This is a genomic window from Saccharopolyspora endophytica (genome assembly GCF_018070075.1).
GTDB classification, from domain to species: domain Bacteria; phylum Actinomycetota; class Actinomycetes; order Mycobacteriales; family Pseudonocardiaceae; genus Saccharopolyspora; species Saccharopolyspora endophytica.
Genome location: NZ_JAGPXE010000003.1, coordinates 285,620 through 341,625, shown reverse-complemented (window position 1 = coordinate 341,625; position 56,006 = coordinate 285,620). Strand labels below are relative to the sequence as shown.

Sequence of the window (56,006 nt, the reverse complement as noted above, 5' to 3'; positions counted from 1 at the left end):
AGGCCGCTGAGCGGTTGCAGACCGAGCGGGGCACGCACGCGCAGCGGCTGGAAGCGCTGCAGGACGCGCGGGACCAGGCGCGGGCGCGGGCCGAACGCGCCGAAACCCAGCTCGACACCGCCACCGAGGAACTCCGCGCGCTGCGCACCGAACCCCAACGGGGCGAGCGCGGCTGAGGCGCTTATCCGCCCGGGCGGGTCAGCCGCCAGACGACTTCGACGCCGGATTTCGCGGGTGCGTGGGCGAAACGGGCCGGGTGGTGGGGGTCGACGCAGGTGAAGCCGAGGCGTTCGGGGACACCGCGGCTGGCGGTGTTGGCCGCGTCGTGCCAGATCTCCACGCGGTCGATCCCCGGGAGCGCGAAGGCCTGCTCGGTCAACGCGCGCGCGGCGGTGGTGACCAGTCCGCGGCCGGTGTGGGCGGGGTGCAGCCAGTAGCCGATCTCCAGGCCGCCCTCACCGATGCGGCGCTCCAGCGAGATCGTGCCCGCGACCGTGTCGCCGGTGGTGATCAGGTAGGTGTAGCCGCGTCCGGTGTGCCAGCGGGTGGTGGCCTCGTCGATGAACGCCTCGGCCGCGGCGGCGGGGTAGTCGCCGGCGGCCCAGGGCATCCACGGGCGCAGGTGCTCCAGGGATTCGGTGACCGCCAGGTGCAGGGCGCCGGCATCGGCGGCGGTCGGTCGGCGCAGCCGCGCACCGGGCAGGTCGAGGACTTCGGCGGGGCGGGGCATGCCCGCTGATCCTGCTGGTTGCTCACCGCGGTGGGCAACCGGATTTCCCGGGCGGAAACGACGCTGGGGGCGTGGTCCCGGCGAACGGGATCACGCCCCCAGCTGCTACCGCTGTGCGGTTCGGGCTCAGATGAGGCCGAGCTTGCTCACGGTGTCGCGCTCCTCGGTGAGCTCGGCGACCGAGGCGTCGATGCGCTCGCGGGAGAACTCGTCGATCTCCAGGCCCTGGACGATCTCGAACTTGCCGTCGCGGGCGGTGACCGGGAACGACGAGATCAGGCCCTCCGGGACGCCGTAGGAGCCGTCGGAGACGACACCGGCGGAGGTCCAGTCACCCGCGGGGGTGCCGTTGACCCAGGTGTGGACGTGGTCGATGGCGGCGTTGGCGGCCGAGGCGGCCGAGGAGGCGCCGCGGGCGTCGATGATGGCCGCACCGCGCTTGGCCACGGTCGGGATGAACTCGTCGGCCAGCCAGGACTGCTCGACCTGCTCGGCGGCGATCTTGCCGCCGACCTCGGCGTGGAAGAGGTCGGGGTACTGGGTGGCGGAGTGGTTGCCCCAGATCGTCAGCTTGCGGATGTCGGTGACCGACACGCCCAGCTTCTGCGCGAGCTGGGTCTGGGCGCGGTTGTGGTCCAGGCGGGTCATGGCGGTGAAGCGCTCGGCCGGCACGTCCGGGGCGTGGGCCTGGGCGATCAGCGCGTTGGTGTTGGCCGGGTTGCCGACCACCAGCACGCGCACGTCGTCGGCGGCGCCGGCGTTGATGGCCTCGCCCTGGGGCTTGAAGATGCCGCCGTTGGCCTCGAGCAGGTCACCGCGCTCCATGCCCTTGGCGCGGGGGCGGGCACCGACCAGCAGCGCGACGTTGGTGCCGTCGAAGGCGGTGCGCGCGTCGTCGGTGATGTCGATGCTCTCCAGCAGCGGGAAGGCGCAGTCGTCGAGCTCCATCGCGGTGCCCTCGGCAGCCTTGACCGCCTGCGGGATCTCCAGCAGCCGAAGCTTGATCGGGGTCTCGGCGTCGATGAGCTGGCCGGAGGCGATCCGGAACAGCAACGCGTAGCCGATCTGACCGGCCGCACCGGTGACGGTCACGGTGACGGGAGCTTTGGTCATGAGGTCTCGTTCTCCTGCTCGACGGGTGGTGTTTGCTCTGCCGGGGATGCTATCCCCAGCGCGGCGGGGCTGTGGGAGACCGGTCAGGGATCACAGCGCGGGCGTTGCGGGACCGATTCAGCACGCGAGATCCGCACCACACGTGGGGTGGCCGCGGCCGTGGGATGGGCCGTTTTCCACCCGCGCCGTGGTGCCCGGCGGCGCCGGAACGTGCGGTGACGCGGGGTGCAGATCGTGGTGTCGGTCAACGCGGTGATCGTGCTCGGCGCTGGCGGGGCTATCGCTGCGGGTGTTGGGGGAGCGTTCCCGCGCACCCCTCTAGGTCATGCGTTTGCCGCCGCCGGCGTAGAGGGTTTGCCCGGTCAGCCAGCGGGCTTGGTGGGAGGCCAGGAACACCGCGATGTCGGCGATGTCGTCGGGGTGCCCGACCCGGCCCAGCGGGCTGAACTCGGCGAAGCGGGTGCTCATGTCGCGGCTGATCCAGCCGGTCTGCACCGGGCCGGGGGCGATGATGTTGACGGTGATGCCGGCGGGCCCGAATTCCGCTGCGGCCGAGCGCGACAGCGATTCGAGGGCGTTCTTGGTGGCCCAGTAGGAGATCTCGCCGGGTGCGCCGTCGGCGGCGTCGGTGGAGAGGGTGATGATGCGCCCCCAGTCGGCGCGTCGCTGCTGGTGGCGGCGGTGGTGTTCGGCCATGAGCAGGGCGGGGGCGCGGGTGTTGACGGCGTGGTGGGCGTCGAGGCTCGCGGCGGTGACGGTGCTCGCGCCGCGGGCGCGGGTGAAGGTGTCGGGGTCGTTGTGGGCGGCGTTGTTGACCAGGATCTCCACCGGGCCCAGCTGGGTTTCGGCCTGGTCGTAGATGAGGGCCGGTGCGGCGGGGTCGGCCAGGTCGGCGGTGATGGCGTGGGCGGTGTGGCCGTCGGCGCGCAGCGCGGGGGTGAGGTGGTCGCTGCTGCCCGGCGGGTTGACCAGCAGCAGCCGGACCTGCTGGCGGGCCAGCGCTCGGGCGATGGCCGCACCGATGCCCAGGGCGTTGTCGGTGCCGGTGATGACGGCGACGCGGTCGCGCAGTCGCGGGTCGATCATGAGCTGATCATGGCCTGCCCCGCCACACCCACCGGCGTCGGGGTGGTTCTAGGCTGTGTCGGCATGGCGGACGGTGAGGACGGGGTCGATCGGATCCAGGCGGCCTGGCAGCGGGAACGGCCCGGCATGCCGGTGGCCTCGATCGGGGTGATCACGCGCATCTGGCGCATCGCCAAGCTCCTCGACGACGAGCGCCGCCGCACCGATGCGCGCGCCGGGATGGACGCGGCCACCCGCGATCTGCTGTCCACGCTGCGCCGCGCGGGCCCGCCCTACCGGCTGGCGGCCGGTGAGATCGCCCGCCAGTCGCTGGTCAGCGCGGGGGCGATCTCGCAGCGTGTGGCGCGGGCCGAGCAGCGCGGTCTGGTGCGCCGCGGCCGGGGTGGTGATGACGGGCGCAGCGTGCTGGTGGAGCTGACCGACACCGGTCACCGGCTCATCGAGGACCACGTCGACGATCTGCTGCACCACGAGGAGACGTTGCTGGATTCGCTGGATGCCGCCCAGCGCGAGCAGCTGACCGAGCTGTTGCGGGTGTTGCTGGGTGATCTCACCGAGCGCTTCGGGGCCGAGGACCGTCCTTAGTGGCCTTTGTGGGCGCCTCCGTTGACGTGCAGGGTTTGGCCGGTGAGGTGTCCGGCGCCGGGTGAGGCGAGGAAGGCGGCCAGGGCGGCGATGTCGTCGGGGCGGCCGGCGCGGCCGGTGTCGGTGTGGTCGATGAGGGTGCGGCGGCGGGTGCCGGTGAGGTGTCCGCGGAAGAACTCGGTGTCGTCGACCAGCGCGGGGGCGATGACGTTGGCGGTGATGCCGCGCGGGCCGAGTTCGGTGGCCAGCGCGCGGGTGTGGGCTTCGAGGGCGGCTTTGGCGGCGCCGTAGGAGCCCGCGCCTTGGGCGGCGGCGATCGAGCCGAGGGTGATCACGCGTGCGCCGTCGGCCAGCCGGGGCGTCAGGGCGGTGGTGACGAGCACGGCGGTGAGCACGTTGGCGCGCAGGTTGGCCTGCCAGGATTCGGCGACCGCGGTGAGTCCGCCGTCGGTGGCGGGGCGGTCGAAGTCGGTGTTGCCGCCGGCGTTGTTGACCAGCACGTCGATCGAGCCCGGTAGATGGGCGGTGGCGGCGGTGACCTGGTCGGGGTCGGCGGCGTCGAAGGGCAGTGCTGTGGCGCCGAGGCGGTGGGCGGCCTCGGTCAGCGGGCCGGGGCGGCGGCCGGTGATGGTCACCGAGTCTCCGGCGCGGGTGAAGCTCTCGGCGATGGCGTAGCCGATTCCGGTGGCGCCTCCGGTGATGACGATGTTCCGCACCACGACAACTCCTTAAGCGCTAAAGTAGTTGGTTCACGGTAGCGCCACCCCAACACCACCGGCAACGGGTTTTCACCCGCATGCCGCCGAAAAACCGCTTGCCCGGCGCGAATACGGCGTGTAGAGGTCAGTGAATGCTGCACGAGAGCGGTACCGGCGAGGTCGTGGAGCTGACCTGCCAGACCACGACGTTGCGCTACGCACCGCTGGCCGGGGCCCCGCGCATGGCCCGGCTCATCGCTGCCGAAGGCCCGGACGTGCTGGAACTGCTGCACCAGCGGCTGCCCGGCTGGAACGTGGTCACCGACCTCACCCACGGGCACCGGCTGCTGCGCGCGGGAGCCCGGCTGCGCCGCCACGCCCACACCATGCACCGCGACCTGCGCTGCGACCCGCCCCCGCAGGACTGGGCCGGTCTCCGGCCACCACCCCCGCTGCGGGTCACCGCCTGCGAACGCCCCGCCGAGGCGCTGCTGCCGGCCTGGCGGGAGGCCTACCCGCCGGGCCATCCCGATCACGTCACCGCCGACGACCGCACGTTGCGCACCGAGCTGCTCCAGCCGCTGCTGTCGGGCCGGGTGCTGGGCCCGCTGCTGGAGGCCAGCGCCCTGGTCGCCGACGGCGCGGGCACCGTCGTGGCCGGCCTGATCGCCAACGACCGCGCCGGAACCGCCTGGATCAGCGACGTCTTCCGCCGCCGCGCACCGGCCTACACCGGGCTGGGCGGGCTGCTTTTGCGCCGCGCGCTGTCGGGGGTGGCGGGCGAGTTCGCGCGGGTGGGGCTGGCGGTGACGGTCGGCAACCCGGCGCAGCGGCTCTACCGGAAGCTGGGCTTCGAGATCACCGAGACCACCATGACCTTCGCCGTGCCGTGAGGGTGACCGGCTATAGTGGTGGTGTGACCGGCAGTGCTCATCTCGTCTGGTGGCGCTCCAGCTAGGAGCGGCCACCCACTGCGGTACACCCAGATCACCCGAGGGCCGTTCGACCGACGGCCCTTTTTTCGTGCGCGTGTGGCGCTCGTGCGGGTTTCGGCGGACGACGGCGCCGGGCCGACACGAGAGGACCACCCTGATGACCACGACCGTCGAGATCTCCCCCGCGGCGCGGCGCAGCGCCGAGCTCGAAGCCGAGATCACCGCCGATGCCTCCCGTTTCCGGATCCTCACCGGTGACCGGCCGACCGGGCCGCTGCACCTGGGCCACTACTTCGGCACCTTGCACAACCGGGTGCGGTTGCAGCGGCGGGGTGTGCGGCTGGGGCTGGTGATCGCCGACTACCAGGTGCTCACCGATCGCGACGTCGCCGACGATCTCGACGCGCAGGTGCTGGGGCTGATCGCCGACTACCTCGCGGCCGGCATCGACCCGGACGAGGCGATGATCTTCACCCACAGCTCGGTGGCCGCGCTCAACCAGCTGCTGCTGCCGTTCCTGAGCCTGGTGACGGTGCCGGAGCTGCAGCGCAACCCGACGGTCAAGGACGAGATCGCCCACTCGCGGCAGGCGGGCGTGTCCGGGCTGATGTTCACCTACCCGGCGCACCAGGCGGCCGACATCCTGTTCGGCAAGGCCAACCTGGTTCCGGTGGGCTCCGATCAGCTGCCGCACCTGGAGCTCACGCGCACCATCGCCCGCCGGTTCAACGACCGCTACGGGCGGGTGTTCCCGGAGCCGGAGGCGTTGCTGAGCTCGGCGCCGCTGCTGCTGGGCACCGACGGGGTGAAGATGAGCAAGAGCCGCGGCAACGCGATCATGCTGGGTGCTACGGCTTCGGAGACCGCGCGGTTGATCCGGGGCGCCAAGACCGATGCGCAGCGCCACATCACCTACGAGCCGCAGGCACGTCCGGAGGTGGCGAGCCTGGTGCTGCTGGGGGCGTTGTGCAGCGGGCAGGATCCCGTCGCGCTGGCCGAGGGCGTGGGTTCGGGTGGTGCGGCGGCGTTGAAGTCGGTGGTGACCGAGGCGGTGAACTCCCACTTCGCGCCGTTGCGGGCCGCCCGCGCCGAGCTGGCCGCCGATCCGGGGTACCTGCGCGGGGTGCTGGCGCGGGGCAACGCCCGCGCCCAGGAGCGCGCGGAGGCGACGCTGGCCGAGGTGCGGGCGGCGATGGGCACGGTCTACGGGGTGTCCAGGTAGGACAGTGCGAGCTCGGACAGGTGCAGTCCCGCGCCGGTGGTGTCGATGAGGCCGAGTTCGCGCAGTCGCCAGATGTCGGTCTTGGTGCGCGAGACGGGGCGTTGTTGTTCGGCGGCGAGGTCGGCGGGGGCCAGTCCGGGGCGTCGGCGCAGGGTGTCGAGGACGTGGCGGGTCCAGGGTCCGCGGGGTGTGGCCAGGTCGAGGCGGGCGAGCTGGGCTTGCAGGTCGCGCCGGCGGTGTTCGTCGAGCCCGCCGGGCTGCGGACGAGCCGGGGTGGTGGGGCCGAGGTGGGTCAGCTGCAGCCGGTAGGTGCTGCCCCGGTGCCGGGACAGGGAGGCGCGCAGGCCCGCGGCGGTGGTGAAGCCGGCGCGGGCGGCGTCGGCGTCGGTGAGCGCCTCGGGGTCGACCTGGGTGAGGGCGGTGATCTCGATGAGGCCGCTGCGGGTGGGGACGCGGGCGCCGGGGCGGGCCTGCGGGCTGGGCCAGCGGAAGTAGGTCTCGGTGATCTGCCCGGCGGCCACGCCGCGCGCGATCCGGTCGCTCAACACCCTTCCCACGCTAATCCCCGCCGGGGCCGGCCCCGGCGGGGACGCGTGTTGATCACGAAACGAGTTCATCAACTACCGCAGGTGCGCCGGGTGGGGCGACAATCGGTGCATGCTGCAGGTTTGCCTGAACGGCGCCCGGTCCCCGCGTGAGCACTTCCACCTACCGGTGCGGCCGGAGGAGCTGGCCAAGGCCGCCGCCGATGCCGTGGCCGCCGGTGCCACCGACGTGCACCTGCACCCCAAGTCCGCCGATGGCACCGACAGCCTCGATCCGCACGCGGTGGCCGCGGCGTTGCGCGCGGTGCGGGCCGCGGCGCCGGGGGTGCCGGTGGGTGTGACGACGGGGGCGTGGACGGCGCCGGACACCGCGTCGCGGGTGCGGGCGATCAAGGCGTGGACGTTGCTGCCCGATCACGCCTCGGTCAACTGGCACGAGCCCGGCGCCGACGAGGTGGCCGGTGCGCTGCTGGAACGTGGGGTGGGGGTGGAGGCCGGGATCTTCTCGGGCACCGATGCCGATCACCACTTCCGGTTCTCGCCGCACCGCGGCCGGGTGCTGCGGGTGCTGGCCGAGGTCACCGACCGCAGCGCCGGGGGCGCGGCGACCACCGCGGAGGCGTTGCTGGCGCGGCTGCACCCGGCGTCGGCGCCGATCCTGCTGCACGGTGAGGCGGCCGGGGCGTGGCCGGTGCTGCGGCTGGCGGCGCGCCGTGGTTTCGCCGCGCGCATCGGCCTGGAGGACACGCTGGTGCTGCCGGATGGGCAGATCGCCACCGACAACGCCGAGCTGGTGGCCGCCGCACGGGCGGTCGTCGAGGCCGAGTCGCGCTGACCTCGACAGCATATTCCCGCCGGGCTATATTCGCGGTGTGGTCACTGCGTTCGAGGTGCTGGCCGAGCCGCGCCGCCGCGACATCCTCGACCTGCTGCGCGACGGGGAACGCGCGGTCGGCGAGCTGGTGGAGCAGCTGCCGCTGAGCCAGCCCACGGTGTCCAAGCACCTCAAGGTGCTGCGCGAGGCCGGGCTGGTGGAGGTCCGCCAGGACGCCCAGCGCCGCTGGTACCGGCTGCGCCCGGAGCCGCTGGCCGAGATCGACTCCTGGCTGCGTCCGTACCGGCGGATGTGGTCCCAGCGCCTCGACGCCCTGCAACGGCACCTCGAGACCATGGATGAGGACCCGGCATGAGACCCGAGCTGACGACGATCAACGGCCATCCGGTGCTGCGGCTGCAGCGCGTCCTGGACCACCTGCCGGCCAGGGTGTGGAAGCCGGTGACCGACCCGGGCGAGCTCTCGGCGTGGTTCCCGGCGCGCGTGGAGTTCACCGGCACCACCCCGGGCACGCCGATGCGCTTCGCCTTCGACGGCGCCGAGGCGCCCGAGACCGGCGAGGTCCTGGAGGCCGACGAGCCGAAGGTGTTCGCCTTCCGCTGGAACAACGACGTCATCCGCTGCGAACTGCTGCCGCACGAGCGGGGCTGCCTGCTGGTGTTCACCCACACCCTGGCCGGACCCGACGGCGACCGCCCTTCGGCGGCCCGCCACGGCGCCGGCTGGCTGATCTGCCTGGACGCCCTGCAGGCCGGACTCGACGGCACCACCAGCGACTTCGACATGCAGGTCTGGTTCGCCCGCGCCGAGGAGCTCATCGAGCTGTTCGGCCTCGCCGAAGGGCAGGCACTGACCACCGAGGCGGGCTGGACGATCCGCTTCGAACGCGACCTGGTGCAGTCCCCGCAGCAGGTGTGGGACCTGCTCACCGGCGGCGAGCCGCCCGAACCCGGCGGTGAGCCGCCGCTGCCGGCCACCCACGGCTACGGGCGGGCCACCACCGTCACCGAAGCCGAGGCGCCGAGAGCGCTGGCCTACGGGTGGGCCGCCGGTGGCGAGGTGCGCTTCGACCTGCGCGAGCAGTACCCGATCGGCACGCGCCTGGTGCTCACCCACACCCTCACCACACCTGAGGACCGCGCGATCCTGCTGGCCGCGTGGCAAACCCACCTGGAGCTGGTGTTCGCCGCCCTGCACGGTGACGTCCGGTGCCCGTGGCCCGCCGAGCGCACCGAGGCGCTGCGCGCCCACTACGCCTCCACTCTCGCCTGAACGGGTCGGCCCGTCCGTGCCCCGGTGATCGGCCACATAGGATGGTCGTCGTCCGACATCGCGCCGCAGCGCCATCAGGGGAGCGAAGCATGATCTTCATTACCGCCAAGTTCCGGGTCAAGCCGGAGCACGCCGACCAGTGGCCGCAGATCTCCGCGGGGTTCACCAACGCCACCCGCAACGAGCCGGGCTGCCTGTGGTTCGACTGGTCGCGCAGCCTCGAAGACCCCAACGAGTACGTGCTCGTGGAGGCCTTCCGCGACGGTGAAGCCGGCGCCGCGCACGTGCAGAGCGAGCACTTCAAGCACGCCCAGCAGACGCTGCCGCAGCACCTGGCCGAGACCCCACGGGTCATCAACACCTCCCTGGACCAGGACGACTGGTCCCTGCTCGGGGAGATGGCCGTGGACTGATCCGGCCACGAACCAGGCCCCGGGAAGCCCCGGGGCCTGCTCTTCGACTTGAAATGCAACCAAACGGCTGCCTATATTGGGTGGTGCCGCACCACCAACAGGGGAGAGGGATGGACGAAGTCTTCCGCGCCCTGGCCGACCCGAGCCGACGCCAACTGCTCGACAGCCTCCAACGCACCAACGGCCAAACGCTGCGCGAACTCTGCGGCGAACTCGACATGACCCGCCAATCGGTCAGCAAGCACCTCACGATCCTCGAAGACGCCGCACTGATCACCACCAGCCGCCGCGGCCGGGAAAAGCTCCACCACCTCAACACCGCACCCATCGCCGCGATCACCGACCGCTGGATCAGCCGCTACCACCAACACCACACCCACGCCCTGCACGCGCTCAAGCACACCCTGGAGAACCCCGTGCCCGACACCGACTTCGTCTACCAAACCCACATCGCCACCACCCCCGAGAAGCTCTGGCACGCGCTCACCAGCCCCGAATTCACCCGCCAGTACTGGGGAGTGAGCCTGCGCAGCGACTGGAAACCCGGATCGCAGATCACCTGGGAGGACAACGCCGCCACCATCAGCGACCCCGACCAGGTCGTCCTGGAAGCCGACCCGCCCCGCCGCCTGGCCTACACCTGGCACACCTTCACCCCCGACTGGGCCACCGGCGCCGGCATCGACGAAGACCTGCGCGCCCGCCTGGCCGCCGAACCCCGCAGCAGGGTCGTCTTCGACATCGAACCCGCCACCGCCGGCACCGTGCAGCTCACCGTCACCCACACCGGCTTCACCACCGACTCCACCCTGCGCACGATGATCAGCCAAGGCTGGCCCGCACTGCTGTCCAGCCTCAAAACCCTCCTGGAAACCGGCCACCCCCTCCCGCAGAGCTGACCGCTCACACCACCGCGCTCAACCACAACGACCCGCAAGCCAACCCGAGGAACACCACCGCGGGCCCGATCGTGCTCACCGTCCCGGCCCGCACGTGCACCACCACAGCCCCCACGAAGAACCCCACCAGCCCACCCGCCGCCAGCACCCCGACGACCGGAACACCCAGCAACCCCGCCACCAGGCCCACCGCCCCCGCGGCCTTGAGCACCCCGAGCACCGGCAGCCACCCCACCGGCACCCCGTTGGCCTCGGCATTGCCCACCACGTACCGGTGCCCGGAGAAATCCACCACCGCGCTCAACGCGGCGGCCAAGGCGGTCACCACCACCACGACCACGTACGCCACACCCATCAGCCCGCTCCTTCCCACGTTTCGCCTCCCTCCCATGACGCGCGGGAGAACACGAACGTGACCGCACCGACCGGAGCAACGCCCACCACAACCGAACCGCGACCCGCCGACCTCAACCCCCTGAACGACCGGTGAACCCCGCGCGAACCACCGTCAATCAGCCGATCAGACTATTGCCCTGCTTCCAGCGGCCGGACCAAGGTGATCACCGCACATCGCCGACCAGCTCAATGGGGGAGACCACCATGCCGCTGAACTCCTACGGCGTGCTCACCGCACGCGTCATCGACGTCCGCCGCGAAACCGGCGACACCCCGCACTACCAAATCCACCTCGTCGACAACGAAGACCGCCACTACCGCGCCGCGGTCAACGTCGAATCCAGCCAGCAGCCCTCAGACCTGCTCTACTTCGCCGCCGACAACTTCCAGCACCCGCTCACCGCCGCACTCCCACCCGCAGGCTCGGGCTGGAACAAGCTCGCCTCCCAACCCGGCGGCGCCGCACTCGACTACCTACGCGCCAACGTCGTCACCCGCGAGCAGATGCGACCCGTCCCACCCGACGCCGAAGGCCCCAACAACGACCTCGCCGATTTCCTCGACCACTACATCCGCCGCGCCCAGCAAGACCCCACCGCCACCGCCTACCTCTACGGCGAACCCTGGGGACCCGAAGACACCCCCGACAAGATCTTCGGCTTCCAACCCGGCAACGGCGTCCACAACATCCACATGAACCAGGGCAACAGCGAGCAGTTCCAAGAGGACGACGGCGTCTGGCAGGACGGCGGACTCCTCCTGCACTTCGCAGGCGAGAACCGCTGGGTCGCGGTCTTCCTCGCCTTCCAGACCCAGGCCTGGCACACCGACGACGAAACCGGCCACGCCCTGCCCGCCCCCGAAGACACCGAAGCCGCCTCGATCCGCGTCGTGGCCGCCATGGTCAACCCCGTCGGAGGCGGCAGGGAGAACGAAACCATCACCCTGCTCAACACCGCCGACCACACCATCTCCCTGGCCGGCTGGACCCTCGCCGACGCCCAGAAGAACACCATGCCGCTGCCGGTGTCCGACATCGCCGCAGGCCAAACCCTGCAGATCCCGGCCACCGACGGCTTCCAGCTCGGCAACGACGGCGGCCAGATCACCGTCCTGGACCCCCACGGCCTCAAGGTCCACGGCGTCACCTACACCGCCGAACACGCCTCCACCGAAGGCCGCACCGTCCAGTTCTGAGCACCAGCAGGTGGCCGGTCACGCACCCACCCGACCGGCCACCTGCAACGCCCGCGACAAATCCGCCACCTGCTCATCGGCCAGCACCACGGTCACCTTCCGGCCACTGACCAACGTGAACGTCAACGCACCCGCATCGACCTCCACGCACCCGGCCACCCGCTCCCGCACCAACGAATCCGCCGAACTCTCCACAGCCCCCTCGAACAACGGCAGGTTCGCGGCCATCTCCACCACGCACCACGCCGCCGACCACAACGCCTCGCGATCCCGGAAATCCGCCCGGCTGCAGGTCAACTCCCGACCCAACCCGGCCGAACCCACCCGCGCCTTCACCCGACCCACACCCGCAACGGTCTCCCAGATCACCAACACCGTCACGTTGTTGGCCAACCGCTTGCGATAGGTCTCCCGCCCCTGCGAACGGGCCAACTCCCAACCATCCACCATCTCGGGCCACGCGTCGTCCACCACGCCCACTCCTCCCACGAACCGGTGCACTCACCGATCCGACGCACCACACCCCAACCCCGTTCCACTCACCTCGAACGACAACCCGCACCCCAGTAGAACGGCCACACCGTCTCAGCCACCCGCACCGACCACCCCAACCCCGCCAACTCCCGCTCCAACACCTCCGGCCAATGAGCCACCTTCACCAACCGATGCCCACCACCGCCATCCACCCGGCGAATCGTCGACGACCCCGCGCCCTCCACCAACTCCTCCGGAGCGCGCAACGCATCATCGACGAACAACACCCGCCCACCCGGCGCCACACACCCGGCCACCATCGCCCAGAACTCCGCGAACCGCTCCCGCGGCACGTGCGACAACCAGAACCCGAAGAACACCACGTCGAAAACCCCATCCGGACGCCACCCGAACACGTCAGCCCGCACCCACCGCACCCGCTCACCCACCCGCGCAGCGGCCCTGGCCAGCATCTCCGGAGACGCATCCACCGCCGTCACCTCATCGGCATGCCGCGCCAACAGCGGAGTCCACACACCCGGCCCGCACGCCAGCTCCAACACCCGCCCGGCCGGCGCGAACTCCTCGACGACCTCACCGAGCGCCGACACACCCGGCATCGCCCCGTAATCCCCGTACTCACCGGCCACCGCCCGGTAATAGGCGACCTGCTCGGCCAACAACGCATCCAACCCGTCGTCTCCCACCACACCAGGAGACTAGAACCGACACCGGCACGGCGAGCTCAACTCGACCCGATCGCCTCCACGACATAGGCCGGACGCCACCAGTAGTCGGCCACACGCCGCACCCGGATGCCACCGAAGCCCGCCTCACCCAGCAACTCCCGCCACCGCACGATCGACACCTCGTGATTGGCCGGTGGGGAAGTGGCGGAGAACTTGCCCAGCACCACCGGAAGCACGAAACCCACACCCACCAGATCCCGATCCGCCCCGTACTCCCGCAACCCCCGCTCCACCCGAGCCACGCAATCGAAGAACCACACCGGATCCCACACGTCGACGACCTCCGGCACGTCGAACTCCACCAACACCAACCGCGACGCATGCCCGCACATCCAGCTCAACACCTCGCGCTTGTCGGCCTCGCACAGCGACTGCAACGCGAAACTCGACTGCACCACATCCCACCGGCCTGCATGCGCGGCGACGAAATCCTGAGCCGTGACCTGCCACGACTCGTGAACCACCCCCAGCCGCTCCAGGCCCGCGACCGTCTCCGCCAACAACGCCGCACTCGGCTCCACCACACCCACCCGACACCGCTGCGCACCCAGCGCGGGCAGCAACGTCAACCCATCACCCGCACCCACGTCCAGCACCGATCCCGGACGCTCCCGCCGGTAGACCTCCCGCAACGCACCCGAGACCGCCTCGTACAACCCCACGTTCCCGCCACCCCGGATGAACGCCCGAAACGCAGCAGGCGACTCGTACACACCCCCACCCGCATCCCCGGAGGTGAACTCCACCAACAACCGCGCCAACTCACCACCCCGCTCACCCCGCCGAGCCCGCACCGCAGCCCGATGAGCGGTCACCACATCACCCACGCTCCACGCCCACACCGCCAAGTACAGCGCCGACTCCACATCCGCGGCCACCACCTCAGCCGGAGCAGCACCCGACACCCGCGCCCCGATCACCCGCTCAACAGACACAGCCAACCCCCTCGCAGCCGACCATCACCGCACAGGCATCGTCCCACCGCCGGACGCAATCAGGAGTTTTCAGCGCCGCCAGTCGAAAGATGCGGGATGCGACCGGGGTTCACCCCGAGGTAGCCGCGATCACCGCGCACGACACTCGCGGTATGCGACGAACACTGCTCACCACAGCCGCCCTCAGCATGGGTCTGGCGATGCTCACCTCCACCGCGACCGCGACCGCCGCACCACCCCAACTCGCGCTCCCCGAACCCAGCGGGCCGCTGCCGATCGCCCACACCCGCCTGCACCTGGTCGACCACGACCGCGCCGACCCGTGGGTCCCGCAGCAACGACGCGAACTCATGGCCACCCTCTGGTACCCCACAGCGCACCCGTCCGGTCAGGCCGCCCAGTACCTCACCCCGGCCGAATCCCGCGAGATCCTCCACCACTTCGAAGACGTCCCCGACGTACCCGACGACACCCTCAGCACGACCCGCACCCACGCCCGCACCGGCCCACCGACGTCGACCACACTGCCGCTCGTCGTGCTCTCACCCGGCTTCTCCCACCCCCGCGCCGCACTGACCGGCCTGGCCGAAGACCTCGCCAGCCGCGGCTACGCCGTCGCGGCCATCGGCCACAACCACGAATCCCGCGCCACCGAATTCCCCGACGGCCGCCTCACGACCTGCATCGCCTGCGAAGCCAACGACCCCGAGAAGGTGGTGCGCACCCGAGCCGACGACGTCGGGTTCTTCCTCGACGAACTCCCGCGCACAACACCGCTGCGCCCGAACCGGATCGCCATGGTCGGCCACTCCATCGGCGGAGCCAGCGCCGCGCAAGTCCTGCACACCGACCCGCGCGTGAGCGCCGGGATCAACCTCGACGGCACCTTCTTCCCGGCACTCGACCAGGATCTCGACCGACCCTTCATGATCGTCGGAACACCGAAGCACCGGCCCCACGGCACCGACGAATCCTGGGACACCAGCTGGCCGCACCTCACCGACTGGCGGCGCTGGCTCACCGTCTCCGGCACGAGCCACTCCTCGTTCACCGACTTCTCGATCCTCTCCGAGCAGTTCGGCATCGGACTTCCCGAGGAACCGCTCGACGGCCACCGAACAGCCGAGATCACCCGCGACTACGTCGCGGCCTTCCTCGACCAGCACCTGCGCGCCACACCGCAACCCCTCCTGGAAGGCCCCACCAACACCTACCCAGAAGTGACCTTCCACCACCACTGACCCCCGCACAAGAACGGATCGGATTTCAGTGGAAGTCGCGCACCCGGATTTCAGCGGAAATCACGGACCGGACGTCCACTGAAATCCGATCCACCCGACCGCACCACAACTCGTGCACTCGGCTGGAACCATCGGTCATGACCAGACCCAGCCGACGACCGGGATGAGATGAGCGCAGCGCAGCCAGCACACGGCCACCACTCACAACCCGAACCCATACCTACCGCCGACCGCATCCACACCGCCAAGGGCATCGCCGGCACCGCGCTGCTGCCGTGGCGCGCGGCCCGGTTCCTGCTCAAACCCCGGGTCGGGCCCTTCCGCCAAGACCGGACCCTGGATCAGCTCGCGTTCTGGCGCTCGGCGATCGGCCTGGCCGTCATCATCCTCGCCGCTCACCCCTGGCGAACAGCCGGAGCCGTGCTCGAAAGCACCACCGAGAAGACGCTGGTCACCGCCGGGTACGCGATGCTCGCCGTGCCGCTGCCCTTCCTCGCGCTGCTCATCGCCACCCGCCACGGACACCGCACGGAACTGCTCCGCGGTGTGCCCCGCCTCCTGGGACGCGCGGCGCTGGCACTCATCGGCCCCCTCGGTTTCTTCGGCATGCTCTTCGCCTTCGACGGCTACGACGGACGCACCCCGACAGGCCCGGACTTCCTGTCCATCGCCGGCATCGTGCTGACCATGACCTGGCTCATCATCCTGTCCGCATGCGCCGTCTACTGGGCCGCACGCACCGGATTCTGGCTCAGCGAAGTCCACCCGCTGCTCGCGCCGATCGGCACCACGCTCGTCATGCTCGTGGTCACGAGCAAAGAGCTGGTCGAGTTCAACACCGAAGGCACACCCGTGGCGGTCTGGCTCACCCTCAACCTCGGCGGAGCCGCCACCGCACTGGCCCTCTCCACCTACGAATACCGCCATCTCCGCTCGATCGGTCACCGCTTCCGGACCGGACCACAACCGGTGGCCACACCAGATGGACCCACCATCCCGGTGAGCAAGCGATCAGCCGCCCGCACCGGCCACCACGGCAGCTGAACTACCGGCCCACACGTCGCAACCGGGAACCCACCGCTGAGGCCACGGCACCCCAACAGGCGTTGACCAACAAGACCATCACCACACCGATCCCGCCGGGCGTGACCAGCGGACCCCTGAGCTCACCGTGCAGGATCGGCGAGAGCACCGCGCTCAACACCACCGCCAGCACCCCGTACACCAGTCCCGCGCAGGTCAACGTCACCACCGGCCGCTCGCTGCGCCACCACACGACCACCACGAGCCACACGACCGAGAGCACCCCGGTCACCACCACCGGACCCACCGGCCTGCCGAGCACGTCCATGCCACCGGTGATGTTCAGGACCGGCCGCACCAAGGCGAACACCCCGAGCAGCACGATCAGCGGCCACGACAGACCAGCGCTCCGAGCCCTCATACCGCCACGCTAGAAACCCGGCGACCACCGCGACTCCGGGAAACACCCGAACCCGCCCCTGACAATCCACGACAACCCACCCCGAACCCTCTGCACGACTCACACACCAGCCCCCTCCCACCCAGGAGAAGCCGATGCCCGCACCGTCCCCCGACGTCTTCGTCCCGCACGACTTCCCCGAAACCCGCATCGACCTGGGCGAGATCCAGCTCAACTACGCCCAAGCCGGAACACCCGACAAACCCGCCCTGCTGCTGATCCCCGAACAGACCGGCTCCTGGTGGACCTACGAGCCCGCCATGCACCTGCTCGCCGAGCACTTCCACGTCCACGCCGTCGACCTGCGCGGCCAAGGACGCAGCACCTGGACCCCGAAGCGCTACAGCCTCGACACCTTCGGCAACGACCTCGTCCGCTTCATCGCCCTGGCCATCCAGCGACCCGTCATCGTCGCCGGATGCTCCTCCGGAGGCGTGCTCGCCGCCTGGCTGGCCGCCTACGCCATGCCCGGGCAGATCCGCGCAGCGCTCTGCGAGGACGCGCCCCTGTTCTCCTCCGAACTCGCACCCGCCCACGGCCACGGAATCCGCCAAGGCGCAGGCCCCGTCTTCGAGCTCTACCGCGACCACCTCGGCGACCAGTGGCGCGTGGGGGACTGGACCGGACTCACCGCCGCCGCCCGCACCTCACCGCACCAGATCCTGCGCATGTTCGACATGCCCGACCAGCCGCCGCAGAACATCAAGGAATACGACCCGGAGTGGAGCCGCGCCTTCGCCGAAGGAACCGTCGGCTTGAACTGCCCGCACGACATCATGCTCGCCCAGGTCAAAGCACCCGTACTGCTCACCCACCACGCGCACACCACCGACCCCGACACAGGGGAGGAGATCGGTGCGCTCTCAGACCGGCAAGCCCGGCAGGCGATGGCGATCATGCGTGAGGCCGGCGTCGACGTGCAGTACCAGTCGTTCCCCGACGCCGCCCACGCCATGCACCACACCGAGCCCGCCCGCTACGCCGCAGTCCTGACCAGCTGGGCAGCCGCGCTCCCACCCACCACCTGAACCCTCGCCACAGAAACTGAAACATGTTCTACTGAGGTGCATGGCGATCAAGCATGACCCGAACGACGAATGCGACGTGCTCGTCATCGGATCCGGCGGCGGCGCCCTCACCGGCGCCTACACCGCCGCCCGAGAAGGCCTCTCGGTCATCGTGGCCGAAGCATCCACCCACTTCGGAGGCACCACCGCCTACTCCGGCGGCGGCATGTGGTTCCCCTGCAACGCTGCACTCCAACGCGCAGGCCACCACGACACCCTCGACGACGCCCGCACCTACTTCCACGCCGTCGTCGGCGACCGCACACCCACCGAACTCCAAGACGCCTTCATCAACACCGGCGCACCGCTCATCGACTACCTCGAAGCCGACCCCGACTTCAAGTTCATGCCCTTCCCGTGGCCCGACTACTTCGGCTCCGCACCCCACGCCAGCGCCACCGGCCGCCACATCATGGCCAAACCCGTCAAAGCCGACAAGCTCGGAGCCCTCCGCGACACCCTCCGCCCACCACTGGGCACCGAACGCGCCGACGAACCCTTACCCGACGGCCTCTTCGGCGGACAAGCACTACTGGGACGCCTGCTCATCGCCCTGTCCAAACAGCCCCACGCCGACCTGCGCCGCAACGCCGTCTGCGACGAACTCGTCCGCACCGACCGCACCGTCACCGGGGCAGTGGTCACCCAGGACGGCCAACGCCGCCACATCCACGCCCGCCACGGCGTCCTCATCGCCGCAGGCGGATTCGAGCACAACGAGCAGATGCGCCACACCCACGGCGTTCCCGGCAACACGCGCGACGCCATGGGACCACCCAGCAACCAAGGCCTGGCCACGCTCGCCGGCATCGCCGCCGGAGCCGACACCGACCTCATGTCCGAAGCCTGGTGGTCACCCGGCATCACCCACCCCGACGGCAGCTCCACCTTCTCCCTCTGGTTCACCGCGGGCATCTTCGTCGACGACCACGGCGAACGCTTCGTCAACGAATCCGCCGCCTACGACCGCATCGGCCGACGCATCCTCACCCGCCTCGCCGACGAGGCCATGACCCTGCCGTACTGGATGATCTACGACGACAGGGCAGGGGAGAGGCCGCCAGTCCAGTCCACCAGCGTCCCGCTCGGCGACACCCAGGACTACGTCGACGCCGGCCTGTGGCACACCGCCAACACCCTCGACGAACTCGCCACCAAGATCGGCGTCCCCGCCGAGAACCTCCACCGCACCGTTGAACGGTTCAACACCTTCGCCGAAACCGGAACCGACGAGGACTTCGCACGCGGCGACGAACCCTTCGACCGCGCCTTCACCGGCGGAGCCTCACCACTGGTCCCCATCACCAAGGGCCCGTTCCACGCCGCCGCCTTCGGAATCTCCGACCTCGGCACCAAGGGCGGTCTGCGCACCGACGCACGAGCCCGCGTCCTCGACACCGAAGGCCGCATCATCCCGGGCCTGTACGCAGCGGGGAACTCGATGGCCGCAGTATCCGGAACCACTTACCCCGGTGGCGGAAACCCCATCGGAGCCTGCATGGTCTTCAGCCACCTCGCAGCCCTCGACATGGCCCAACGCAGGGGAGAGGAGTGAGACTTCTGGCCACGGAAGGTATTCGGTCGCGCGTCCTAGCCGTATACCGTTCACCGTTTTGCGGCGTCCGTACATCGAATGCTTCTTACCTCGACCCTGTTGATCACCGGCGGTAGCTAGATTGTCGATCGCGTCATCCTTTGAGATCGCTCCGCGGCGCTCGGCGCGCGGACAGAAGGGACCGATCGATGCCGGAGATCATCACCGACGAGCACACCCATAAGGCCAGGGTCAGCTGGTGGGACAGTCGCGCGGAGACCTTGTGCGGCAAGACCTTCAAGCTGGGCCACTACAAGACGCCGTGGTTCTACGGCGGCACAGACTGCGGTGACTGCAAGAAGGCGAAGGCCGCAGGCAAGAAGCTCTGACCGTCATCACTTCGGTTGGTGCGCCGATCAACCCCCGGCCGGCGCACCAACCACCCGGGGAAGCGGCCCTCTCGGGCTCCCGAACAATTCACTTAACATAATGTGCATTATCGGCTTTGCGGGATGATGCAGGGTCAAGGCGAGAGGGGCTGCTTGACGCTGCTTTTCGGGCTGCGTCGAGCGCTGCGTGCGGTTCATCGTGGTGCTACAGGCGCACGCGGTGGCGAGGCGCAGCGGCGGCGGTCGGTGTGGGCCGGCCCGGGCGGTTCGGTGGATGTTGCGCGCAGAGTTGCCGAGGGCTCGTATCGGCGCGTAAGCGGATTGCACCTCGGGCCGGCTGGGCGCTTGGTGGTTGCCGCTCGGACGGCCTGGAGGGCTCGATGGCAAGTCCCCTTGTTCGCCTGGCGGACCCTTGCCGACCATTATTTACGTCACTGTGACGTAAGGGGGTTGGTCTGGATGGACCCTGAAACGATGGGCTGTGCAGTGCATTTGATCGTTGTCGATTACCAGGGACGAGCTGCCGAGTCAGAGTCGCCGGCGAGGCTTCGAGCTGGTTCGACTCAGCCGGCGCAGCGGCAGGCCGCCTCGAAGTCCCGTGGTGTGCGACTGGCGGCTCGAAGGATGGCCATCCTTGGGGTCACGATCCCCCGAGGATGGCCCCGCCGTACTTTGCGGCCATCACTCCGATTGATGGATAACGTAGATTATCCACGAAATATCATGATCAACTGATGAATGTTGTTGCGGTTAAACAGCTTACATCTGGCGCGTGGCGAATCGCCCTGGTCCGCAGAGTCTCCTGGTGTTGACCAGCTGCTCCGAACCCGCTCTCCCTGCGCCCAGGTCCCGCTCCCCTCACCGCCATCTCTCCGTCCGCCCCTACCCCGGCCTCGAACGGCCACGTCGAACACGCGCTCGACTTCGCTTGGGGTGTTCAGGGTCGCCATCGTGGCGCGTAGCCGGGGCGGTCCGCGTAGGGCAGGCCCAGCAGGGCCCGCGTGAGGCATCCGCGTTCGTCCTCCGGCGGGTAGCTCGTGCCGAGGGTGTCGCAGGGGCCTCCTCCGGTCCCGCAGCGGTCGTGCTGGGCGAGCAGGCGGGATTTGAGCTCGCACTCGCGGAAGCCGCGCAGCGGGCCGATGAGGCAGCGGTGGGTGGCGTTGCCGGCCTCTTCATCGCTTCGAGCCTGGCTGTGCAGTTCGAGGTCGATGTCGATCTGGCGGCGCAGGAATCGGACGAAGCGGTCCATCGTGTGAGCTCTCCCCTGGTGCCCCGGGCCGGGTCGGGCCTGGTGGTGATCTCGGTCCATAGCGGGGACGCGCGGGAAGCCGGGTGATGACGTGTTGCGGCGCGATTGTCGGTTGGTGACTTCTTTGCCAACTCGTGGCGGCTTGTCGCCAGGAATTCCCGTGAATGTGATCGGCTGCGTAGCGTGCCAACCCCGAGGGCACGCGCCCTGTTTCGTGATCGCTGACCGGATTTCGGGAGTGAAGAGAGATGGCACTACGACAGGTACGAGTGGCTCGACGTGCGGTGCTGGCCGGCGGGCTCGCGGTGTCCGCAGTGGGTTTCGCGGGACTGCCCGCGGGCGCGGCGGTGCGGAACTCGGCGGCTCCGTCGATCTCCTCGACGTCGGACTGGAACGCGCGGGACGCCTCCGGCTCGATCGAGGTGCTGGACTCCAAGCCGACCAAGATCATCGTGCACCACACGGCGACGCCCAACAGCGACGACACGTCGCAGTCGCACGCCTTCGAGTTATCGAGGCAGATCCAGGACTTCCACATGGACAGCAACGGCTGGTCCGACACCGGCCAGAACTTCACCAACTCGCGCGGCGGGCACCTGATGGAGGGCCGGCACAAGAGCCTCGCCGCGCTGGAGGGCGGCACCCAGCACGTCAAGGGCGCCCACGCCGGTGAGCAGAACTCGGTGGCGCTGGGCATCGAGAACGAGGGCACCTACACCGAGGCGTCGGTGCCGGGCTCGCTGTGGGACTCGCTGGTGTCGTTGTGCTCGTACATGGTGTCGCAGTACGGGATCGAGCCGGGCGCGATCTACGGGCACCGGGACTACATGGCCACGGCGTGCCCGGGTGATGTGCTCTACGCGCGGCTGCCGGAGCTGCGGGAGTCGGTCGGTGCGGCGCTGGGCCTGGCGGTGGTGCAGCCGGTGAGCTGGCCGTTGCTGCGTCCGGGCGCGCAGGGTCCGAACGTCACCGCGTTGCAGATGCTGCTGGGTGCCCGGGGCGTGTCGGTGCCGGTGGACGGTGTGTTCGGTGAGGCGACGCAGCAGGCGGCGTCGCGGGTGGCGGTGGAGCGCGGTGCGAGCGGTCCGTCGTGCTTCGCGTCGCGGGTGGCCGAGCCGGGGTTGTTCGGTGGCCTGGCGTGGGAGGGCGTGACGCCGGTGCTGGGTGCGGGTGCCGGTGGTGAGGCGGTGCGCGCGGCGCAGGTGTTGTTGACCTCGCGGGGGCATTACGTGCCCGTTGATGGTGTGTTCGGTGAGCGGATGGTCTCGGCGGTGCGTGATTTCCAGGTGGCCGGTGGTCTGGCGGCGTCGGGTGTGGTGGATCTGGTGAGCTGGCAGCGGTTGGTGGCGTGAGGTCTTCTCCCCCGGGGCCCGGGGTGGATCACGTGTGTGGTCCACCCCGGGCTCGTTTCATGCGCGGGTGATGCGGAGGGTGCGGATTTCGAAGGGGCGGAGTTTGAGGGGTGTGTCGGGTGGTTGGGGTGCGTGGGTGGGGCGTTCGAGCAGGTCGGTTCGGGTGATGGTGGTTGCGGGGAAGCTGGTGGTGAGGTGGGTGCGGGCTTGGGCGCCGCGGGCTTCGTAGAGGCGGACGATGACGTCGCCGCTGCGGTCGTCGGCGAGTTTGAGGGCTTCGACGATGACGCCTGGGTTGTCGAGGGTGATCAGGGGTGTGACGGGGTGGGTGCCGAGGTGGGTTCGGGTGGGGAGGTTGATGCGGTAGCCCTGGCGTGCGGATTCGGTGATGTCGGTGCCGATGCAGAGGGCGTATTTGAGGGTGTGGTGGCCGTGGTCGGTGTCGGGGTCGGGGAATCGGGGTGCGCGCAGGAGGGAGAGGCGGACGGTTGTGGTGGTGGCGCCGTCGTCTCGGGTGTGTCGGGTGACGTCGTGTCCGTAGGTGGAGTCGTTGACGAGGGTGTGTCCGTAGCCGGGTTCGGCGACGTGGATGTAGCGGTGGGCGCAGATTTCGAAGCGGGCGGCGTCCCAGGAGGTGTTGGTGTGGGTGGGGCGCATGACGTGGCCGAATTGGGTTTCGGATGCTGAGCGGTCGGCGTGGACGTCGAGGGGGAAGGTGACTTTGAGGAGTTTTTCGGATTCGTGCCAGTCGACGTCGGTGGTGATGTCGATGCGCTTCTCCCCTGCCGGGATGGCGAGGGTTTGGGTGATGGTGGAGTTTGCGTGGGTGCGGTGGATGACGACGGTGTTGTCGTGGATGTCGAGGGTGTCGAGTTGGGTGAGGTCGTGGGTGTTGTGGCGGTAGAAGCCGTCGATGTCCCAGGCGTCCCAGTGGTTGGGGTGGTCGGGGTGGATTTGGAGGAGGTTGGCGGGGGCGGCTAGGGCTTCGCGGTCGGCGGTGTGGTCGTGGACGGTGGTGATGAGGCCGTGGTGGTCGATGGTGGCGCGGATGAGGCCGTTGTCGAGGGTGATGGTGCCGTCGGGTTGGCGTTGTGGGGTGGCGGGTGTGGGGGTGGGTGCGTTGGTGGCGCCGAGGGCGGGGATGTCGTCGTGGGTGTGGGGTGCGGCGTTGAAGGTGATGGGGGTGTCGCCGGGGCCGGTGAGGGTGTGTTGGGCGTGGTTGATGAGGGTGTTGAGTTGGTCGGCGATGTCGTTGTAGGTGTTCTCGGCTTCGCGGTGGACCCAGGCGATGGAGGATCCGGGGAGGATGTCGTGGAATTGGTTGAGGAGGACTTGTTTCCAGAGGGTGTCGAGTTGGTCGTAGGGGTAGTCGGTGCCGGTGTTGAGGGTGGCGGTGGTGCACCAGAGTTCGGCTTCGCGCAGGAGGTGTTCGCTGCGTCGGTTGCCTTGTTTGGTGCGGGCTTGGGAGGTGTAGGTGCCGCGGTGGAGTTCGAGGTAGAGCTCGCCGGAGTAGACGGCGGGTTGGGTGTGGTCTGCTTCGGCGGTGGTGAAGAACTGGGTGGGTGTGTGCAGGTGGACTTGGGGTGAGCCTTCGAGGTTGTGGGTGCGGTGGGCGCGTTCGAGCATGTCGCGGGTGGGTCCTCCCCCGCCGTCGCCGTGGCCGAAGGGCAGGAGTGAGTGGTTGGCGTAGCCGTGTTCGGAGAAGTTGTTCTGGGCGCGGGCGAGTTCGGCGCCGGTGATTTCGGCGTTGTAGGTGTCGGCGGGTGGGAAGTGGGTGAAGATGCGGGTTCCGTCGATGCCTTCCCAGTGGAAGGTGTGGTGGGGGAAGCGGTTGGTCTGGTTCCAGGAGAGTTTTTGGGTGAGGAACCAGGTGTTGCCTGCTTGGTGGATGAGTTGTGGGAGTGCGGCGCTGTAGCCGAAGGAGTCGGGTAGCCAGACTTCGCGGGTTTCGATGCCGAATTCGTCGAGGAAGAAGCGTTTGCCGTGGATGAGTTGGCGGGCGAGGGCTTCGCCGCCGGGCATGTTGGTGTCGGATTCGACCCACATGCCGCCGACGGGGACGAATCCGCCTTGGTGGATGTGGTGGCGGACGCGGTCGTAGAGCTTGGGGTGGTGGGTTTTGATCCAGGCGAGTTGTTGGGCCTGGGACATGGCGAAGTGGAAGTCGTGGTGGTCGAGCAGTGTGGTGACGTTGGCGATGGTGCGGGCGACTTTGCGGATGGTTTCGCGGATGGGCCACAGCCAGGCGGAGTCGATGTGGGCGTGGCCGACGGCGGAGATCTGGTGGGCGCTGTGGTGTGCGGGTGCGGTGAGGGCGTCGGTGAGTTGGTTGCGGGCGGCGGTGGCGGTGCCGGGGATGTCGTGGAGGTCGAGGGTGTCGAGCATGCGTTCGAGGGCGCGGAGGATGTGGTGGCGGCGGGGTGAGTTCTCGGGTAGCTGGCGCATGAGCTGGTCGAGGACTTCGGCGTCGTGGTAGAGGGCGGCTGTTTCGGTGTGGCGGAGGGCGATGTCGGCTTGGTGGAGTTGGTAGAGGGGTGGGCCGTCGGCGGTGGGTTTGTCGCCGAGGTGGGTGGGTTGGAAGCCGCGGGGGCCGAGGATGTCGGGGTTGGCGGCGGCTTCGACGTAGATGGTGTGGGTGCCGGGGGTGGATGGGAGTGGGAGGTAGGTGTTGAGGGGGTTGATGGCTTTGAGGGGTGTGCCGTCGGGGGTGTAGCAGAGGCCTTCGCATTGGAAGCCGGGGCGTTCGTCGGTGGAGCCGAGGTTGATGAGTGCTTCGACGGTGTGGCCGGCCCAGGTTTCGGGGATGGTGGCGGTGAGGCGGAACCAGGCGGTGCCCCAGGCGGGTCCCCAGGGTTGGCCGATGTGGGTGGGTTGGTAGGTGGCGGTGAGGGCTTGGTCGACGGGGACGGGTTCGCCGGGGGTGTGCCAGACGGCGATGTCCATGGGTTGGGTGTGGGTGTGTTGGGCGGGTTTGATGCGTTGGTGCAGGACGCGGTCGAGGCGTTGTTCGACGATGTGGCGGTCGTCGTGCATGGGGCGGCTCCCTGGCTCGGCGCGTGGGTGTGGTGGTGATCATGCTGGCACAGGGTGGCGTGGGGTCAGAGGTGAATTTTCTTCGGTGTTGGTGCGGTTGCCGGTGTTGGGGGGAGGCCGCATGCTCGCGATGTTGGCTTGTCATCGCGTTGTGGAGGGCGGTCTCATGGGGACCTGCGAGGTGTGCGGGAACGAGTACTGGATGAGTTTCGAGGTGCGCACCGTGGGCGGTGGGGTGCACACGTTCGATTCTTTCGAGTGCGCGGCGCAGCGTTTGGCGCCGCAGTGCGAGCACTGCGGGTGCCGGATTCTGGGTCATGGTGTGGAGGCCAGTGGGCGGTTCTTCTGCTGTGCGCATTGTGCGCGGCAGTCGGATGTGGAGGTGGCCGCTGAGTTGCGGGATGCGGTGGGTGCCCACCCGGGCTGATCGCTACGGGGCGTGTGGTGTGGGGTCGCCCGTTCGGGTGTGACTGGCCGCTCCTTGTTGTGACCATTCTGTTATGTCACGGTTGAAACACGCGGACGACCTGCGACGACATTCCGGTTGACGGGGGACGAACTCGGCCGGATCAGTGGGTGCCCGCGCATCCGGGTGTTGACAACGAGCGGGAACACCGTCAACTCCACACACAAACCCTTCGCTGAATATGGAGGACGCCCTATGGCAAGTATGGTTCGCTGGCTGGGCGGGTTTTCGCGGGAGCTCGAACGCGCCCGCGCGACGATGCGCCACCCCCGCTCGCAGGCCTACGTGCGGTTTCCGCGCGGATGAGGACCTGGTAGCGCACAACCGAAAATGACTTCACGGCTGCCGTGTTCCCGGTTTCCCGGGGGCGCGGCAGCCGTCGTTTCGGGGTGCGGGTGCGAGGATGGGCGCGATGGGGTCAGGGGGCGTGGGTGTGTCGCGGGATGAGGTGAGCGGTCGCCTGCGGGCGGCGGGCTGCGTGTTCGCCGAGGACGAGGCGGAGCTGCTGCTGGGCGAGGCCGGTGGTGACCCGGTGCGGCTGGAGCGGATGCTCGCCGCTCGGGTGTCGGGGTTGCCGTTGGAGCAGGTGCTGGGGTGGGCGTGGTTCCGGGGTGTGCGGATCGCTGTGGCGCCAGGGGTGTTCGTGCCGCGGCGTCGCACCGAACATCTCGTCGAGCTCGCCGTGGACGGACTCGGTTCTGGTGCTGTGGTGGTGGATGTGTGCTGCGGTTCGGGTGCGGTGGCCGCCGCGGTGCGCGCCGAGCGCCCGGACGCGGTGGTGTGGGCGTGCGACGTCGACGAGCGCGCGACGGCTTGCGCGCAGCTGAACCTGCCTGGCGGGCACGTGGTCACGGGGGATCTGTTCGCCCCTCTCCCCCGCGAGTTGGCGGGGCGGGTGCGGGTGATCACCGCCAATGCCCCTTACGTTCCCAGCGACGCGGTGGCGCTGATGCCTCCGGAGGCCCGCGACCACGAACCTCGCACCGCCCTGGACGGTGGGGCCGATGGCCTGTTGGTGCAGGCGCGGGTGATCGCCCAGGCGCCGGGCTGGTTGGGCCCGGGCGGTGTGCTGCTGGTGGAGACCTCCCGGGAGCAGGCCGATCGCACCGCGGGTTTGATGAGCGCTGCCGGTTTGGAGGCGAGGGTGTCGCGCTGCGACGAGCTCGACGCCACGGTGGTCTCCGGTCGCCGGGGTTAGCGGTATGTGGTCTCCCGGCTCCCCCGTTCGTGGCGGATGGGCTGCTCCCCCAGCGGTCCTGCCGCGTTGAGGCGAGCCATCGGGTGGCCTTCTGCGCGCAGGGCCGCTGGGGTGTTGCTCAGCTCAGGGCGTTGCGGTGTTTTGCTGCGAGGTTGAGGTATTGCTCGACGGAGAGCTTGAGGGCGGCTTGTTCGTCGTCGGTGAGTTCGCGGCGGACCTTGCCGGGGGTGCCGGCGACCAGGGAGCCGGGTGGGATGTCGGTGCCTTCGAGGACGACGGCTCCGGCGGCGACCAGGGAGCCTGCGCCGATGCGGGCGCCGTTGAGCACGACCGCGCCCATGCCGATGAGGCTGCCGGTTTCCACGGTGCAGCCGTGCAGGACGGCGCGGTGGCCGACGGTGACCTCGGGGTGGATGTCGGCGGGGAATCCGGGGTCGGCGTGGATGACGCTGCCGTCCTGGATGTTGGTGGCCTCGCCGATGGTGATGGTCTCCTGGTCGCCGCGCAGCACCGAGCCGTACCAGATGCTGGCGCGGGGGCCGATGGTGACGCGGCCGATGAGGCTGGTGCCGGGGGCGATGAAGGCGGCGGGGTCGATCTCGGGGGTGATGTCGTCGACGGTCACGGTCAGGGGGTCGTTCAACGGGTTTCCTTTCGGCCGGTGCGCTGCTGGGCCAGCCAGGCCAGCGCGACGTCGGTGTGTCCGTCCACTGTGTCCTCGATGCCGTCGAGGAAGCTGCGGTCGCCGTGGGTGGCCAGTTCGTCGAGGACGGCCTGGGGGTCTCCGGTGTCGATGATCTCCAGCAGGTGGGTGTGGCGGGCGACGTCGCCGTCGAGGGTTTCGTGCTCCTCGCGGGCGCGGCGGTTGAGCGCCATGGACAGCATCAGCTGGAGTTGCAGGGAGCGGTAGGCCTCTTCGAGTCGGGCGTGCCCGGACAGGCCGACCACCGAGACGTGGAACTCGAAGGAGCGCTCGAGGTAGGCGGGGCGGTCTCCGGTGCGGGCGGCGTCGGTCATGGCCTGCAGGGCCTGCTGGCAGCGGGCGCGGCGGGCGGGGTCGGTGACCGGGACGCCCAGGCGGATGGCCAGGCGTTCGAATTCGGCGCGCAGGGTGCAGATCTCGTAGATGTCGTGCAGCGTCAGCGGGGTGACGATCACGCCCTTGCGGGGCACCTGGCGGACGAGGCCTTCGCGTTCCAGGACGCGCAGGGCTTCGCGCAGGGGTGGGCGGGAGATGCCGAGCTGACCGGTGAGCCGGTTCTCCACGATGCGCTGCCCGCACAGCAGGTCGCCTCCGACGATCATGCGGCGCAGGGTGGCGGCGGCGAGTTCGACGAGGCTGGGCGGCCCGACGATGTGCGGGGCGCTGGTGGTGTTGTCCGCGGATCCGGTCACGAGTCTCCTTCGGTGCTCGGCGTGATCCTATTGCCTCGGGTGGAGCAACCTGGTCCGCCGAGCTTGTCAGCCACGATCTGCCTGCTGTAGACAAAAGTCAGGTGATGCCGATCACGGTAGCCGCCGTGTCGCCCGGCGTGGTGGGAGGCGTGGAGTGAGTACCCGATCAGAGTCAGCTCCGCTGGCTGGTGTGCGCGTGGTGGAGATCGGTGCGTTCATGGCAGCGCCCTACGCGGCGATGCAGCTGGCCGATCTCGGTGCCGACGTGGTGAAGGTGGAGAACCCGGCGGGCGGTGACCCGGTGCGCCAGACCGGGCCGTTCCTGCAGGAGCACTCCTCCCCTTTCGTCCGGCTCAACCGCAACAAGCGTTCGCTGGCGGTGGATTTGAAGACCGACCAGGGCAAGAGCGTGCTCGACAGGCTCCTGGCCACCGCCGATGTGCTCATCGAGAACCTGCGTCCCGGCGCGCTGGAGGCGCTGGGGTTCGGGCCCGAGGTGGTGCGGCAACGCTTCCCGCGGCTGGTCTACGTCGCGGTGTCCGGGTGGGGCCAGGACGGGCCGTTGGCCCCACAGCCCGGTCTGGACATCATGGCCCAGGCTCGCGCCGGGCTGATGAGCATCACCGGCGAGGAAGGTGGTGCCCCGGTGAAGGTCGGGGTGCCGGTGTGCGACCTGGTGTGCGGGCTGTACGCGGCGATGAGCGCGATGGCCGGTTTGCGGGCCCGCGAGCGCACCGGACGCGGCCAGGTCGCCGACGTGTCGTTGTTCGAAGCCGGTGCGTCGCTGGCGGTGTGGGAGGCCGGGACGTTCTTCGCCACCGGTGACAGCGGGCGCAAGCACGGTTCGGCGCATCAGAACAGCGCCCCCTACCAGGCGGTGCGCAGCAAGGACGGGTGGGTGACGGTCGGGGCCACGACGCCGAAGACCTGGCCTGCGTTCTGCCGCGCGCTGGGGCTGGCCGAGCTGCTCGACGACGAGCGCTACGGCTCCTCCTACGACCGCTACCACCACCGCGACGAGCTGATCGCCGCGATCGAGCGGGAAACGACCCGGTGGAGCACCGACGCGATCGTGGAGGCGCTGGTGGACGCCGGGGTTCCGTGCGCCCCGATCGCCGAGACCGCGCAGGTGTTCACCGACGAGCACCTGCGCGGGCGCGGGTTCTTCTGGGACGCGCCGCATCCGCAGCTGGGTGCGGTGCGCCAGATCGGCTCGCCCATGCGGCTGTCCGACACCCCACCGCAGCGCCGCTCGGCGGGGCCGGTTCTGGGTGAGCACACCGGTGAGGTCCTCGCCGAGCTGGGCGTGGGCGCCGACGAGATCGCCGGCTTGGTGCGGGCGGGAGTCATCTCCGAGCCCTGACCCCTTGTCGCGACGCGAGCTCGAGGAGGAGCGATGCGTGCGTTAGCCCTGATCATGGCGGTGGCCGCAGCGGCGTGCGCCGGGTGCGGTGGCGCGTCCGGCTCGGACGACGCGGCGGGCGCGGATCGACCGGTGGGCCCGGTGACGATGGTGGTGCCCTTCGCCGCCGGAGGCGGCAGCGACATCGCCGGGCGGGCCGTGGCCGACGGGCTGGTATCGGTCACCCCGGGTGTGAGCATCAGCGTGGACAACCGCGAGGGCGGCCAAGGCGCGGTCGGCTACTCCTACCTGCTGGGCAAAACGGGGTCCCCGCAGTACCTGCTGGCCACCGAGACCTCGCTGCTGTCGCTGCCGGCGTCGGTGGAAGTGGCGTTCTCGCACCGCTCGTTCACCCCGATCTTCAAGGTCGGTGAGGACTTCACGCTGCTGGTGGCCCGCCCCGACTCCCCCATCACCAGTTGCGCCGATGCCGTCGAGCAGGCCCGCCACCGCAGGGTGCTGGCGGCGATCTCCGGCGCGATGGGACCGGATGCGGTGGTGTTCTCCCAGATCCGCGCCACCACCGGTGCCGATCTCGACACGGTGCCGTATGAGGGCGGTGGGGAGTCGATGGCGGCGGTGCTGGGCGGTCAGGTGGAGCTGGCCTCGCTCAACCCCAGCGAGGTGATCGGGCAGCTGCGCGCCGGGGAGCTCAAGGCGCTGTGCGTGTTCGCCGACCAGCGCTACACCTATCCCGAACTCGCCGGCATCCCCACGTCGGTGGAGCAGGGAGTCGACGTGGTGTTCGCGCAGTTCCGCGGGGTGATCGCCCCGGGGGGGCTCAACCCGCGGGCGCGGGAGTTCTGGGTGCAGGCCGCGCGGCGCTTCGCCGACTCCCCCGCCTACCACGAGTACGTGGCCTCGGAGTTCCTGCAAGCCCGGCCCGCCTTCGGTGAGGAGTTCGGGGCGTACCTGGCCGCAGCGCAGGGCCCGGTGGAGCAGGTGGTGAGCCGATGAGCGGTGATCGCGCGCAGGTGTGGATGCTGATCGGCCTGGTGGTGCTGGGCGCGGGTTTCGCGTTCTCGGCCCCGGTCTACGGGGTCGTGGGCGAGCAGGCCCGGATCGGGCCGGGTTTCGTGCCGATGGTCGCCGGCGGACTGCTGGCGGTGCTGGCCGCGGTGCTGCTGCGCCGCCAGTTGTCCCAGCCGGTGCCGGCGGGTGAGACCGGTTCGGGCACCGATGATTTCGGGCGCACGGCCGGGCAGCGGGCGTGGATCCTGCGGCGGGTGTTCGTGCTGCTGCCGGTGACGGTGCTGGCGGTGCCGGTGGTGGGCATGGTGTGCGCGTTCGGCGGCCTGGTGCTGGTGATCTCCACCTGGCTGGAAGGCCGTCGTGTCCTTCCGGCGGCGGCGTTCTCGGTGGCGGTGGCCGGTGGGGTGTGGGTGGTCTTCGCGGTGGGGCTGGCCGTGCCGCTGCCGACCGGGATCTTCGGGTTCTAGAAGGGGGTGGGCCGGGGTGTGGGAGAACCTGCTGCTGGGTGTCTCGACGGCGTTGACGCCGACGAACCTGCTGTGGTGCTTCGCCGGGGTCGTGCTGGGCACCGTGATCGGGCTGCTGCCCGGCATGGGCTCGGCCACCGGGGTGGCGATCCTGATTCCGCTGACGCTGACCGTGGAGCCGGTCACCGCCCTGATCCTGCTGGCCGGGATCTACTACGGCGCCCAGTACGGCGGCACGATCACCTCGGTGCTGCTGTCGACACCGGGCGAGGCCGCCAGCGTGGTGACCACGTTGGACGGTTATCAGATGGCGCGGCAGGGCCGGGCCGGTGCGGCGCTGGCGATCGCGGCCATCGGCTCGTTCGCCGCGGCGATCCTCTCGCTGATCCTGCTGGCCGCGCTGGCGCCGCCGATCGCGCAGGTCGCGCTGCGGTTCGGGCCGCCGGAGAACCTCGCGGTGATGGTGCTGGCGCTGGTGACCATGGTGGTGCTGTCCACCGGTTCGACGCTGCGCGCCGCGGCCATGGCCTGCGTGGGAGTGCTCATCGCGTGCGTGGGCATCGACGCCGGCACCGGTCAGGCGCGCTACACCTTCGGCAGCATCAACCTCCTGTCCGGCATCCCCTACGTGGAGGTCGTCATCGGGTTGTTCGCCGTCGGTGAGGTGCTGCACCAGATCCGGGTCGGAGGGGCGCGTCCGATCAGGGCGGGTTTCCGGGATCTGGTGATCCGCCGGTCCGACATCCGCGATTCGGCCGGGGCCATCGGGCGCGGCAGCCTCATCGGGTTCGCCCTGGGCACCCTGCCCGGTGCCGGGTCGACCCTGGCGTCGTTTCTGGCCTACGGGCTGGAGAAGCGGGTCTCGCGCAACCGGGAGAACTTCGGCCGCGGCGCCATCCAGGGCGTCGCGGCGCCGGAGAGCGCCAACAACGCCGCCGCCAACGCCAACTTCATCCCCACCCTGACCCTCGGCATCCCCGGTGGCGCCACCACGGCGGTGCTGCTGGGTGCGCTGACCGTCTACGGCATCCAGCCCGGGCCGCTGCTGTTCACCGAGCAGCCCGAGCTCGTGTGGGGCCTGCTGGTGTCGTTCTTCATCGGCAACGTCATCCTGCTGGTGCTCAACCTGCCCCTGGCACCGGTGTTCGCCCAGCTGCTGCGGGTGCCCTACGGGTTGCTCTACCCGCTGATCCTGGTGACCAGCTTCGTCGGCGCGTTCGCCATCGACAACAACTTCTTCTCCGTCGTGCTCGTGCTGATCTTCGGGTTCGTCGGCTACGGCATGAAACGCCTCGACCTGCCGATGGCTCCGCTGGTGGTGGGCGTGGTCATCGGTGGCCTGCTGGAGAAGGCGCTGGTGCAGTCCTCGGCGATCTTCGACGGCAACATGTGGCTGCTGGCCACCCAGCCCATCGCCGTGGTGATCCTGCTGATCGCCGCCGCCATGCTCACCGCACCGCTGCTGGCCCGCCACCGGGCGGGAAGGAAGGAACACGCCGATGTCCGATGAACTGCTGGTGACCGCCGACGGACCCGTGCTGCGGGTGACGTTCAACCGGCCCGCCCAGCGCAACGCCATGAGCTGGACCATGTACGACGGGCTGGTGGCCGCCATCGAACGCGCCGAAACCGACCCCGACATCCGGGTGATGGTGCTGCGCGGCGCCGGTGGGGAGGCGTTCGTGGCCGGCACCGACATCGCCCAGTTCGCCGAGTTCACCAGCGGCGAGGACGGGGTGGCCTACGAGCAGCGCATGGAGGAGGTCTTCGGGCGCCTGGAGGCCGCCACCGTGCCCACGGTGGCGGCGATCTCCGGCTACTGCGTCGGCGCGGGCATCGCCCTGGCCGCCGCCTGCGACCTGCGGATCTCGACCACCACCGGCCGCTTCGGGGTGCCGGTGGCACGCACCCTGGGCAACTGCCTGGCCATGAACACCTACTCCATGCTCGTGTTCCACCTCGGCCCCTCCCGCGCCAAGGACATGCTGCTGCGCGCCCGCATGTTCACCGCCGAAGAAGCCCACGACGCCGGGTTCGTCACCGAGCTGTGCGCTCTCGGCGAGCTCGACGAGGTCGTGAACACGATGACCTCCCGGCTGGTGCAGCACGCGCCGCTGACCATGTGGGCCTCCAAGGAGGCGGTGCGCCGGTTGCGGCTGGCGACCATGCCCGACGGCGACGACCTGGTGCGCACCGTGTTCGGCAGCCAGGACTTCCGCAACGGTGTGCGGGCGTTTCTGGACAAGACCCCGCACACCTGGAGCGGCCACTAGAGATCGGCGGCCTCGGCCGCGGTGATCTCGGTGAGGGTCTCGCCCAGCAGCAACCAGCAGGTCGGGTGGATCTCGCGCAGGAACGCCATGTCGTGACCGGCCACGATCAGCGCGCCCTGGAAGGCGCGCAGCGCGGCGGCCAGCTGCGCGCTGCTGTCGAGGTCGAGGTTGTTGGTGGGTTCGTCGAGCATGAGCAGCTGCGGCGCGGGTTCGGCCAGCAGCACCACCGCCAGGCTCGCCCGCAGCGCTTCCCCACCGGAGAGGGTGCCCGCCGGTTGGTCGGCGCGGGCCCCGGTGAACAGCAGCCGCGCCAGTTGCGCGCGCACCTGGTTGTCGGTCAGCGCCGGAGCGGCCTGGGCGAGGTTGGCGGCCACGCTCAACTCCGGGTCCAGGACGTCGAGGCGTTGCGGCACGAGCCGGGCGGTCACCGGAACCCGCACCTCACCGGCCTGCGGCTCGGCGGTCGCGGCCAGCAGCCGCAGCAGGGTGGTCTTGCCGGTGCCGTTGCCGCCCAGCAGCGCGATGCGCTGCGGCCCGTGCACGTCGAGATCCAGCAGCGCCCCGGTGTGCGGCAGCGCCACCTCCCGCAGCCGCGCCACATTCCGGCCGGCGGGCACGCGGGTGGCGGGCAGCTCCAGGCGGATCTGATCGTCGCTGCGCAGCGCCTCTTCGGCGTGGCGGCGTTTCTCGCGGGCGGCTTGCAGGCGTTCCTGCTGGATCCCGGTGAGCTTGCCCGCCGATTCCTGCGCGGCGCGTTGCCGGGCACCGGCGAGGATCTTGGGCATGTTCTCCCCCGATTTGGCGCCGTGCCGCTTGCGGCGGGCCACCTTGACCTGGGTCTCGGCCAGTTCCCGCTGCTGGCGGCGCTCGTCGGCCTCGGCGGCGCGCAGGTCGCGTTCGGCGGCGGCCTGCGCGGTGGCCACGGCCTGCTCGTAGGCCGAGTACCCGCCGCCGTGGAAGGTGATCTCGCCTGAGCGCAGTTCGGCGATGCGGTCGACGTCCTCGAGCAGTTCGCGGTCGTGGGAGACCACGATGAGCACCCCGTGGCGCCAGCCGCGCACCGCCTCCCGCAGGCGGTGGCGGGCCGCTCGGTCGAGGTTGTTGGTGGGTTCGTCCAGCAGCAGCACCTCGGGGCGGGCCAGCAGCAGCGCGGCCAGGTGCAGCAGCACGGTCTGGCCGCCGGAGAGCTCGGCGACGCGCCGGTCCAGGGCCAGCCCGTCGAGCCCGAGGGTGGCCAGCAGGGCGTGGGCGCGTTGTTCGACGTCCCAGTCCTGTCCGATGGTGTCCAGGTGCTGCTGGGTGACCTCACCGGATTCGACCGCGGCCAGCGCCCGCAGCGTGCCGTCGATGCCCAAGGCCTCGTCCACGCGCACGTCGAGGTGGCTGGTGATGGTCTGCGGCAGGTACGCGGGCGTGCCCGGCACGCTGAGGGCACCGGAGGTGGGGGTCAACCGGCCGGTCAGCAGGCGCAGCAGCGTGGACTTGCCGCTGCCGTTGCCGCCGATGAGCCCGGTGACGCCGGTGGGGAAACCGGCGGTGACACCGGAGAACACCTGCGTCCCGTCGGGCCAGGTGAACGACATCTCGGTGCAGGTCACCGAGGTGGGGGTGGGTGTTGACATGGAGGATCTCGCCTTCGCCGGGCAACGGGTGGGAGGCATGTGCGGCGAGCACCACGCGGCGATGATCCGTCACAGCAGCAGACACCAGCGGGGTGTCCCGGTCATCGAGGTCGCTTCCACGCCCACCGGCAACGACAACCCCTTCTCAAGGGGTGGGTGCGGGTGTTCTCGCGTGGTGATCGCGGACCTCAGATGAGCAACAGGCACCTCTCTCGCCGGCGGCAGGACGACGACGATGCTACCGGCACCCCGGGGTGCGGCGCGCGTGAATTTCTCAGCACATCTGCGCCAGGGCGCGGACCGTCTTCCAGTTCCGGCACGTCACCGGGGTGCCCAGGTGGCGTTGCAGGTGCGCGGTGGTCAGCTTCGAGCGGCCCACGCCGTCGGGGTAGTGCAAGAACACCTCCCCGTCGGCGGCGCGCGCGGTTTCGCCACCGGGAACGGGCATGCCCGCCACCCGCTGGGCGTCGACCGGGTGCAGCGGGAAGGCGACCTGCAGCTTCGGGTGTTCCACTCCCGGCGCGGCGAAGGGATGACCCGCGGCGGCCAGCGCTCGCAGGTGGTCGCCGGTGCGGATCATCACCTCGGTGTCCAGGCCGTCGGCGGCCAGCTTCTCCCGCAACGCCACCGCCACCTCGCCGGCCGCCAGGGGTGCGGTGAACACCGCGTTGCCGCTCTGCAGATAGGTGCGGGGCTGCTGCCAGCCCAGCTCGCCGAGCATCTCCCGCAGCCGGGCCATCGGCAGCCGGGCGTGCGAACCGAGGTTGACCGCGCGCAGCAGCGCCACGAAGGTGCTCACGCCAACGATCCTGCCACCGCGGCCCGACAACGCTTACTGGCGCGCTCGGGCCAAGGCGTCGTCGACGGACGTGGCCTGCTCGAACAACGCCGACAGGCCGGTCAGCTCCAGCAACCTGCTCACCCGCCCGCAACCGGGCACCACCAGCAGCCGCGCTTCGCGGCGGCCGGCGGCGTTGTAGGCCAGCATCAGCAGCTCCAGCACGGCGCTGGAGGCGAACCCGACCTGGTGGAGGTCCACGATCGCGGTGTGCAGGTGGGCGGCGGTCAGGCGCTGGCGCACGACCTCGGTGATGCGCGGCAGGCTGGCCATGTCGATCTCGCCGCCGACGCTGACCACCACCACGCCCAGTTCGGGCCACTGCACGCGCACTCGTAACGCCGAACGCGACGCGCCTCCGCCGGGATCGGCGTCGCTGGCGGAGCGGGGCGCGATGATGCCGCCCGAGCCGTGGGATGCCTGTGCGGGCAAGGATCTGGAGACGATCACGCTACCCCCTTCGTGCTGGACGGGCCGGTGGTGCGAACTCGCGCGCTCCGCGTCGAACCGCCTGTGCGCTGGGACGATCACCGACCAGCTGGCGCGGCGACGACCGGGCGAAACCGCACCATCCACCGTAGGAGCCGTTACCACCCCGCAACAAGCACTGCCACTTTCGTGTGAACTTCGGGGTGTGTCAGCGCAGGGCGGCGTCGAGGAAATCAGCGATGAGCGCCCACGTCGCCGGAGCCTGACCGGTCACCGAGCCCCCGGCGGCGTGCCGCACCTGCCGCGGCGTGAAATCACGCGCCTCGTCGAGGTAGTCGTGCTCGTGCACCCGCCCGCTCATCTCGTACAGCGTCGACGGCACCCCGGCGCGCTCCAACGCCGACAGCAGCAGCTCGCTCTGGTGGAAGGGCACCAGCGGATCGGCCGTGCCGTGCAGGATCAACCACGGCGGGCCGCCCCGGCGCACCCACCGCGACGGATCGGCCTCGGCGACCCGGCCCGGCACGGTCTGGATCTCCGCGCCGATCAACCGCGACTCCGGCGAGACGGCATCGTCATGGCCGCGACTGCCCCCGGTGATCTGGTTGAACCGCTCCACCGCGCCCTCGGGCATGTGCCCGTCCATCAGCAGGAAATCCGTCGGCCCGTACAGGTCCACCACCGCCTGCACCTCGCTGGACACCGACGTCGGCCCCAGATCGCCCTCCAACGCCACCACACCCGCGGTGGCGCCCAGCATGCCGGCCAGCCAGCCGCCCGAGGAATTGCCCATCACCGCGATGCGCTCGGCGTCCAGGCCGTAGCGGGCGGCGTGGGCGCGCACCCAGCGCACCGCCGCCTTGCCGTCGTGCACCTGCGCAGGGAACCGGGCCTGCCCGCTGGAGCGCACCGCCACCGCCGCCACCGCGAAACCCCGCCCGCACAACGCCCGCGCGACCCGCTCACCACCGGTGTTGCCGTTGTCGGCCAACCACGCCGAACCCGCCGACCACACCACCACCGGGCACGGGCCGGTGGCCTCCGGCGGCAGGTACAGGTCCATGCGGTGAGCGTTGCCGACCCGGGGCGCGTAGCTCAGATCCCGCATCACCACGTACGGCTGCCCGCTGACCCGCACCCGCCACCACCTCCACGCCGGAAACGATCAAGAGCCCACCCTGTCAAGATCGAACCCGTCTGGGAAGACGATCACCCGAACGCACCCGACCTCTGGGCGGGAAGTGGCGAGTTCTCGCCGGGCGCGGCATGCCTTCCCCCGGCCACCGGCCGCCACACCTGGCCCACCGACAACCGCAACTCGCCGTCGACGGCGTCCACGGTGATCTCATCACCGGCACCGGCCTCACCGCCCAGCACCATCCGCGCCAACCGGTTGTCCAGCTCCCGGGAGATCACCCGCCGCAACGGGCGGGCACCGAACTCCGGCTGATGTCCGCGCTCGACCAACCAGTCCAACCCCGCATCGGTGACCGACAACCGCATCCCCTTGTCGGCCAGCTGCGCCCGGGTGCGCTCCAGCAGCAGACCCCCGATGCGGCGCAGCTGCTCGAGGCCCAGCGGCCGGAACACCACGACGTCGTCGATGCGGTTGATGAACTCCGGGCGGAAGAACCCCCGCAGCTCCTCCAGCACCACCACCGCCGACGCCGCCGCGTCACCACCCGAATCCAGGATCCGATCGGCCCCCAGGTTGGAGGTCATGATGACCACGACGTTGCGGAAATCCACCAACCGGCCCTGCGAATCGGTCAACCGCCCCGCGTCCAGCACCTGCAGCAACGTGTTGAACACATCCGGATGCGCCTTCTCGACCTCGTCGAGCAGCACCACCGAGTACGGCTGGCGCCGCACCCGGTCGGTCAACTGCCCCGACTCCCCGTAGCCCACGTACCCGGGCGGGGCACCGATCAGCCGCGACACCGAGTGCTTCTCCTGGAACTCCCCCATGTCCAGCCGCAACAACCGGCCGGCATCCCCGAACAGCGCCTGCGCCAACGCCCGAGCCAGCTCGGTCTTGCCCACACCCGTGGGCCCGAGGAACAAGAAGTTGCCGATCGGTCGTTCCGGGTCGGCCAACCCCACCCGGGCCCGCCGCACCGCCTCGGCCACCGCCGCCACCGCCGCGTCCTGCCCCACGACCTTGGCCTGCAGCTGCTCCTCCAGCCCCAGCAGCCGCGCGACGTCCTCGGCGCTGACATCGGCCACCGGGATCCCGGTGCGCGAGGCCACCACATCGGCGACGTCGTCGGCCACCACCGTCGGCTCGAACACCGCCGCCGAACGCACCTGCCCGCCCCGCCGCAACCGCACCCGGCTGCACGCCTGATCCAGCAGATCCACCGCCTTGTCCGGCAGGAACCGGTCGGCGATGTAGCGCTGGGACAGCTCCGCAGCGGCTTTCAGCGCAGCCTCGTCGATGCGCACCCGGTGATGGCGCTGGTAGCGCTCCCGCAAACCCCGCAGCACCACCACGGTCTCCTCCACGCTGGGCTCGTCGACCATGATCGGCGCGAAACGCCGCTCCAGCGCCGGATCCTTCTCGACGTGCTTGCGGTACTCCTCGACCGTGGTGGCGCCCAGCAACCGCACCTCGCCTCGGGCCAGCGCGGGCTTGAGCATCGTGCCCGCGTCCATCGACCCCTCACCGGCGCCGGCACCCACGATGCTGTGCAGCTCGTCGATGAACACCAGCACCGACTCGCGGTTGGCGCGGATCTCGGTGAGCACGTCGCGGAACCGCGACTCGAACTCGCCCCGGTACTTCGCCCCGGCCACCATGCCCGCCAGATCCAGCGACACCACCCGCAGATCCGCCAGCGACCACGGCACCTCACCGGCCACGATCCGCCGCGCCAAGCCCTCCACGATCGCGGTCTTGCCCACGCCCGGATCACCCACGAACACCGGGTTGTTCTTCGAACGCCTGCCCAGCACCTCGATGGCCTGCTCGATCACCGCGTCCCGGCCCACCACCGGATCCAGCTTGCCCGCCCGCGCCAGCTCCGTGAGATCCATCCCGAACTCGTCCAACCGCGGCGTCAAGCTCAGCACGCTGCGACCGCCACCGCCCTCACCGAGCTCGATGGCCCGCGCCAGAGCACGCCCGGCCACCGAATCGGCGTCCGCGGCCAGCCCCAGCACCACGTGCCGCGCACCCACCACATCAGCGCCCTCGGCCAACGCCTGCCGGTAGGCGCCCAGCAGCGCCCGCCGAGCCGCCGAGGACAGCACCGGCGAGCCCTGCAACAGCGGTTCCTGCACCGCGATCACCGCCGAGCGCACCGCCTCGGCGAGCTCACCCACCCGCACACCCGAGGAACCCAGCAGCTCGGCCGTGGCCGGGACCTGCGTGACCGCCCACAGAAGGTGCGAGCTGTCCAACTCGGGAGAACCCCAGTCCACGGTGGCCCGCACCGCCTTGGACACCACCTCGTGCGCCTGCTCGTCGAGCAGCGCGCTCAGCGCCGCCGACTGCGCGGCCGCCTCACCCGAACCGGCGAGCACGTCGCGGAACAGCGAATCGAAGGCAGCAGAGGAGTCTCCGGCACTGCCGCGATCCAACCGTGCCACCTCCACACACGACGAACATCGCCCGCCGACCCGAAAACCCGGATGCGGCAGGCGACGTCGAACCTCAGCGGACGGGCACCAACCCCCGCGATACCGGCGGCTCGACCGGTGAACACCTCACCGGGATGCCGCCGCCACCATCGGTGCCGCCCGCAAAACCCCTGCGCACGGACCCCTTCTCGCGCTCGGAAAACCCGGCGCCACCGCGCATGATCATTGTGGCACGAGGAATCCGGCAACCCGGGCCCGGGTGCGCGGCGGCTCAGCTGGCGCGCTGTTGTGCCTGCTCTATGGCATCGGCCAACCGCGACAGCTCCTTGCCGATGTGCGACAGGCGCTCGGACATCACGCTGGCGTGCCCCGACAGCGGCCCCACGTGACCGGCCGCGCGCAGCCACTCGGTGACCCCCGACAGGCCACCCGACATGCCCTCCACGGTCAGCGAGAACCCCCGCATGACCTTCTCGATCTCCTCGACGCTGTGCGCCACACCCGGATCGCGCAGCCGCTCGCCCAGCGCCACGGTCGCCTCGCCGACCTGACGAGCGACCTCCGAGGAATAACCCGACTCGGCGGCTCCCGCCTCCTCACCGCGTCTGCCCGAGCGACGCGACGGCGGGCCGTGCTTACCCGCCTGAGACGACGAGTGGTCGGAATGTCCAGCGGCAGTCATAGCGAACCAATCAACCCGAATCCAGTACCAACTCCACCCCGACCACCACGCGCCCGACCGGTCCGGCACGTGTTGTCCGGATCCCGGGCTTGTCGCAGCACAGGAGTAGGTGCGGAGAGGTTAGCGCGTCAGTGCCGGGCGTGGTGAAGGCGATGCGCAAGCATTATCTCCAGACCCCGCTGAACCCACCGAGATCACCCCGCCGCGCCCGCGGCGCCACCAGCCGAGATCACCCACCGGACCCACCGCGGCGCGCACCGTGACCGGTCTCAGCGCTGCTGGCCGAGCTCGGCCAGCAGCGCGTTGATCTCCTCATCGGTGGTGGCGGCGAAGTCCCGGTAGAACTGGCCGACCGCGGCGAACCCCACCGGTTGCAGCACGCACACCACCGCATCGGCCTCACCGCGCAGCGCCCGCACCGACTCCGGCGAGCCCACCGGCACGGCCAGCACCAGGTGCCGGGGCCCGGCCTCGGCCAGCATCCGCAACGCCGCCCGCGCGGTGGCACCGGTGGCCAGCCCGTCATCGACCAGCACCGCATCACGACCGGCCAGCTCCACCGGCTCCCCGTGGTAGAGGTGCTCGCGGCGCGCCGCCTCAGCGCGCTCGCGCTCGCAGGCCGCCGCCAGATCGTCGAGGTCGAGGCCGAACGAGCGCACCAGAGCGTGGTCGTAGCCGGGCGGGCCGTGCGCGGTGACCGCGCCCAGCGCCAGCTCGGGCTGCCCCGGAGCACCGATCTTGCGGGCCACGCACACCCGCAGCGGGGCGCTGAGCTCCCGCGCCACCTCGGCGGCCACCGGAACACCCCCGCGCGCCAGACCGAACACCACCGGGTCGACAAGATCCAGGCCGTGCAGGTGCCCGGCCAGCACCTGACCGGCGTGGGCGCGATCGTCGTAACCGGTCGCGCCGGAGTGCCGGGATCGCGTTCGAGGCATCGCGCGCCCCTTTCCCACCACATCGGGGCCACCCCTATGGGTGCCCACCGCGGTGGTGCGGGCAAACCGCCGTCACCGCCGCAGCGCGCTCACCCGCAGCACCCGCAGCCGGTTGAGCGCCGCGGCCACCTCCAGCGGCCGGGGCACCGCGAAATCACCCACGAAGCGCTCGTCGACGGCCTCCACCCCGCGCTCGGCGATGTCGCCGGCCAGCGCCTCGAGCACCTCGGCGATGCTGGCGCGCCCGTCGAGCACACCGCGCCGCGCGCAGCTGACCAGCGCCAGGCCGATACCGGTGACCTGGGAGGCATCGACGATCTGCTCCACCCCGCGCAGCTCCACCGTGGACTCGCCGAGGGTCAGCGCGTCGGTGCCGCGGGCGCGGATCTTGGGGCGTTCGGTGGGGATCGAGCGCGGATCGACCACCCGGTGGCCCAGCGGCGGGTAGCCGTCGGCTTCGCTGTGCCGCCCGGTGGGGCGGGCCTGCGCGAGCTCCCGGGCCCGGTCGGTGACGTCGCGCGCCCGGTAGGCGTCCATCATCACCACCCGGTCGGCGACGTCCATGTAGTCACCCGAGCCGCCCATGACCAGCACCGTCGACACCCCGTGCGTGGCGCGCAGCGGGCGGATGAGGTCGACGAACGGCGTCAGCGGCTCGGCGTCCTTGGCCACCAGCTCCTGCATGCGGGCGTCGCGGATCATCAGGTTGGTCGCCGCGGTGTCCTCGTCGACCAGCAGCACCCCGGAGCCCGCCTCGACGGCCTCGGTGATCGCGGCGGCCTGCGAGGTCGATCCGGAGGCGTTGTCGGTGGAGAAGTCCCGGGTGTCGGCGCCGGTGGGCAGGTGCGAGACGAACGGGCTGACGTCCACCCGGTGCACCCGCCTGCCGTCCTCGGCGCGGACCTTGGCGGTGTCGGCGCGCGCCACCACCAGCTCGCGGCCGTCACCGGGAACGTGGTCGTAGACGCCCTGCTCCAGGGCGCGCAGCAGCGTGGACTTGCCGTGGAAGCCGCCGCCGACGATGAGGGTGATGCCCTCGGGCACGGCCATGCCGGTGACCTCGCCGCGGTGGGGCAGGCGCACGGTGGCGCGCATCGACTCCGGCGAGGAGAACGCGACACCGCTGGTCAGGGGTCGTTCGTCGATGCCGCTGCGGCGCGGCAGGATCGCTCCGTCGGCCACGAAGGCCACCCAGCCGCGTTCGGTGAGGGCTTCGCGCAGGGCGTGGGTGTCCTCGACGCTGTCGACGAAGTCGCGGGCCTGCTGCTGGTCGGCGGTGGTCCAGCGCAGCGCGGTCTCGACGGCGTGGGGCAGTTCGTCGCAGAGGGTGCGTTCGGCGGCGCGACCGTCGATGGTGCGGCCGCGGCCGGGCAGGTCGATGCCCATGCGCACTCGCACCGCGCCTTGGTGTATCTGGCAGGAGCTGCGGTCGAGGACCTGCTGGCCGCCCGCGTCGACCCGCAATCTGCTGTCGCCGAGCGCGCGGTGCAGCCGCCGGGCCAGGTGGCCGGCCAGGGCGCGGGCGCGCACCGGGTTGTCGTGGAGTTCGGCGGGCAGGCCCGCGTGCTCGGCGTCGACGGTGACCTGCACGCGGCTGGCCGGTGCGTAGGGGTCGGGTTGGACGCGCTGGACCTGCAGGGTGAAGCCGTCGAAGCTCCAGGAGCCGGTCAGCGACTTGTAGCGGCCGTAGCTGGCGCCGTGCATGCCGCCCAGTTCCTGGCGCAGCCGCTGCGCGTCGCCGCGGGCGGCGGTGGGGTCGCGTTGGGGCTGGGCCGATGAGGTGCGGGGGCCGCTGTGCCGGGGCCCGCCCCGGCCGCCGTGTCGCTGTGCCATGCACACAGGGCTACCGCAGCGGCGCCGGAATCTCCAACCGGCCATGATCCAGGCCACAGTGGACACACTGTGGATCGGTGTGGTCTTGCGGGTTTTCCCCCGAAAATGCGAAACATTCGCGCGTCGTGATCGGGCGGGGGCGCTGACGTCGGGTTATCCTCTGCGGGCGCCCGCAAGATCAGCCGTCAACGACCTTCCGGGCAGGCCGCGGTGGACGTGCCGCCGCGACCGGCCCGCTCTCACACCGGCACCCCGCCTGGCGGGCGGGTGTGCCGGTGTCCAGTGAGGAGGCCAGAGATGTTCCCACCGTCCGGTCGTCACCGGTGTCGCGCGGCATCGCCCCGCCGCAGGGGTTCGCTGGTGTTACTGGCCGTCGTGGCCGCCCTGATCGGGGCCGCCTCCCCGGCGCAGGCCGCCGCACCCCGCCTGGATCCGAACGACACCCACGGCGCGTGGATCGGCTACAGCGCGGGCCGCGAGGCCTCCGGTGAGCGGACCTCCGGGCGGGTTCCGGCCGGTGCGCTGGCGGGCATGGACGTCAGCGGTCACCAGGGGCAGGTCGACTGGCCCCGGGCCTACGCCGACGGGGCGCGGTTCGCCTACGTCAAGGCCACCGAGGGCAGCGGGTTCCGCAGCTCGTCCTACGCCCAGCAGTTCCACGGTGCGGCGGCGGTGGGAATGGTGCGCGGCGCCTACCACTTCGCGCTGCCCGACCGCGCGCCCGGCGCGGTGCAGGCGAACTTCTTCGTCGACAACGGCGGTGCGTGGACGCCGGGCTCGGGCACGCTTCCCGGGGTTCTGGACATCGAGCACAACCCCTACGGCGAGACCTGCTACGGGATGGACCCGGTGAGCATGTCGCGCTGGATCGCCGATTTCTCGGGCACCTACCAGGCGCGCACGGGCAGGGCTCCGGTCATCTACACGACGGCGTCGTGGTGGAACCAGTGCACGGGCGCCAACCCGGACTTCGCGGCGCACAACCCGCTGTGGATCGCCCGGTACGCCCCGGAGATCGGCCCGCTGCCGGCGGGCTGGAACTTCCACTCGTTCTGGCAGCACTCCGACGCAGGGCCGCTGCCGGGCGGCCAGGACGCCTTCAACGGTGACGTCGGCCAGCTGGCCGCCTTCGCCGGCTGATCACGCGCAGACCACGCACACAAGGTGGGCCGCCCCTTCTCCCGGGACGGCCCACCTTGTGCGTTCAGCGGTGCGTTCTACTGCCCGATCAGCTCCGGCGGGATGGGCTGGTCGTTGTTGATGGCGTCGAACATCTGGCCGGCCTTCTCCTTGTCCCAGACGATGACCGATCCGCCGTCGGAGTCCTCCCCGAAGCGCCCGAAGGGCACTTGGGTGGTCACGCCCTGACCGCCGCTGACATCACCCATGGCCAGGGCCAGCGACATCAGGTGCCAGATGTGGTCGTTGTCGTTGACCAGGAAGGTCTTGCTCGCCCCGGAGGCCAGCGGGAACAACCGGAACGGGTTGATCAGCGTGGCGGGGCTGGTGCCCTTGTCGACCAGGGCACCCAGCAGCTTGCGCTGGTTCTCGGCGCGTTCGAGGTCGCCCCCGTCCAGGGAGTAGCGGGCCCGGACGAACCCGAGGGCCTGAGCACCGTCGAGCTCCTGGCAGCCCTGGGGCAGGTGGACGTTGGCCATGGGGTCGTCCATGGGCTTGTCCAGGCAGATGTCGACTCCGCCGACGGCGTCGACCAGGTCGGCGAACCCGCCGAATCCGATCTCGGCGTAGTGGTCGATGTGCACGCCGGTGTTCTGCTCGACGGTCTGGGCCAGCAGCTGCGGCCCGCCGAAGGAGAACGCCGAGTTGAGCTTGGTCTTGCCGTGCCCGGGGATGGCGACGTAGGAGTCGCGCGGGAGGCTGATCAGCGCTGGCTGCCCACCGCCGCTGGGGATGTGCACCAGCATCATCGAGTCGGTGCGGCGCCCACCGGCGTCACCGGCGGAGAGCTCCTCGCGCCGGGCGTCGTCGAGGCCTTCACGGGAGTCCGAGCCCACCAGCAGCCAGTTGCTGCCCGCCGAGTTGCCCGCCTGGCCTTCGAAGTCCAGGGCGGCGGTGCGCTGCAGCATGCTGTCGAAGTAGAACACCAGCGCACCCAGCAGCACCGCGACGATCAGCAGCGCGATGCCGATGCGCTTGCCCCAGCGGGGCTTGCCGCGCCGCCGCGGCGGCGGGGGTGGTGGCCGGTCGCCGCGCGGGCGCCCGGGTGGGGGTGGCGGCGCGGGGCGCCGTCCCTGAGGGGCCTGCGCGCCGCGATAGTAGTCGTACCTGTCGCCGCCGCCCTGCGGCCTTCGCCTCGGCGGTCCGCCCGCCGACCAGTCGCTCATGCTCACACCTGCGTCGGTTGTTGGCGACGCGTCCCGCACGCGCCGCTGTGTGGCGTGCAGCATTGCAGAAGCACGTCGCGCAGGTGGCCGCCGCTATCGAACAGTGACCCGCAGATCGGGGTTTGTGCTGGTGGTGGGCCCGAGGAAGATCTCACACCCACCACCAGCGCGTCCCTCTAGCCTGCCACGGCCGAGCGCACCGCGGTGGCCCACAGCTCGATCGCGGCGTCGACCTGCTCGGCGGTGACGATCAGCGGCGGGATCATGCGCACCACGTTGCCGTGCGGGCCGCAGGTCAGCAGCAGCAGCCCGGCCTCGGCCGCGGCGGCGTGCGCGCGGGAGGCGGTGGCGGTGTCCGGGGTGCCTTCGGGGGTGGTGAACTCGTTGCCCAGCATCAGCCCGAGCCCGCGCACGTCGCCGATCACCGGGTGGTCGGCGGCGACCTTGCGCAGCCCCTCGACCAGCCGCGCGCCCTGTTCGGCGGCGTTGGCCACCAGCCCTTCCTGCTCCACCACGTCCAGGGTGGCCAGTGCCGCGGCGGCGGCCACGGCGTTGCCGCCGTAGGTGCCGCCCTGCGATCCGGGCCAGGCCTTGCTCATCAGCTCCTCACCGGCGGCGATCGCCGAGATCGGGAAGCCGCTGGCCAGGCCCTTGGCGGTGATGAGGATGTCGGGGCGCACGCCGGCGTGGTCGTGGCCCCAGAAGCGGCCGGTGCGCCCGACACCGGTCTGCACCTCGTCGACGATGAGCAGGATGCCGTGGGCGTCGGCGCGCCGGCGCAGGCCGGCCAGGAAATCCGGGGGCGCGGGGATGTAGCCGCCTTCGCCGAGCACGGGCTCGACGATGATCGCGGCGGTGTCGCGCGGGGAGCTCTGGGTGACCAGCAGCTGGTCGAACTCGGCCAGGGCGCGGCGCACGGCCTCCTCGGTGCTGCACTGCTGGCGGTAGGGCTCGGGGAAGGGCGTGAACACCACGCCGGGCATCATCGGCCCGATCCCGGCGCGCACCTTCACCCCGGAGGAGGTCAGGGCGGCCGCGCCCATGGTGCGGCCGTGGAAACCACCCTGGAAGGCGATGATGTTGGCCCTCCCGGTGGCGTGTCGCGCCAACCGGACGGACGCTTCAACCGCTTCACTACCGGAGTTGACGTAGAAGAGGCGGTCCAGGCCCTCGGGCAGCACTTGGCCGAGGCGCTCGGTCAGGTCGAGCAGCGGCTTGTGCATCACCGTCGTGTACTGGCCGTGGATGAGGGTGCCGACTTGGCGCTGGGCGGCCTCGACCACGCGCGGGTGGCAGTGTCCGGTGCTGGTGACACCGATGCCGGCGGTGAAGTCCAGGTAGCGGCGGTCGGACTCGTCGTAGAGGTAGACCCCTTCGCCGCGTGCGGCCAGCACCGGGGTCGCCTGCTTGAGCGCCGGGGAGAGCTCCGTCATGATCGACTCCAAGCATGCAGAATGTAGGATTGTTGACAATCTAGGCAGTCATGCAACCATCAGCAACACTCGGTGTCCACCACCGAAGCGCACTAGGTTGGCAAACAAGCACATCCGTCGACACCCAGGAGGGTTCGCGCAGCGATGACCACCACCCCAACGCATCCCCGCGAGGCGACCGTCGTCGAGGCCGCCCCCAAGCAGCTGCTCATCGCCGGCAAGTGGCGCGACGCCACCGGTGAACGCACCTTCGCCGTCGAAGACCCCGCCACGGGCGCCACCCTCTGCCACGTCGCCGACGCCTCCCCCGACGACGCGCTCGCCGCGCTCGGCGCCGCCCACGACGCCCAAGCCGACTGGGCCACCCACCCACCCCGCGAACGCGGCGAGATCCTGCGCCGCGCCTACGAGATCATCATCGAGCGGCGAGAAGACCTCGCCCTGCTCATGACCCTCGAAATGGGCAAGCCCCTGCCCGAGGCCCGCGGCGAGATCACCTACGCCGCGGAGTTCTTCCGCTGGTTCGCCGAAGAGGCCGTGCGCATCGGCGGCGACTACGCCGTGGCCCCCAACGGCTCCGGCCGCTTCCTGGTCACCCGCCAGCCCGTCGGCCCCGCCCTGCTGATCACCCCGTGGAACTTCCCCATGGCCATGGGCACCCGCAAGATCGGCCCCGCCATCGCCGCCGGCTGCACCTCGGTGATCAAACCCGCTCAGCAGACACCCCTGTCGATGCTGGCGCTGGCCGAGATCCTGCGGGAAGCAGGACTGCCCGACGGCGTGCTCAACGTCGTCACCTCCTCCAACGCCGGCGGGGTCATGGAACCGATGATCCGCGACCCGCGCGCCCGCAAGCTGTCGTTCACCGGCTCCACCGCCATCGGCCGCAAGCTCATCGAGCAGTCCGCCGAGCAGGTCCTCAAGGTCTCCCTCGAACTCGGCGGCAACGCACCGTTCCTGGTCTTCGACGACGCCGACCTCGACGCCGCCGTCGACGGCGCCATGCAGGCCAAGATGCGCAACATCGGCGAAGCCTGCACCGCGGCCAACCGCTTCTACGTCCACGCCGACATCGCCCAGGCCTTCTCCGACAAGCTCGCCGAACGGATGTCCGCGCTGACCATCGGCCGCGGCGTCTCCGAGGACATCCAGGTCGGCCCGCTCATCGACGACAAGCAGCTGAGCAAGGTCACCGACCTGGTCTCCGACGCCGTCGCCCAAGGAGCCCAGGTCGTCACCGGCGGCGACCGGCACGGCGGCGACGGCTACTTCTACACCCCCACCGTGCTCACCGGCGTGCCCGAAGGCGCGCGCATGGCCAGCGAGGAGATCTTCGGACCGGTCGCGCCGATCACCACCTTCACCGACGAGCGCGACGCCATCGCCAAGGCCAACAACACCGAGTACGGCCTCGTCAGCTACCTGTTCACCCAGAACCTGCAGCGCGGCCTGCGCGTGACCGAAGCGCTCGACACCGGCATGGTCGGCCTCAACCAGGGCATCGTGTCCAACCCGGCCGCCCCCTTCGGCGGGGTCAAGGCCTCCGGGCTGGGCCGCGAAGGCGGCAAGGTCGGCATCGACGAGTTCCTGGAGACCAAGTACGTCTCCATCGGCGGCCTCTGACCCACCACGCACGCATGACCGAGGGGCCCGGTTTCCGCGGAAACCGGGCCCCTCGGCGTGAGATCCCTACTCGGCCATCGAACCGTTGAGGCGCTCCAACGCGTCGTTCATGTGCGCCTCCAGGCGCGACAGCAGCAACGCCTCGTCACCGGACTCGATCGCATCGACCAGGCCCTTGTGCTCATCGACCAGCGCCTGCACGTCGGCGTGGTACTTGTCCTGCAACGCCGTCAGGCACATCCGCTTCTCCACCAGCAGCGTCTGCGCCATCCGCTGCAACCGAGCACTGCCCGACACCCGCACCAGCGTCTCGTGGAACTCCTGATCGGCATCGGCCAGCTCGATGGCATCACCCTTGCCCGCCGCGGCCACCATCCGCGACTGCGCCGCGGTCAGCTCCGCCACGGCCTCCACCCGGTGATGCCGCACGATCTGCTCGCACGCCGCCCGCTCCACCGCCAACCGCGCCACGTAGATGTCGGCGACGTCCTCAGTGTGCAGATCCATCACGAACAACCCGCGATGCGGCTCGCTGCGCAATAAGCCCTCGGCCACCAACCGCTGCATCGCCTCCCGCAGCGGCCCCCGGCTCACCCCCAGCCGCGCCGCCAACTCCGCTTCCCCCAGCTGCGACCCCGGAGGCAGCGACCCGTACATGATCGCCGCGCGCAACTGGTCGGCCACGATCGCCGCCGTCGACTTGCGCTGCACCGGCTCCAGCTCACCGGGCTGCTGGTACTGCTCCTCGGTCCCGAGCACTGCGCTCACCATTTCCCTGTTCGCCGATGACCGCCGGGGTCACCGGCCTGTTCCGGTCCGGAACAGCGTTCCCAATCCCTCACGCGACCTGCCCGCACCGGCCAGTCGCAACGCCTCCCACGCGCTGACCTGGTTGGCGGTCAGCACCGGCTTGCCCAACTGCTGCTCGATGTCCTCCAGCCACGCCGCGGTGTGCAGCGCGGTGTCGGGCATCAGCAGCGCCTCGGCCTGGTCGTCGTCGTTGGCCGCGGCGAACGACAGCACCTCCTCGCGGCCCAGCGTGCCGACCTCGGCTGCGGTGACGATGCCCCTGCTGGACAGCCGCACCACCTCCAGGTCACCGGCGCGCAGGAACTCCACGAAGTGCTCGGCCACATCGGCCGGGTACGTCGCGGCCACCGCGACCCGCCGCAACCCCAGCAGGGCCGCGGCGTGCACGAACGCGAACGACGTGCTCGACGTCGGCTTGCCCGTCACGGCCTGCAGCTTCTCCACCTGATCGCGCGCCCCGGACCAGCCGAAGACGAAACTGCCCGAGGTGCACGCCCAGACCACCGAATCCACCTCGCCCAGCGCACGCGCGCCGTCGGCGAGCACCTGCTCGGAACCCACGTCCAGCAGGGCATCGACCCGGTGGGCGTCCTCGCGCATCAGCGTGTGCACCAGGGGCAGCCGGACATCGTCTCCGAGCAGGCCCTCCAGGGTCGGGTAGTCGTCTTCGGCGCTGTAGCCGGGATACAGAATTCCTGCGGTGTGCGGCACCGGGGAGCTCCATCCTGTGCTCGACGTCCAACGGCCAACAACCCTGGGGTACCCCGCCCGGCCACACCGCAACGGGGGTGTCGATTGTTGACAATATTACCGCAGGGTCAACGGCCGCCGGAACGTTCGTAATGTCATCTTTACCGCCCCGCTCATGCGGCCGGAGCGTCCACCGCCTGCATCAATCGCTGCTCGGCCCCCACCGCCGAGAGCCCCATCTCCCGCAGCGCCGCCCAGATCGTGACCTGGTTGGCCGTGAGAACGGGCTTGCCCAACTCCTGCTCCAACGGCCCGATCAGGTCGTAGGTGGGCAGGTTCGTGCACGAGATGAACATCGCCTCGGCCTCCGGGCGATCCGCCGCGCGCACGATCTCCACCACCTCGCGGTACCCGGTCTTCCAGATCTGGCCGTCCAAACCCAGCCCGACGCTGGAGACCACCTCCACCCCGTGCTCGCCCAAGAACGAGCACAACCGGTCGGTGATGGAGACCACGTAGGGCGTCGCGATCGACACGCTGCCCACACCCAGCACCTCCAGAGCCTGCACCAGCGCACCCGAGGTGGTCACCGCGGCCGGCGCACCGGCATCGCGCATCACCTCCACCAGCCGCCGCTGCCCGCCGGCGCCGTCGACGAAACTCCCGGAGGTGCAGGCGTAGGCCACCACCTCCGGCTCGGGCACCAGCAGGTCACGGGTGGCCGCGTGCACCGCGGCCTCGTCGGAGACCAGGCTGGCCTGCTCGACGCTGACCGGCACCGGGACGAACGCGGTGCGCGTGAGGTACAGCGACACCTCCTGCGGCGACCAGCGCCACAACTCGCGGTCCAGCGCCAGGTCGAACGGGGCGATCACCCCGACCCCCCGCTGCTGCACCGGGCCCGACACCCCGCCGAGGAAGTCATCAAGTGGCATGCCGGCCCCCGATCGTTCCCTCGAAGCGCTCGTAGCGCAGGGTTTCGCCGACGCTGCCCGAACGCCACACGTCGTTGCAGGCCTCGGCCATCTCCGCCAGCCCCTCCACGATCGTGGCGTAGACGTTGCCGGGCACCCAGCCCACGTCACCGTTGAGCAGCAGGTTGTTGCGCCCGTAGAAGATCGCCAGGTCGATCACGCCCGGCAAATCCTCGATCCCCTTCTCCTGCTTGAACTCCCGGTCCAGCATGCCGCCGGGGAAGGAGAAGTAGACGACGTCGCCCGGGATCGGGGTCACCGTCGGGTTCTCCTGACCCGGCTCATCGGCGGCGAAGCGCGGCACCATCGTGTAGATCTCGTTGCGGGCGTACTTGGCGTGGTGCACCGGCCCGACCTGCGGCAGCGCGTTCCACACCGCCTCGCAGGTTCGGGGCGCGTCGGCGTCGAGCAACTCCGCCACGCAGGACACACCGCGCTTCTCCAGCGTGATCGACAGGTACCTGGGCATCGTGATCCATTCGTTCGCTGTGGCCATCTCGCACTCTCCCCGGGCCGGACCAACCGATGCCAGTGGATTGTTGACAATCCTACGAACCGTTCCTAGCGTGTCAATGCCTCCACCGACGCGCGTTTTCACCGCCCAGTGCTGGGGAAACACACTCGTCATCGGCGTGGGAGACGATCACCCGACACCCCTGCGGCCCTAAGGTCATCGCCATGGTCAACACCCGCCCCACCGTCGTCGTCCTCCACGACGGAGACGCACCCGACGAGATGGCCCGCATCGCCGAGCACGCCGAACTGCGCTACGCCACCGGCGAGGAACTCCCCGACGCCCTGCCCGGCACCGACGCCCTGTTCGTGTGGGCCTTCCGCTCCCAAGCCATCGCCGACGCCTGGCCCCAGGCCGACAAGCTCCAATGGATCCACGCCGCCAGCGCCGGAGTCGACCGCCTGCTGTTCCCGCAGCTGCGCGACTCCCCCGTGCAGCTGACCAACTCCCGCGGCGTCTTCGACCAGCCTATCGCCGAATACGTCCTGGGAACCGTGCTCACCTTCGCCAAGGACATGCACACCACCCTGCGCCTGCAAGACGCCAAGCAGTGGAAGCACCGCGTCACCGAACGCATCGAAGGAAAGACCGCCCTCGTCGTCGGCACCGGACCCATCGGCCGCGCCATCGCCCGCCAACTCACCAACGCAGGACTGCGCGTGGCCGGAGCCGGACGCACCGCCCGCACCGGCGACCCCGACTTCGGCGACATCCACACCTCCGACGACCTCGCCCGCGTCGCAGGTGACTACGACTACCTCGTCGTCGCCGCACCCCTGACACCCCAGACCCACGGGCTCATCAACGCCGAAGTCCTCACCGCCATGCGCCCCAGCGCCCGCTTCATCAACGTCGGCCGCGGCGAACTCGTCGACCAACCCGCCCTCGTCACCGCCCTCCAGCAGCAGCACATCGCCGGCGCCGCCCTCGACGTCTTCGACACCGAACCCCTCCCGCAGGACTCACCCCTGTGGGAGATGCCCCACGTCCTGGTCTCCCCGCACATGTCCGGCGACACCCTCGGCTGGACTGACGAACTCGTCGACCTGTTCCTGACCAACCTGAGCGCCTTCACCCACGGCACCGACCTGCGCAACGTCGTCGACAAGCAACGCGGCTACGTCACCGCCTGAGGCCGCCACATCCAGGGAGACGCCATGGCCAACACCCAGCCCGCCGAGCTCTCGGCCACCGAGCTGCTGGCCGCCTACGCCGCCGGAACCCTCTCACCCGTCGAAGCCTGCGAAGCCGCCCTGCAACGCATCAACGACCACGACCCGGCCGTCAACGCCTACTGCCTCGTCGACCCCGAACAAGCACTGCGAGCCGCCCGCGAATCCGAGAACCGCTGGCACCGCGGCCACCCCGCCGGACGACTCGACGGCGTGCCCACCTCCATCAAGGACATCTTCCTCACCCGCGACTGGCCCACCCTGCGCGGCTCCCACACCGTCGACCCCGACCAGCCCTGGACCGAAGACGCCCCCGCCGTCACCCTGCTGCGCCGCGAGAACCCCGTCCTCCTCGGCAAGACCACCACCCCCGAACTCGCCTGGAAAGGCGTCACCGACAGCCCCCGCCACGGCATCACCCGCAACCCCTGGAACACCTCCCGCACCGCAGGCGGCTCCTCCGGCGGCGCCGCAGCAGCCGTGGCCACCGGCATGGGCCCCCTCGCACTGGGCACCGACGGCGGCGGATCCGTGCGCATCCCCGCCTCCTTCTGCGGCATCGCCACCCTCAAACCCACCTACGGCCGCATCCCCCTCTACCCGGCCAGCCCCTTCGGCACCCTCTCCCACGCCGGCCCGATGACCACCACCGTCACCGACACCGCACTCATGCTCGACGTCCTCGCCCAACCCGACGTCCGCGACTGGTCGGTACTGGCCCCACCCACCGACTCCTTCCTCGACCACCTCGGCGGCGGCGTCACCGGCCTGCGCATCGCCGTGAGCACCGACCTCGGCTACGGCACCCCCGTCGACCCCCAGATCGCCCGCGCCCTCACCGACGCCGCCCTCACCTTCCACGACCTCGGCGCCCACGTCGAACACGCCGACCCCGGCATCACCGACCCCATCGAGGACTTCCACGTCCTCTGGTTCGCCGGCGCCGCCAAAGCCACCGAACACCTCACCGACGCCCAGCGCGAACTCCTCGACCCCGGACTGGCCGCCATCTGCCGCCAAGGACTCACCTACAGCGCCCAGGACTACCTCGAAGCCACCAACACCCGCATGAAAATCGGCCAGCGCATGGGCGCCTTCCACCAGAACCACGACCTGCTGCTGACCCCCACCGTCCCCATCCCCGCCTTCACCGCAGGACGCGAATCCCCCACCGACGGCGACCGCTGGACCACCTGGACCCCGTTCACCTACCCGTTCAACATGACCCAGCAACCCGCCGCCAGCATCCCCTGCGGCCACACCGACGACGGCCTGCCCATCGGACTGCAGATCATCGGCCCACGCCACGCCGACGCCACCATCCTGCGCGCCGCCCACGCCTACGAGCAGGCCCGCCCCTGGACCCGCACCACCACACCGAAGCAGCGGGCCACGGACTCCTGAACCCGCCCCCGGAGCCGCAGACCGGGGCGGATCGGGCACGGGCAGCGTGGCAGGACCCGGCCCCGATGAGATGGAGGCACCGCGCGGTGAGCTCCTCGACGAGGCCCGACCAGATGGTTGATGGACAGCAGTTCTCCTGAGATTGACCGAATTGGCCTAATCTCCCTCGCGGTCGTCGTAAGCTGCGGCGGTGAGCACGTGGTGTGCGACGACGAGACGGACGGGTACGACGGGCACCGCCGGAAGCGCGCGCTGCTCTGATGCCTGCGAGCGCCTCCTCAATGGCCGCCGCAGCGAGCTGGCCGGCCGCACCGAAATCGGCGACGACGCTTCCGGACCCAATTGGGACCAGCGCAGGATGAAATCTCAGTTCGCCGAGCATCTTCCCGAAGTGCGCCTTGGTGGAGCTTCCCCGGAGAAACTCCACTTCGACGTCGAAATGCGCCATGGGAGCGCACAAAGAGCGTCGTCGTCGTGACCAGCCAGCATCGCAGGGCAAGATCTGACGGTTCCGGCTCCGTGACATACTTTTTGCGATCACCCAGTAAGAGGCTCCACGGGAGGTTCCATGACTGAGGACTATCGGCTCGAGCGCCACGGCAACCCGCTCGAGAACGACCCGGGCGCGTTCCAACGCCGCCAACGACTGCAGCAACTCGGTTTGACGCGAACGGGAGCCCGAGAGCTGGACGCTTTCGCAGCTGACCTTGCCGCCGACGTGTCGTCGATGACCGGCGGTGGCCTTCCGTACACGATGGTCAACCTGTTCTTCGACGCGGACCAGGAGCCCGTGCAATATTTCGCCGGGCTTCACGACCCCAACGGGGGCATGAAGCGCTACATGAACCTCAACGAAGGATTCTGCGCACACGTCGTCAAGCGGCGGCTGGCGCTGCAGCTCGACGACGTCTGCGACTACCCCAGGTTCGGGGAGAACCCGGCGCTCGACCTCCTGAACGTGCGCACGTATCTCGGTGCGCCGGTCATCGACGATGATGGAACAGTGCTCGCGACGGTGTGCACCGTCGACAACGACGTCCGAAAGTACGGACGGGATGGAATCGCGTTCATCAAGGAGAAGGCCAACGCTGTGCTGGACATCTTGAAACGCCCGTTGACTCCCGTCGTCGACGGCGAACGCCTGTGATGAGCATGCGCGGCACCGTCGTGGTTGCCTGCTAGAGCTCCGCAGACTCCTGGACTTGAGCGGGGAACCGAGCCGACCATGATGATCGCTCGGTTCCCATAGCGTGCTGGAACAGCCTGTAGCGCTGAAAATCTGGCGTGCCCGCCGGTGAGATGAGGTGGTCGAGGTACACCGCGTCCCGCGGGAGAGCACCGACCAGGCCGTAGGCGCTGTGGATGTCTTTGGCCAGGGCCACGAGTTCTTGCCCGCGGACGTAGGACTGCAGTTTCGCGTTGTTGAGCGCTGCGTCGAGCTCAACACCATCCCAGCCCCGGTCGCGCCCAGCGGCGGCGGCGTACACATCGGTTCGCGTTGACATGTACAGC

At 70.2% G+C, this 56,006-nt stretch carries 57 protein-coding genes (2 of these 57 running past the window's edge); 28 read left to right on the top strand and 29 right to left on the bottom strand.

Translation table 11 applies throughout. From position 1 onward, the window contains the following. Positions 1-176: the final stretch of a coiled-coil domain-containing protein gene (locus KBO27_RS09210; RefSeq protein ID WP_246536614.1), read on the top strand. The gene continues 970 nt to the left of window position 1, outside the view; the window shows 176 of its 1,146 coding nt (coding positions 971-1,146); its start codon lies beyond the left edge, outside the window; the stop codon is at positions 174-176. 5 nt (positions 177-181) lie between these two features. Here KBO27_RS09210 and KBO27_RS09205 read toward each other — a convergent pair whose 3' ends face one another. The 3 genes from KBO27_RS09205 to KBO27_RS09195 all read right to left on the bottom strand — a co-directional run bounded on the left by KBO27_RS09205 (position 182) and on the right by KBO27_RS09195 (position 2,929). Then, positions 182-730: a GNAT family N-acetyltransferase gene (locus KBO27_RS09205; RefSeq protein WP_210969541.1), complete on the bottom strand. Its 549-nt coding sequence runs from the start codon at positions 728-730 to the stop codon at positions 182-184. Positions 731-856: 126 nt separating this feature from the next. Continuing rightward, on the bottom strand, positions 857-1,843 hold the full coding sequence (locus KBO27_RS09200) for a malate dehydrogenase (protein ID WP_210969540.1): 987 nt from the start codon (positions 1,841-1,843) through the stop codon (positions 857-859). A gap of 318 nt (positions 1,844-2,161) precedes the next feature. Next, positions 2,162-2,929: an SDR family oxidoreductase gene (locus tag KBO27_RS09195; protein ID WP_210969539.1), complete on the bottom strand. Its 768-nt coding sequence runs from the start codon at positions 2,927-2,929 to the stop codon at positions 2,162-2,164. Between the two features lie 63 nt (positions 2,930-2,992). Here KBO27_RS09195 and KBO27_RS09190 point away from each other — a divergent pair, with 63 nt between their 5' ends. After that, a complete protein-coding gene (locus KBO27_RS09190; protein ID WP_132678850.1) occupies positions 2,993-3,514 on the top strand; it encodes a MarR family winged helix-turn-helix transcriptional regulator in 522 nt (173 codons plus the stop codon). Here the strand turns inward: KBO27_RS09190 and KBO27_RS09185 are convergent. Further along, positions 3,511-4,233 carry an SDR family NAD(P)-dependent oxidoreductase gene (locus tag KBO27_RS09185; protein WP_210969538.1) on the bottom strand — a complete coding sequence of 241 codons (723 nt, stop codon included), beginning with the start codon at positions 4,231-4,233 and terminating at the stop codon, positions 3,511-3,513. The genes KBO27_RS09190 and KBO27_RS09185 overlap by 4 nt on opposite strands. Positions 4,234-4,364: 131 nt before the next feature. Here KBO27_RS09185 and KBO27_RS09180 point away from each other — a divergent pair, with 131 nt between their 5' ends. Together KBO27_RS09180 and trpS are read left to right on the top strand one after the other, a co-directional pair. Next, on the top strand, positions 4,365-5,105 hold the full coding sequence (locus KBO27_RS09180) for a GNAT family N-acetyltransferase (protein ID WP_210969537.1): 741 nt from the start codon (positions 4,365-4,367) through the stop codon (positions 5,103-5,105). Between the two features lie 199 nt (positions 5,106-5,304). Then, positions 5,305-6,369, top strand: coding sequence for a tryptophan--tRNA ligase (gene trpS / locus KBO27_RS09175; protein WP_210969536.1), 1,065 nt, complete (start codon positions 5,305-5,307; stop codon positions 6,367-6,369). On the opposite strand, the gene KBO27_RS09170 is transcribed toward trpS, so the two are convergent. Next, entirely contained in the window at positions 6,351-6,917 is a 567-nt protein-coding gene (locus KBO27_RS09170; RefSeq protein WP_210969535.1) for an ASCH domain-containing protein, read from the bottom strand. The genes trpS and KBO27_RS09170 overlap by 19 nt on opposite strands. A gap of 109 nt (positions 6,918-7,026) precedes the next feature. Between KBO27_RS09170 and KBO27_RS09165 the strand changes: the two genes are divergently transcribed. The 5 genes from KBO27_RS09165 (at position 7,027) to KBO27_RS09145 (ending at position 10,333) form a co-directional block, all read left to right on the top strand. Beyond that, positions 7,027-7,749 carry a 3-keto-5-aminohexanoate cleavage protein gene (locus KBO27_RS09165; protein WP_210969534.1) on the top strand — a complete coding sequence of 241 codons (723 nt, stop codon included), beginning with the start codon at positions 7,027-7,029 and terminating at the stop codon, positions 7,747-7,749. A gap of 37 nt (positions 7,750-7,786) precedes the next feature. Next, entirely contained in the window at positions 7,787-8,104 is a 318-nt protein-coding gene (locus KBO27_RS09160; protein WP_210969533.1) for an ArsR/SmtB family transcription factor, read from the top strand. Then, entirely contained in the window at positions 8,101-9,021 is a 921-nt protein-coding gene (locus tag KBO27_RS09155; protein ID WP_210969532.1) for an SRPBCC domain-containing protein, read from the top strand. The genes KBO27_RS09160 and KBO27_RS09155 overlap by 4 nt, the downstream gene beginning before the upstream one ends. 89 nt (positions 9,022-9,110) lie before the next feature. Next, positions 9,111-9,434: a putative quinol monooxygenase gene (locus KBO27_RS09150; protein ID WP_132686828.1), complete on the top strand. Its 324-nt coding sequence runs from the start codon at positions 9,111-9,113 to the stop codon at positions 9,432-9,434. Positions 9,435-9,544: 110 nt separating this feature from the next. Next, positions 9,545-10,333, top strand: a complete 789-nt coding sequence (locus KBO27_RS09145; protein ID WP_210969531.1) for an ArsR/SmtB family transcription factor — start codon at positions 9,545-9,547, stop codon at positions 10,331-10,333. Positions 10,334-10,337: 4 nt separating this feature from the next. Here the strand turns inward: KBO27_RS09145 and KBO27_RS09140 are convergent, their stop codons facing one another. Continuing rightward, complete coding sequence (locus KBO27_RS09140; RefSeq protein ID WP_210969530.1) at positions 10,338-10,688, bottom strand: DoxX family protein; 351 nt, start codon at positions 10,686-10,688, stop codon at positions 10,338-10,340. Between the two features lie 245 nt (positions 10,689-10,933). Between KBO27_RS09140 and KBO27_RS09135 the strand changes: the two genes are divergently transcribed. Then, on the top strand, positions 10,934-11,926 hold the full coding sequence (locus KBO27_RS09135) for a DUF2278 family protein (protein ID WP_210969529.1): 993 nt from the start codon (positions 10,934-10,936) through the stop codon (positions 11,924-11,926). Positions 11,927-11,944: 18 nt separating this feature from the next. Here KBO27_RS09135 and KBO27_RS09130 read toward each other — a convergent pair whose 3' ends face one another. The 3 genes from KBO27_RS09130 to KBO27_RS09120 all read right to left on the bottom strand — a co-directional run bounded on the left by KBO27_RS09130 (position 11,945) and on the right by KBO27_RS09120 (position 13,805). Next, on the bottom strand, positions 11,945-12,400 hold the full coding sequence (locus KBO27_RS09130; protein WP_210969528.1) for a hypothetical protein: 456 nt from the start codon (positions 12,398-12,400) through the stop codon (positions 11,945-11,947). A 65-nt stretch (positions 12,401-12,465) separates the two neighbouring features. Then, a complete protein-coding gene (locus tag KBO27_RS09125) occupies positions 12,466-13,110 on the bottom strand; it encodes a class I SAM-dependent methyltransferase (protein ID WP_307870307.1) in 645 nt (214 codons plus the stop codon). 35 nt (positions 13,111-13,145) lie between these two features. Beyond that, positions 13,146-13,805, bottom strand: coding sequence for a methyltransferase domain-containing protein (locus tag KBO27_RS09120; RefSeq protein WP_210969527.1), 660 nt, complete (start codon positions 13,803-13,805; stop codon positions 13,146-13,148). Positions 13,806-14,236: 431 nt separating this feature from the next. On the opposite strand from KBO27_RS09120, the gene KBO27_RS09115 reads away from it, so the two are divergent. Continuing rightward, a complete protein-coding gene (locus tag KBO27_RS09115) occupies positions 14,237-15,325 on the top strand; it encodes an alpha/beta hydrolase family protein (protein WP_210969526.1) in 1,089 nt (362 codons plus the stop codon). Between the two features lie 168 nt (positions 15,326-15,493). Continuing rightward, positions 15,494-16,369, top strand: a complete 876-nt coding sequence (locus KBO27_RS09110) for a hypothetical protein (protein ID WP_210969525.1) — start codon at positions 15,494-15,496, stop codon at positions 16,367-16,369. A 1-nt stretch (position 16,370) separates the two neighbouring features. Here KBO27_RS09110 and KBO27_RS09105 read toward each other — a convergent pair whose 3' ends face one another. Next, positions 16,371-16,769 carry a hypothetical protein gene (locus KBO27_RS09105; RefSeq protein WP_210969524.1) on the bottom strand — a complete coding sequence of 133 codons (399 nt, stop codon included), beginning with the start codon at positions 16,767-16,769 and terminating at the stop codon, positions 16,371-16,373. A 134-nt stretch (positions 16,770-16,903) separates the two neighbouring features. Between KBO27_RS09105 and KBO27_RS09100 the strand changes: the two genes are divergently transcribed. The 3 genes from KBO27_RS09100 (at position 16,904) to KBO27_RS09090 (ending at position 19,798) form a co-directional block, all read left to right on the top strand. Next, the gene (locus KBO27_RS09100; protein WP_210969523.1) at positions 16,904-17,836 is read left to right on the top strand and encodes an alpha/beta fold hydrolase; all 933 of its coding nucleotides are present in this window, start codon (positions 16,904-16,906) and stop codon (positions 17,834-17,836) included. Between the two features lie 40 nt (positions 17,837-17,876). Further along, the gene (locus KBO27_RS09095) at positions 17,877-19,430 is read left to right on the top strand and encodes an FAD-binding protein (RefSeq protein WP_210969522.1); all 1,554 of its coding nucleotides are present in this window, start codon (positions 17,877-17,879) and stop codon (positions 19,428-19,430) included. A gap of 188 nt (positions 19,431-19,618) precedes the next feature. Next, on the top strand, positions 19,619-19,798 hold the full coding sequence (locus tag KBO27_RS09090) for a hypothetical protein (RefSeq protein ID WP_210969521.1): 180 nt from the start codon (positions 19,619-19,621) through the stop codon (positions 19,796-19,798). A 937-nt stretch (positions 19,799-20,735) separates the two neighbouring features. Here the strand turns inward: KBO27_RS09090 and KBO27_RS09085 are convergent. Beyond that, the gene (locus KBO27_RS09085) at positions 20,736-21,047 is read right to left on the bottom strand and encodes a DUF6221 family protein (RefSeq protein WP_210969520.1); all 312 of its coding nucleotides are present in this window, start codon (positions 21,045-21,047) and stop codon (positions 20,736-20,738) included. A 269-nt stretch (positions 21,048-21,316) separates the two neighbouring features. Here KBO27_RS09085 and KBO27_RS09080 point away from each other — a divergent pair, with 269 nt between their 5' ends. Next, on the top strand, positions 21,317-22,399 hold the full coding sequence (locus KBO27_RS09080; RefSeq protein ID WP_307870306.1) for a peptidoglycan recognition protein family protein: 1,083 nt from the start codon (positions 21,317-21,319) through the stop codon (positions 22,397-22,399). A 57-nt stretch (positions 22,400-22,456) separates the two neighbouring features. On the opposite strand, the gene KBO27_RS09075 is transcribed toward KBO27_RS09080, so the two are convergent. Continuing rightward, positions 22,457-25,432 carry an alpha-mannosidase gene (locus tag KBO27_RS09075; protein WP_210969518.1) on the bottom strand — a complete coding sequence of 992 codons (2,976 nt, stop codon included), beginning with the start codon at positions 25,430-25,432 and terminating at the stop codon, positions 22,457-22,459. A 166-nt stretch (positions 25,433-25,598) separates the two neighbouring features. Here KBO27_RS09075 and KBO27_RS09070 point away from each other — a divergent pair, with 166 nt between their 5' ends. Beyond that, positions 25,599-25,859, top strand: a complete 261-nt coding sequence (locus KBO27_RS09070) for a metallothionein (protein WP_210969811.1) — start codon at positions 25,599-25,601, stop codon at positions 25,857-25,859. 451 nt (positions 25,860-26,310) lie between these two features. Then, entirely contained in the window at positions 26,311-27,096 is a 786-nt protein-coding gene (locus KBO27_RS09065; protein WP_210969517.1) for a putative protein N(5)-glutamine methyltransferase, read from the top strand. A gap of 118 nt (positions 27,097-27,214) precedes the next feature. Here the strand turns inward: KBO27_RS09065 and KBO27_RS09060 are convergent, their stop codons facing one another. Then, entirely contained in the window at positions 27,215-27,739 is a 525-nt protein-coding gene (locus KBO27_RS09060) for a gamma carbonic anhydrase family protein (RefSeq protein ID WP_207922359.1), read from the bottom strand. Beyond that, positions 27,736-28,491: a GntR family transcriptional regulator gene (locus KBO27_RS09055; RefSeq protein ID WP_210969516.1), complete on the bottom strand. Its 756-nt coding sequence runs from the start codon at positions 28,489-28,491 to the stop codon at positions 27,736-27,738. Before KBO27_RS09055 ends, KBO27_RS09060 begins: the two co-directional genes overlap by 4 nt. Before the next feature lie 154 nt (positions 28,492-28,645). Between KBO27_RS09055 and KBO27_RS09050 the strand changes: the two genes are divergently transcribed. The 5 genes from KBO27_RS09050 to KBO27_RS09030 are packed head-to-tail and all read left to right on the top strand — an operon-like array spanning position 28,646 to position 33,605. Continuing rightward, on the top strand, positions 28,646-29,854 hold the full coding sequence (locus KBO27_RS09050) for a CaiB/BaiF CoA transferase family protein (protein ID WP_307870305.1): 1,209 nt from the start codon (positions 28,646-28,648) through the stop codon (positions 29,852-29,854). Between the two features lie 33 nt (positions 29,855-29,887). Next, entirely contained in the window at positions 29,888-30,850 is a 963-nt protein-coding gene (locus tag KBO27_RS09045; protein ID WP_246536611.1) for a tripartite tricarboxylate transporter substrate binding protein, read from the top strand. Beyond that, the gene (locus tag KBO27_RS09040; RefSeq protein ID WP_246536609.1) at positions 30,847-31,332 is read left to right on the top strand and encodes a tripartite tricarboxylate transporter TctB family protein; all 486 of its coding nucleotides are present in this window, start codon (positions 30,847-30,849) and stop codon (positions 31,330-31,332) included. The genes KBO27_RS09045 and KBO27_RS09040 overlap by 4 nt, the downstream gene beginning before the upstream one ends. Before the next feature lie 16 nt (positions 31,333-31,348). Beyond that, a complete protein-coding gene (locus KBO27_RS09035; protein ID WP_210969515.1) occupies positions 31,349-32,842 on the top strand; it encodes a tripartite tricarboxylate transporter permease in 1,494 nt (497 codons plus the stop codon). Then, the gene (locus KBO27_RS09030) at positions 32,832-33,605 is read left to right on the top strand and encodes an enoyl-CoA hydratase/isomerase family protein (RefSeq protein WP_210969514.1); all 774 of its coding nucleotides are present in this window, start codon (positions 32,832-32,834) and stop codon (positions 33,603-33,605) included. The genes KBO27_RS09035 and KBO27_RS09030 overlap by 11 nt, the downstream gene beginning before the upstream one ends. Here the strand turns inward: KBO27_RS09030 and KBO27_RS09025 are convergent. The 8 genes from KBO27_RS09025 to KBO27_RS08990 form a co-directional block, all read right to left on the bottom strand. Beyond that, on the bottom strand, positions 33,602-35,227 hold the full coding sequence (locus tag KBO27_RS09025) for an ATP-binding cassette domain-containing protein (protein ID WP_210969513.1): 1,626 nt from the start codon (positions 35,225-35,227) through the stop codon (positions 33,602-33,604). The genes KBO27_RS09030 and KBO27_RS09025 overlap by 4 nt on opposite strands. Positions 35,228-35,501: 274 nt before the next feature. Continuing rightward, the gene (locus tag KBO27_RS09020; protein ID WP_210969512.1) at positions 35,502-36,026 is read right to left on the bottom strand and encodes a DUF1697 domain-containing protein; all 525 of its coding nucleotides are present in this window, start codon (positions 36,024-36,026) and stop codon (positions 35,502-35,504) included. 33 nt (positions 36,027-36,059) lie between these two features. Beyond that, positions 36,060-36,515 carry an STAS domain-containing protein gene (locus KBO27_RS09015; protein WP_210969511.1) on the bottom strand — a complete coding sequence of 152 codons (456 nt, stop codon included), beginning with the start codon at positions 36,513-36,515 and terminating at the stop codon, positions 36,060-36,062. Between the two features lie 187 nt (positions 36,516-36,702). Beyond that, positions 36,703-37,632, bottom strand: coding sequence for an alpha/beta hydrolase (locus KBO27_RS09010; RefSeq protein ID WP_210969510.1), 930 nt, complete (start codon positions 37,630-37,632; stop codon positions 36,703-36,705). A 71-nt stretch (positions 37,633-37,703) separates the two neighbouring features. Beyond that, positions 37,704-40,076 (bottom strand): ATP-dependent Clp protease ATP-binding subunit, encoded by a 2,373-nt coding sequence (locus KBO27_RS34185; protein WP_210969509.1) that lies wholly within the window; start codon positions 40,074-40,076, stop codon positions 37,704-37,706. 271 nt (positions 40,077-40,347) lie between these two features. Continuing rightward, positions 40,348-40,758 (bottom strand): hypothetical protein, encoded by a 411-nt coding sequence (locus tag KBO27_RS09000; RefSeq protein ID WP_132686810.1) that lies wholly within the window; start codon positions 40,756-40,758, stop codon positions 40,348-40,350. 269 nt (positions 40,759-41,027) lie between these two features. Next, positions 41,028-41,696, bottom strand: coding sequence for a phosphoribosyltransferase (locus tag KBO27_RS08995; protein WP_210969508.1), 669 nt, complete (start codon positions 41,694-41,696; stop codon positions 41,028-41,030). Positions 41,697-41,768: 72 nt separating this feature from the next. Beyond that, a complete protein-coding gene (locus tag KBO27_RS08990) occupies positions 41,769-43,529 on the bottom strand; it encodes an ABC-ATPase domain-containing protein (protein ID WP_210969507.1) in 1,761 nt (586 codons plus the stop codon). Between the two features lie 360 nt (positions 43,530-43,889). On the opposite strand from KBO27_RS08990, the gene KBO27_RS08985 reads away from it, so the two are divergent. Further along, positions 43,890-44,669 (top strand): lysozyme, encoded by a 780-nt coding sequence (locus tag KBO27_RS08985; RefSeq protein WP_307870303.1) that lies wholly within the window; start codon positions 43,890-43,892, stop codon positions 44,667-44,669. 77 nt (positions 44,670-44,746) lie between these two features. On the opposite strand, the gene KBO27_RS08980 is transcribed toward KBO27_RS08985, so the two are convergent. Continuing rightward, entirely contained in the window at positions 44,747-45,874 is a 1,128-nt protein-coding gene (locus KBO27_RS08980) for an LCP family protein (RefSeq protein ID WP_210969505.1), read from the bottom strand. Positions 45,875-46,050: 176 nt separating this feature from the next. Beyond that, a complete protein-coding gene (locus KBO27_RS08975; protein ID WP_210969504.1) occupies positions 46,051-47,307 on the bottom strand; it encodes an aspartate aminotransferase family protein in 1,257 nt (418 codons plus the stop codon). Positions 47,308-47,451: 144 nt separating this feature from the next. Between KBO27_RS08975 and KBO27_RS08970 the strand changes: the two genes are divergently transcribed. After that, entirely contained in the window at positions 47,452-48,930 is a 1,479-nt protein-coding gene (locus tag KBO27_RS08970; protein ID WP_210969503.1) for an NAD-dependent succinate-semialdehyde dehydrogenase, read from the top strand. Positions 48,931-48,996: 66 nt separating this feature from the next. On the opposite strand, the gene KBO27_RS08965 is transcribed toward KBO27_RS08970, so the two are convergent. The 4 genes from KBO27_RS08965 to KBO27_RS08950 form a co-directional block, all read right to left on the bottom strand. Further along, positions 48,997-49,689 (bottom strand): GntR family transcriptional regulator, encoded by a 693-nt coding sequence (locus KBO27_RS08965; RefSeq protein WP_372448836.1) that lies wholly within the window; start codon positions 49,687-49,689, stop codon positions 48,997-48,999. 39 nt (positions 49,690-49,728) lie between these two features. Next, the gene (locus tag KBO27_RS08960) at positions 49,729-50,451 is read right to left on the bottom strand and encodes a maleate cis-trans isomerase family protein (protein ID WP_210969501.1); all 723 of its coding nucleotides are present in this window, start codon (positions 50,449-50,451) and stop codon (positions 49,729-49,731) included. 152 nt (positions 50,452-50,603) lie between these two features. Further along, positions 50,604-51,365, bottom strand: coding sequence for a maleate cis-trans isomerase family protein (locus KBO27_RS08955; RefSeq protein WP_210969500.1), 762 nt, complete (start codon positions 51,363-51,365; stop codon positions 50,604-50,606). After that, positions 51,355-51,873 carry a DUF3830 family protein gene (locus tag KBO27_RS08950; protein WP_132679868.1) on the bottom strand — a complete coding sequence of 173 codons (519 nt, stop codon included), beginning with the start codon at positions 51,871-51,873 and terminating at the stop codon, positions 51,355-51,357. The genes KBO27_RS08955 and KBO27_RS08950 overlap by 11 nt, the downstream gene beginning before the upstream one ends. 209 nt (positions 51,874-52,082) lie before the next feature. On the opposite strand from KBO27_RS08950, the gene KBO27_RS08945 reads away from it, so the two are divergent. The 3 genes from KBO27_RS08945 to KBO27_RS08935 all read left to right on the top strand — a co-directional run bounded on the left by KBO27_RS08945 (position 52,083) and on the right by KBO27_RS08935 (position 55,641). After that, entirely contained in the window at positions 52,083-53,051 is a 969-nt protein-coding gene (locus tag KBO27_RS08945) for a D-2-hydroxyacid dehydrogenase (protein WP_210969499.1), read from the top strand. A gap of 24 nt (positions 53,052-53,075) precedes the next feature. Then, a complete protein-coding gene (locus KBO27_RS08940; protein ID WP_210969498.1) occupies positions 53,076-54,494 on the top strand; it encodes an amidase in 1,419 nt (472 codons plus the stop codon). Positions 54,495-55,062: 568 nt separating this feature from the next. After that, the gene (locus KBO27_RS08935; RefSeq protein WP_132679840.1) at positions 55,063-55,641 is read left to right on the top strand and encodes a GAF domain-containing protein; all 579 of its coding nucleotides are present in this window, start codon (positions 55,063-55,065) and stop codon (positions 55,639-55,641) included. A gap of 31 nt (positions 55,642-55,672) precedes the next feature. Here KBO27_RS08935 and KBO27_RS08930 read toward each other — a convergent pair whose 3' ends face one another. After that, positions 55,673-56,006, bottom strand: the final stretch of a protein-coding gene (locus KBO27_RS08930; RefSeq protein WP_210969497.1) for an acyl-CoA dehydrogenase family protein. The gene runs 932 nt beyond the window's last position; only the last 334 of its 1,266 coding nucleotides appear in the window; its start codon lies beyond the right edge, outside the window — the gene reads right to left on this strand; its stop codon occupies positions 55,673-55,675.

Excerpts from the sequence above, each read along its gene's own strand:
- KBO27_RS09150 (WP_132686828.1), top strand. The coding sequence starts at position 9,111 with ATGATCTTCATTACCGCCAAGTTCCGGGTCAAGCCGGAGCACGCCGAC.
- KBO27_RS08990 (WP_210969507.1), bottom strand. The coding sequence starts at position 43,529 with ATGGCACAGCGACACGGCGGCCGGGGCGGGCCCCGGCACAGCGGCCCC.
- KBO27_RS09105 (WP_210969524.1), bottom strand. The coding sequence starts at position 16,769 with ATGAGGGCTCGGAGCGCTGGTCTGTCGTGGCCGCTGATCGTGCTGCTC.
- KBO27_RS08970 (WP_210969503.1), top strand. The coding sequence starts at position 47,452 with ATGACCACCACCCCAACGCATCCCCGCGAGGCGACCGTCGTCGAGGCC.
- KBO27_RS09195 (WP_210969539.1), bottom strand. The coding sequence starts at position 2,929 with ATGATCGACCCGCGACTGCGCGACCGCGTCGCCGTCATCACCGGCACC.
- KBO27_RS09205 (WP_210969541.1), bottom strand. The coding sequence starts at position 730 with ATGCCCCGCCCCGCCGAAGTCCTCGACCTGCCCGGTGCGCGGCTGCGC.
- KBO27_RS09025 (WP_210969513.1), bottom strand. The coding sequence starts at position 35,227 with ATGTCAACACCCACCCCCACCTCGGTGACCTGCACCGAGATGTCGTTC.
- KBO27_RS08950 (WP_132679868.1), bottom strand. The coding sequence starts at position 51,873 with ATGCCCAGGTACCTGTCGATCACGCTGGAGAAGCGCGGTGTGTCCTGC.
- KBO27_RS09180 (WP_210969537.1), top strand. The coding sequence starts at position 4,365 with ATGCTGCACGAGAGCGGTACCGGCGAGGTCGTGGAGCTGACCTGCCAG.
- KBO27_RS09135 (WP_210969529.1), top strand. The coding sequence starts at position 10,934 with ATGCCGCTGAACTCCTACGGCGTGCTCACCGCACGCGTCATCGACGTC.
- KBO27_RS09140 (WP_210969530.1), bottom strand. The coding sequence starts at position 10,688 with ATGGGTGTGGCGTACGTGGTCGTGGTGGTGGTGACCGCCTTGGCCGCC.
- KBO27_RS09115 (WP_210969526.1), top strand. The coding sequence starts at position 14,237 with ATGCGACGAACACTGCTCACCACAGCCGCCCTCAGCATGGGTCTGGCG.
- KBO27_RS09145 (WP_210969531.1), top strand. The coding sequence starts at position 9,545 with ATGGACGAAGTCTTCCGCGCCCTGGCCGACCCGAGCCGACGCCAACTG.
- KBO27_RS09065 (WP_210969517.1), top strand. The coding sequence starts at position 26,311 with ATGGGGTCAGGGGGCGTGGGTGTGTCGCGGGATGAGGTGAGCGGTCGC.
- KBO27_RS08975 (WP_210969504.1), bottom strand. The coding sequence starts at position 47,307 with ATGACGGAGCTCTCCCCGGCGCTCAAGCAGGCGACCCCGGTGCTGGCC.
- KBO27_RS09100 (WP_210969523.1), top strand. The coding sequence starts at position 16,904 with ATGCCCGCACCGTCCCCCGACGTCTTCGTCCCGCACGACTTCCCCGAA.
- KBO27_RS09110 (WP_210969525.1), top strand. The coding sequence starts at position 15,494 with ATGAGCGCAGCGCAGCCAGCACACGGCCACCACTCACAACCCGAACCC.
- KBO27_RS08980 (WP_210969505.1), bottom strand. The coding sequence starts at position 45,874 with ATGAGCGACTGGTCGGCGGGCGGACCGCCGAGGCGAAGGCCGCAGGGC.
- KBO27_RS09200 (WP_210969540.1), bottom strand. The coding sequence starts at position 1,843 with ATGACCAAAGCTCCCGTCACCGTGACCGTCACCGGTGCGGCCGGTCAG.
- KBO27_RS09040 (WP_246536609.1), top strand. The coding sequence starts at position 30,847 with ATGAGCGGTGATCGCGCGCAGGTGTGGATGCTGATCGGCCTGGTGGTG.
- KBO27_RS08955 (WP_210969500.1), bottom strand. The coding sequence starts at position 51,365 with ATGCCACTTGATGACTTCCTCGGCGGGGTGTCGGGCCCGGTGCAGCAG.
- KBO27_RS09045 (WP_246536611.1), top strand. The coding sequence starts at position 29,888 with ATGCGTGCGTTAGCCCTGATCATGGCGGTGGCCGCAGCGGCGTGCGCC.
- KBO27_RS09000 (WP_132686810.1), bottom strand. The coding sequence starts at position 40,758 with ATGACTGCCGCTGGACATTCCGACCACTCGTCGTCTCAGGCGGGTAAG.
- KBO27_RS09070 (WP_210969811.1), top strand. The coding sequence starts at position 25,599 with ATGGGGACCTGCGAGGTGTGCGGGAACGAGTACTGGATGAGTTTCGAG.
- KBO27_RS09155 (WP_210969532.1), top strand. The coding sequence starts at position 8,101 with ATGAGACCCGAGCTGACGACGATCAACGGCCATCCGGTGCTGCGGCTG.
- KBO27_RS08995 (WP_210969508.1), bottom strand. The coding sequence starts at position 41,696 with ATGCCTCGAACGCGATCCCGGCACTCCGGCGCGACCGGTTACGACGAT.
- trpS (WP_210969536.1), top strand. The coding sequence starts at position 5,305 with ATGACCACGACCGTCGAGATCTCCCCCGCGGCGCGGCGCAGCGCCGAG.
- KBO27_RS08935 (WP_132679840.1), top strand. The coding sequence starts at position 55,063 with ATGACTGAGGACTATCGGCTCGAGCGCCACGGCAACCCGCTCGAGAAC.
- KBO27_RS09085 (WP_210969520.1), bottom strand. The coding sequence starts at position 21,047 with ATGGACCGCTTCGTCCGATTCCTGCGCCGCCAGATCGACATCGACCTC.
- KBO27_RS08940 (WP_210969498.1), top strand. The coding sequence starts at position 53,076 with ATGGCCAACACCCAGCCCGCCGAGCTCTCGGCCACCGAGCTGCTGGCC.
- KBO27_RS09095 (WP_210969522.1), top strand. The coding sequence starts at position 17,877 with ATGGCGATCAAGCATGACCCGAACGACGAATGCGACGTGCTCGTCATC.
- KBO27_RS09030 (WP_210969514.1), top strand. The coding sequence starts at position 32,832 with ATGTCCGATGAACTGCTGGTGACCGCCGACGGACCCGTGCTGCGGGTG.
- KBO27_RS09165 (WP_210969534.1), top strand. The coding sequence starts at position 7,027 with ATGCTGCAGGTTTGCCTGAACGGCGCCCGGTCCCCGCGTGAGCACTTC.
- KBO27_RS09190 (WP_132678850.1), top strand. The coding sequence starts at position 2,993 with ATGGCGGACGGTGAGGACGGGGTCGATCGGATCCAGGCGGCCTGGCAG.
- KBO27_RS09075 (WP_210969518.1), bottom strand. The coding sequence starts at position 25,432 with ATGCACGACGACCGCCACATCGTCGAACAACGCCTCGACCGCGTCCTG.
- KBO27_RS08945 (WP_210969499.1), top strand. The coding sequence starts at position 52,083 with ATGGTCAACACCCGCCCCACCGTCGTCGTCCTCCACGACGGAGACGCA.
- KBO27_RS09090 (WP_210969521.1), top strand. The coding sequence starts at position 19,619 with ATGCCGGAGATCATCACCGACGAGCACACCCATAAGGCCAGGGTCAGC.